The sequence below is a fragment of the Nitrosomonas halophila genome, from assembly GCF_900107165.1.
GTDB lineage: Bacteria > Pseudomonadota > Gammaproteobacteria > Burkholderiales > Nitrosomonadaceae > Nitrosomonas > Nitrosomonas halophila.
In genome coordinates this window covers 1-52,067 of the sequence record NZ_FNOY01000017.1, presented here as the reverse complement: position 1 = coordinate 52,067, position 52,067 = coordinate 1, and the positions used below count along the sequence as shown (strand labels likewise).

Genomic DNA, 52,067 nt, shown 5'->3' with positions numbered 1-52,067 from the left:
GCCCTGACGGGCAACTCCAAATGTATCGGTAATCTTGCTTTTTTACACAAAAACCCTGTCAAGCACTTTTTGCATTTTTTTCGCTGAATAGTTACAAAAACTAGTTATAGCAGTTTCATCGAGCGCACTTTTTGATTTGAGTGAGTCGGATAGAGTATTTCGAGAAGAAGGTCCAAAAGCGTACAAGGAGTTCCAAGAAAAGCACTTGGATATTATCCTAGAGAAAGGCGTAGCGTTTCCATTTATTAGGCGATTTTTAGGGATTAATCAGAGGTTCCAGAAGGAGCTGCCTGTCGAAGTCGTTTTGTTGTCTAGGAACTCTGCGGCAACAGGAAAACGTGTCTTTCGGTCTATCAAGCACCACGGGTTAGACATATCAAGGGCAGCGTTCATGGAAGGTAAGTCGCCTTACGGATACATACCTGCTTTTAATGCTTCACTATTTCTTTCAGCGAACGAAGAAGATGTGGTGAATGCAATTGATTATGGTTACCCCGCTGGTACTGTTTTGCCAACCAAGGTCATCGACGACCTAGCGGATGGAGAGTTGAGAATTGCTTTTGACTTTGATGGCGTCATTGCAGACGACGAATCAGAAACGGTATTTAGAGACGGTGAACTGGAAGCATTTCACCAGCATGAAGTCGAGAAGTCTCACATACCGCATAATCCCGGGCCATTGGCTGATTTATTCAAAAAGCTTTCTTTTATGCAGAAGTTAGAAGATAGAGTAGAAGAAAAGGATCGGGAGTACAAACGCATTCTAAGAACAGCGATTGTTACCGCCAGGAATGCACCGGCTCATGAGCGTGTCATAACGACGCTTGAAAAATGGGGTGTGAGCTCAAACGAAACGTTTTTCCTTGGCGGTATGAAGAAAGAACGCATACTTACCGTTCTTAAGCCTCACATGTTTTTTGACGATCAGAAATCGCATTTGGAATCAGAAGCAGGAGACATCCCCATGGTTCATGTCCCATTCGGTATTGCGAACCAAAGAATCGGACAAAAATATCCAGCGGACTCGTAAACTCGCCGCTGATTTTTGCGTTAGCTGCAAGTCGCATATCGAGTGAGAAAATGGAAATAAGATTTGTAACAAAAAATCCACATAAGGCAAAAGAAGTCGAAGCTATCCTTGGTGATATAGGTGTTTCAATCGTAGATGTGTCTTTAAAAATCCATGAAATTCAAACTGAAGATATTCAGGATATTGTCAGAGACAAAATCCTGAAAGCTTTTAAGATGATTGGGCGGCCAGTTTTTATCGAGCATACGGGGCTCTATATTAATAGCTTACAAGGTTTTCCTGGCGGTCTGACACAAGTTTTCTGGGACAAGTTAGGAGCCGATAATTTTTCCAAGCTTCTCGGAAACCTTGAAAATACTGAATTAAGCGCAAAAACTGTCATCGCCTTCTGTGATTCTAAGAAAATTCATGTCTTTGAGGGCGAGGTTGAAGGCAATATTTCTAAAGAACCGAGAGGGAGTCGAGACTTTCAATGGGATTGTGTCTTTATCCCCAAAGGGTGACAAGACCTTCGCTGAACTTGGCGAAAAAAAGAATGAAATATCCATGAGGAAAATTGCTTTTAATAGGTTCCGAGAATTCTTACAAAGGGAGGTTTTGTAATGGGTGAACTAATTACCTCCTATCGAGAAAGAAATGTAATTTTATTTGTGGGCGCTGGTGTATCGAAGAACCTTGGACTTCCAACTTGGTCAAAATTAATTGATCATATTGCTAAAGAACTAGGATATGACCCCGAAATCTATAAGTCTTTTGGGGAAAGCTTGGCGCTGGCTGAGTACTATCGTGTGAAAAAAGGCAGTATTGGTCCGCTCAGAAGCTGGATGGATACTAACTGGCACTCCGAGAACGTAGACTTGGCTGGTTCGGTTATCCACAAGCTAATAGCGAACTCAAAGTTTCCAATTATCTACACAACTAACTATGATCGCTGGATTGAAAAGTCATTTGAGTTTTACCAGAAACGATTCACAAAAATAGCAGGCGTATCAGACATTCCTCTCATTAAAGATGGTGTTACACAGATCATTAAGTTTCATGGTGACTTTGATAATGATGAAACGATTGTTCTGAATGAGTCGAGTTACTACGAACGACTTGAGTTTGAAACCCCTTTAGATATAAAGCTTAGATCGGACGTTCTTGGTAAATCTGTTTTATTTATTGGATATAGCCTTGCTGATGTGAACCTCCGATTTCTATTTTATAAACTAGCCAAGCTATGGAAAACCACTAAACAACCACCGGCTCAAGCCGGTGGGTTAGAGTTACGGACTGAAAGTCCGGATACGCGTCGACTAAACGACGCGTCTTATTCCGGCTCCATTTTAAAATTATCGTTTGGATTGGGTTCAAAGTGATTTTCCAAGTATTGCTTGATCATCTCTTCTGTCATCTGACCTACTGTCGCGCAGAAATACCCTCGCGCCCAAAAATGTCTTCCCCAGTACCTCTTCTTAAGGTAAGGAAACTCTTCAAACAGATAGCTCGATGTTCGTCCTTTTATCCGTCTCATGATCTCACTCGGCGCCATCTCCGGCGGACAACTCACCAGTATATGCACATGATCTTTACTCACCACACCCTGCACAATTCTGATTTCGAATGCTTCGCACGTCTGACGTACCAATTCCCGAACCCGTTCTGCTATCTCCCCTTTCAGAACCTTATATCTATACTTTGTTACCCATACAAAATGATACTCAATTTGATAGACCGTATGACTTCCATATCTATAATCCATGCCACACCTCCTGTGTGACATATTCTCGCAGCTAAAGCTGACCGGCTAAAGCCGGTGGTTTTAACCTTATGATGGATAATAATGGTGGTGGCGTCCAGCCGAGATCTTATGTATTTACTCATAGGCCAAATCCAATACAAGAAGCGATATTGGATCAGTGGGGTATTAATATGATTACATCAAAAGAAGATGATCCCCAGAAAGCATTACGAGAATTTCTGGAGCAATTCCGGTGATCTTACAGCTTGGGGGTCAAGTCTAGTATTACTATAGCCAATAATCCACCCCACGCAATCGAAAGCAATCGGAAGAATCAGGCAAGCGAAAACAAAACAGGGCGAAAGCCGGCAGGTTTTCTATACTCGTTGAAGGTGCAATTTCCGAAGCATGATCCCGCCTGCTTCAGTGGGATAGGCAGTCGCATTGCCATGCATCAGGCCGACCGCGAATAATGACGTTCAACTGAGGAGATTTGATCAAAGCAAGGCGTTGATTTCCAGCAAATCGTCCTCATCCAGTTCACCGACTTCGGCTTTGAGCTGGAGTCGCGCCATCAGATAATCGTAATAGGCCTGGGCAAGATCGCGGCGTGCGGAGAAGTATTGCTGTTGTGCGTTGAGAACATCCACTTCTGTTCTGACGCCGACTTCCTGACCGAGCACAGTCGAATCCAGCTGGCTGCGACTGGAGATCAGCGCTTGCTTGAGCGCCTTGACTTGTGCGATACCATTGGTGACTTTGAGATAATTCTGGCGTACTTGCAAAGCGGTTGTGCGTTGCACATTTTCCAATTCCTTGCGCGCCTGGTCGCGTTTTGCCAGCGCTTCCCGGACACGGGACTGCACGGAAAATCCCTGAAAGATGGGCACATTCAACTGTAGTCCGATCTCTTTGGAGACCAGATCGATCCCCTGTCCGGTGAAAGCACCACCTACGCCAGTTTGGTTGCTGTATCGCGCGACCAGATCAAGTGTGGGGTAATGGCCGGCCTTGACGCGCCGGATCTCCTGTTCGGAGAGTTCGTATGCAATACGCTGTATCCGCAGCAGGAAATTCTTTTCTTCGGCCAATTGCACCCAATCTTCCATGCCGTTATGGGGGAGATTTAATGGATCGGCAATCACTTTATCCAGGCTGGCATCTTGCAGGTCGTGCGGCAGGCGGTTGATCAGAACCTGCAGGGTACGCTGGCTGATTTCCAGGGTATTTCTGGCCGCAATTTCTTGCGATAGGGTCAGATCAAAACGGGCCTGTGCTTCATGGGTATCGACGATGGTCGCAACGCCCACCTCAAAATTCCGTTTGGCCTGCTCCAATTGTTCATGAATGGCTTTTTTCTGGGTTTCGACGACTTCAAGATTGATTTTGGCTATCAGGACGTCGAAGTAGGCCTGTGCAACACGCAGAATCAGGTCCTGGGCGGCAGTGACGAATTGTGCGTCCGCCTGGGCAACTTCGTTTTTCGACTGCTCAAAAATAATGAAATTTTCGATTCGAATAAGCGGCTGTGTTGCTGTGGCGGTAATGCCACGATTTCTAATCAAACGTTCCGGACCAAAATTAGTATCGACATACTGGTTCTGCCCTATTCCGACCAAATTGATTTCGGGCAGTAGGCCAGCCCGCCCCTGGGGCAGCCGTTCCTGGGCGGCGACATAGGCCGCGCGTGCTGCACCGTATTGCGCGTCATATTCGAGCGCTTCCCGATAGATTTGCAGGAGATCGGCTGCTTGGACTGGAACAGAGAAAAATAAGCCCATAAGCAGCGAAGAGACAATGGATTGCAGACTTTTCATTGTTGACGGGCGAATGTGACAAATACCAATAGCTGAGCGGATTGATTGCTAATTAATGGTTCCAACCAGAATGATTGCCCTACCTTGATAGGGCAATCATGGCATTAGAAGTGAAAATGTTCACTTTGTAGCGCATTCTTGAGGGGCGCAGTACAAGTTTCGAACAAGAAGATTGAATGATAATTACCGGGTGCGGTACAGGTTATCAGCGTCGCTTCCATGACCGGTTCTTCTCCGACAATAGCAAACAAGCGGCCTCCTGGCGCAAGGCTTTTCTGGAAAGCTTCGGGCAGAACGGGAGTGGAGGCCGTTAACACGATCACATCATAGGGTTCGTGTTTTGGCCAGCCGCGGGCGGCATCTCCCTGTTCTAGTGTTACGTTGGCCGTGCCATGTACCTGCAGATTAATTTTGGCCATGGCATGGAGTGCTGGGACGATTTCAACGCTGTGAACATGTGCGCATAATTCGGCGAGCAATGCCGTCATGTAGCCTGTTCCGGTGCCAATTTCAAGCACCTTGTCGGTTTTTTTGAGACGTAACTCCTGCAGGATGCGTGCTTCCATTTTTGGCGTGAGCATGACGGCATCATGTTCCAGGGGGATTTCCATGTCCATGAAAGCCATCGCCCGATAGGCTGCAGGCACAAACTCCTCGCGTTTGACTTTATATAACAAGCCAAGAACATCCTGGTCCAGCACACTCCAGGTTCTGATTTGTTGCTCGACCATGTTGAAACGGGTTTGTTCAAGGTCCATCATAGATTTCATAACATTATGTTGGTGGAAAGAATCAAGCTTGCAATTATTTCATATTTCCTTTAGCTTGACAGCCTCGGCTAGGGGTCCACATTCGAAACGATTTTGAATGTTGGTGAGAGAGTCCCTTAATACCTGATGCGGATAACGCCGCCGGAGGGAAGCCAGGATTTATCTTCCTGCTCCTCACGGCCATTTGAGGAGCATAACATGAAAACGACCATTTCTAAGCTGGAAAAATTTACGAACGATAGCGCGCAGGTGGATGCGGCAGCCATACAGCCGCTACCTAATTCGCGGAAGATCTATCTGCAGGGATCCCGGTCTGATATCCGGGTACCCATGCGGGAAATTAGCCAATCCGATACCGCTACCAGTCAAGGGGTTGAGAAAAACCCGCCGATTTACGTCTACGATACTTCTGGCCCTTATACTGATCCGGCTGCCAGTATCGATATCCGTCAAGGACTGCCGCCGGTGCGCGAGCAGTGGATAGATGAACGGGCCGATACCGAAATTTTATCTGGATTTTCTTCCAGTTATAGCCGGGAGCGGTTGAGCGATCCGAAATTGATGGATATGCGTTTCCATCTCAAGCGTCCTGCGCGCCGTGCGAAATCCGGGGCCAACGTCACCCAAATGCATTATGCGCGACGCGGCATCATTACGCCGGAGATGGAGTTCATTGCCATCCGGGAAAATCAGCGGCGGGAACAGGCTGATTTGAATGGCGAGGGTTTGCTGACACGTCAGCATCCTGGCCAGGGTTTCGGTGCAGCGATCCAGCAATGGATTACGCCGGAATTTGTGCGTGCTGAGGTCGCATGCGGGCGTGCCATCATTCCTGCCAATATCAATCATCCAGAAGCTGAGCCGATGATTATCGGCCGAAATTTTCTGGTTAAAATCAATGCCAATATCGGTAATTCCGCACTCGGTTCCAGCATTCAGGACGAAGTGGAGAAAATGACCTGGGCTATCCGCTGGGGTGGCGATACCGTGATGGATCTCTCGACCGGGAAAAACATTCATGAAACACGCGAATGGATCATTCGGAACAGCCCGGTGCCGATCGGTACGGTGCCGATTTATCAGGCCCTGGAGAAAGTGGATGGCCGGGCCGAGGAGCTGACCTGGGAGATTTTCCGTGACACTTTGATCGAGCAGGCAGAGCAAGGCGTGGATTACTTTACCATCCATGCCGGTGTGCGACTGCCCTTCATCCCGATGACGGCCAAGCGTATGACCGGGATTGTATCGCGGGGCGGCTCCATCATGGCCAAATGGTGTCTGGCACACCATCAAGAAAGCTTTCTCTATACGCACTTCGAAGATATCTGTGAAATCATGAAGGCGTATGACGTCAGCTTTTCTTTGGGCGACGGCCTGCGTCCTGGCTCGATCTACGATGCCAACGATGAGGCCCAGCTTGCCGAGCTGAAAACCTTGGGCGAGCTGACCGAAATCGCCTGGAAGCATGATGTACAGGTCATGATCGAAGGCCCGGGTCATGTGCCCATGCAGCTGATCAAGGAAAACATGGATTTACAGCTTAAGTATTGCCATGAAGCGCCGTTTTATACATTGGGCCCTCTGACTACCGACATTGCTCCGGGTTACGATCACATTACGTCGGCAATCGGTGCCGCCATGATCGGCTGGTATGGAACCGCCATGCTTTGTTATGTCACGCCCAAGGAGCATCTGGGGCTGCCCGATAAGGATGATGTCAAGGACGGTATTATTGCCTACAAAATTGCCGCACATGCGGCCGATCTTGCCAAGGGCCATCCTGGCGCACAAATTCGTGACAATGCATTGTCCAAGGCACGGTTTGAATTCCGCTGGAACGATCAGTTCAATCTGGGACTCGATCCGGACAAAGCGAGAGAGTTTCATGATGAAACCCTGCCGCAGGAAGGCGCCAAGCTTGCCCATTTCTGCTCGATGTGCGGGCCCAATTTCTGCTCGATGAAAATCACCCAGGATGTGCGTGATTATGCAGCGCAGCAGGGCATTTCAGAAGCCGAAGCTTTGCAGGATGGCATGGCTCAGAAATCCAGTGAATTCGTTGATAAGGGTGGGGAGCTCTACAGTAAGTTATGAGTTTTGTTTCAATATTTAATTGCTTGGGGTGGATGCTGGCACGATGGATTGGGTGATACTTTTTAAGGCGTTCCTGCTCGGGATCGTGGAAGGACTGACCGAGTTCCTGCCGGTTTCCTCCACTGGCCACTTGATTCTGGTCGGTGATTTGCTGGATTTTAATGATGACAAGGCCAAGGTGTTCACGGTCGCCATTCAGCTTGGCGCGATTTTGGCGGTTTGTTGGGAATATCGCGAGCGATTGATGAATGTCATCAAAGGGCTGGGTACAAAATCAGCAAACCGCTTTGTATTCAACTTGTTTGTTGCATTCCTGCCCGCTGCGGTGCTCGGTCTGCTGTTTATCCAGACGATTAAATATTACCTGTTCCACCCATTGCCGGTTGCGATTGCGCTGATAGTCGGTGGCTTGTTGATACTCTGGGCGGAACGCAGGGAACATGTGATTGAAGTTGAAAGTGTCGATGACATGGACTGGAAGCATGCGCTGAAAGTGGGGTGCGCGCAGTGCCTGGCCTTGATTCCGGGAACCTCCCGTTCAGGGGCAACTATCATCGGCGGCCTGTTCTTTGGCTTGTCACGCAAAGCGGCAGCAGAATTTTCGTTCTTCCTTGCCATCCCCGTGATGTTTGCCGCGACCTTTTACGATGTCTACAGGAGCCAGGAATTTCTGTATGTAGATGATCTGGGGATGTTTGTGGTGGGATCAGTGGCAGCTTTTGTCAGTGCGTTGTTTGCGATACGCGGATTGATTCGTTATATCAGCCACCATGACTTCACGTTGTTTGCCTGGTACCGGATCGGTTTCGGATTGATCGTGTTGTTGACCGCTTATACTGGCCTGATTGACTGGTCGATGGATTAAAGCGTCCCGCCGGGGAGCGCCGTCCAGCTGACCACCATTCATCATCGCTGACAATATGTTTCTGGCCGTGAGGCCAGAATCGGAAAGCGTGGCAGAAAAGCAATCCAGTATCCGCCTGTTATTCAGGCATTACGGATTGCTTTTTGCGTTTGGTCTGGAGTGAAAACATATTCACAACATATCCATCCGCTTAGGGTTGGATGGCAGGTGTCATGAGTTCGGTAGAGGTGCACATGGCGGCGTTTCACGCGACCACTGGCTGGTATCAGCTCTGAATCCAGGGCAACCCGGCTGCCTTCCAGCCGTTTTTTCGGCCGCGGTGACCGCTCTCATCCTTGTCGCCTTCAAAACCTTCCAGAATGTTATAGCAATCGGGAAAACCATTTTGGCTCATGATCGTTGCCGCATGATCGGAACGGTTGCCGCTGCGGCAAATGAACATCAAGGTGGCATCATCCGTGATCTGGGCAGCCAGTTGGTCAACGAAATCCGGATTGGGTTGCATGCCCGGATAACTGCTCAGTTCAATCTCGATTGCGCCTGGAATGCGCCCGACCCAGTCGAGCTCCGCCTTGCAGCGCACATCCACAAGCCTGGTCTCAGGCTTGGCTCGTAATAGCGCGATGGCTTCGGCGGGCAGCAGCGCGCCCTTGTATGGCAAACCCATTTCTTCTGCCCGTTGCTGGGCAGTTTCCAGAATATTATCGATAGCGTCCATTGTTATCAATTGATGTTGAAAGCATAGATGTTATCAAATTTACCCGCCTGTAGATAAGTTGAGTGCGGGATAAACTGGTTTCTGGGGGAGTCCAGGTGCCTCTCGAGATGCCATCGTGTCGTGCATTGGGCGCGCCCAGCACAACGTCAGATATCCAGTCCTGTCTGGATGCAACCCGCTTTAAGCTTTAAATATTTTCCGCTTTTTCAATCACGACATCTTCCAGTGGCACATCTTGATGGCCAGCATAACTGCCGGTTTTTACTTTCTTGATGGCGTCGACGACTTCTTGGCCCTCGACAACCTTGCCAAATACACAGTAGCCGTAGCCTTGAGTGGAGGTATTGGCATGGTTCAGGAAATGATTGTTGGCAACGTTGATGAAGAACTGTGAAGTCGCAGAGTGCGGATCACTGGTGCGTGCCATGGCAATCGTGTGGGTCTCGTTTTTGGCGCCTTGAGCGGCTTCGTTCTGGATCGGGGCAAGGGTGGGCTTTTCTTTCAAGCCGGCAGTATAGCCGCCTCCCTGGATCATGAAGCCGTCTATGACGCGGTGAAACAAGGTGTTGTCATAATGACCACTATCGACGTAGCGCAAAAAATTCTCGACCGTAGCAGGTGTTTTTTCGCTGTCGAGTTCCAGGGTAATGACGCCATAATTGGTGTGTAGTTTAACCATTGTTGTCCTAAATTTAGAGTTTATTGAGCGCGGGCAGGTGCCGCAAGGGGTTTGATATGTTCGATAACGACCATGTCTTGCGGCACATCGCTGGCGAAAGGCCCCTTGGCGCCGGTTGGCGTCGCGGCAATACGATTGACGATCTCCATTCCAGCCGTCACCTTGCCAAATACCGTATAGCCATATCCACGCAGGGTCGGGGCAGTGTAATCGAGAAAGTTGTTGTTTGCCACGTTGATAAAAAATTGTGAGGAAGCCGAGTGCGGATCGCTGGTGCGTGCCATCGCAATCGTGCCGATATTGTTTTTCAGACCATTGGCCGCTTCGTTTTCAATCGGCTGGCGGGTCGGTTTTTGTGCAAGATTCTGATCGAATCCACCACCTTGGATCATGAAATCGGGGATCACCCGATGAAAAATAGTGCCGCTATAGTAGCTATCTTTAACATAGTTTAGAAAATTTTCGACAGTTTTGGGTGCCTTGTCGGGATAAAGTTCAAGCTGTATGGTGCCCAGGTTGGTTCTGATTTCCACGGTTGGATTCGCCGCCCAAACAGACGTGCCCAACATCAGTAAAAATGCGATGAGCAGATGTCTTGCCAGGCTACTGGGTTGCATGAAGCGGGCTGATTGGCGCTGAAAATAAGCAGTTTTCATTATGGTATACTCTCCGGGTTTTGCTTCTTGGGATTGAGAAAAAGTTGCTATCTTTTCTCATTAAGCAAGCAGTTCCTGGATTCTACCAATAAGATGATCTTTCCCACAATCTCGCCTATTGACCCCGATGCTTAGAATTTACAATACGCTCGCCAGAACCAAACAGGAATTTGTGCCTTTGACGCCTGGGGAAGTCAGGATGTATGTCTGCGGCATGACGGTCTATGATTACTGTCATCTTGGGCATGCCCGCGTGCTGGTGGTGTTTGATAGCGTCGTGCGCTGGCTGCAAACGCTGGGCTACAAGGTGACTTATGTGCGCAATATTACCGATATCGACGACAAGATTATCCGGCGCGCGCTGGAGAATCACGAGCCGATCAGCAAGCTGACCGATCGTTATATCCAGGCTATGGAAGAAGATGCAGCGGCCCTGGGTGTAGCCAGACCCGCTTTTGAGCCCCGTGCGACCGACTGCATCGAGGATATGATTGCGATGATCCGTACACTGCTGGATAAAAATCTGGCATACGTCGCGGATAATGGAGACGTGTTCTACGCTGTCCATCATTTTCCAGATTACGGCAAACTTTCGGGAAAATCACTCGACGATCTGCGTGCTGGTGAACGGGTGGAGATCGATGGCAATAAAAGAGATCCGCTCGATTTCGTATTGTGGAAAGCAGCCAAACCAGAGGAACCCAGCTGGGATTCGCCCTGGGGCAAGGGGCGGCCAGGTTGGCATATCGAATGTTCCGCTATGAGTGAGCGTTATCTGGGCGAACATTTCGATATTCATGGAGGCGGACAGGATTTGCAGTTTCCGCACCATGAGAACGAGATCGCCCAGAGTGAGGGCGCGCATGATCATCCGTATGTGAATTACTGGATGCATAATGGGTTTGTCCGGGTTGACAATGAAAAAATGTCCAAGTCATTGGGCAATTTTTTCACCGTTCGCGAGGTATTGGCTCGCTATCAGCCGGAAGTCGTGCGTTTCTTCATCTTGCGGGCGCATTACCGCAGTCCCCTGAATTATTCGGACGCGCATCTGAATGATGCCAGAAATGCGCTGGATCGGCTGTATACCACATTGAAGAATCATCCGGCCCAAGCGTTGCTGGTTGACTGGAGCGATGACTATGCCGCGCGCTTCATGAACGCGATGAATGATGATTTCAATACGCCGGAGGCGATTGCCGTGCTGTTTGATCTGTCTGGAGAAGCCAACCGGAGCGGGGATCCCCGTTATGCCTCCCTTCTCATGACGCTGGGGGGCATATTGGGTTTATTGCAACAGCCCCCCCATCGTTATCTGCAGCATGAGACCCATTCGCAAGGCGGGCAATATACTGAAGCGGAGATTGAACACCTGATCCAGCAACGCCTGCAAGCGCGTAAAGCGAAGAATTTTGCTGAAGCCGATGCGCTGCGCGCGCAATTGGCTGAAGCCGGCATTATTCTGGAGGACGGTTCGGCGGGAACGACTTGGCGGCGACAGTAGGCCATCAGGGTAATTTGCCAGACATAGAGCACTGATCGGCTGAAATCACTGAGCGGGATACATTGGCTGGGCTCGACGCCGGGAATGATGAACGTATTGCTGATCAAAAGGCTGCCGGGCCGCATCTCCAGACACGCCTTTTGCCATAAAGACGGCATGGGCACAGGAGAAAGGTAGGCATAGACGATGTCATAACTGGCCAGATCATGCCGCCAGATATCCGTCCAATGAAACCGGCAGATATGTTTGCATAAATAGGCCCGCAGTTTGCTGATCCAGCAGGGCAGCATGGCAAGCTCGATGCCGTGATAATTGCCGTTTGGTCGCTGTCGGGCAAGTTTGCACACCAATCCCCCGCAACCCGAACCCAGGTCAATGAATCGAAAATGGCGATCTGCCGGTAACATCTCAGCAAGTGTCCGGATAGTGGCGTTACTGGATAAAAAGAATGGCACTTGGGTGCGGTCGGTTCTGCCGAAAATCAGTGCCAGCAGGATAAAACCGGCCAGGTAGCTATAGGTGGGCAATTCCAGTGCCAGTGTTGCCAACAGGGCCGGAGTGAAAAACAGGTGTATGAGTGTCCGCCAGTATGCCATCCGGTCGGTATAAAAGCTTATCCAGGCGGCAATAGCGCCTTGCATGAGCGAGGCGAGCAGCAGCGTGATATCCCAAGGTAGCAGTATGGCCAGCAGACTGGCGATCAGGCAGGCAGCCAACTGGATCGCACCAGCACGGGTTAACGGCCGCATGGCAACCAAAATGATTTTACCCTGGTGATGTTGCGGGTACGAATGATATGCATGGGTGGGCGTGCAGGGTTAAAGTGTGGCCCCCCGGGGGGGCTGCCATTGCGGAGGTGCTGATCCGTCGTGATCCACTGGCTACCTTGGGTTGATATCAATCCGGTTTGGTTGGCGCCCCGCTGAGCGTTTGTGCGCTGACCTCGTTTTGATGGTAGATGTTAACGCTCTGATTTTCACGAAACACGGCTTCTTCGGCTTTTTTATTCATGACGATGATGCTGATCCGTCGGTTGAAAGGACTGTAGGGGTCTTCCTTGTCGAAAGGGACTGCGGAAGACAGCCCGACTACATTTAATACTTTCTCCGGGTACATGCCGCCGGCGATAAGCTCGCGGCGCGAGGCATTGGCGCGATCGGCCGATAATTCCCAATTGCTGTAGCTTTTTTCTCCGGATGGATAGGGTGTGGCATCGGTATGCCCGGAGAGGCTGATTTTGTTGTCGACATCGTTGAGCATCTTGCCAATTTCCCGCAGGATAACCTTGGTATAGGGTTGCAATTCTGCGCTGCCGAGTGCAAACATGGGGCGGTTCTTTTCGTCCAGAATCTGGATGCGCAGGCCTTTCGGTTAACGGCCGCATGGCAACCAAAATGATTTTACCCTGGTGATGTTGCGGGTACGAATGATATGCATGGGTGGGCGTGCAGGGTTAAAGTGTGGCCCCCCGGGGGGGCTGCCATTGCGGAGGTGCTGATCCGTCGTGATCCACTGGCTACCTTGGGTTGATATCAATCCGGTTTGGTTGGCGCCCCGCTGAGCGTTTGTGCGCTGACCTCGTTTTGATGGTAGATGTTAACGCTCTGATTTTCACGAAACACGGCTTCTTCGGCTTTTTTATTCATGACGATGATGCTGATCCGTCGGTTGAAAGGACTGTAGGGGTCTTCCTTGTCGAAAGGGACTGCGGAAGACAGCCCGACTACATTTAATACTTTCTCCGGGTACATGCCGCCGGCGATAAGCTCGCGGCGCGAGGCATTGGCGCGATCGGCCGATAATTCCCAATTGCTGTAGCTTTTTTCTCCGGATGGATAGGGTGTGGCATCGGTATGCCCGGAGAGGCTGATTTTGTTGTCGACATCGTTGAGCATCTTGCCAATTTCCCGCAGGATAACCTTGGTATAGGGTTGCAATTCTGCGCTGCCGAGTGCAAACATGGGGCGGTTCTTTTCGTCCAGAATCTGGATGCGCAGGCCTTTCGTCGTGATATCAAGTAAAAGTTGCTGCTTGAATTTCTTGAGGAATGGGTTGCTGTCAATTACCCGTTCAATTTTTTTCTTGAGCTTTTTGAGCTGTTCCAGTTCGAGCCGTTCTTGCAGCGCGCGTGCGGTTTTGAGGTCGACTTGACCGGCTTGACGGCTCAGATCTTCTCCCCCGCCCTGGATCACGCTCGAGCGGTCACCGCTGCTATTTCCACCGAATAGGGCGACTTTAAGCGGCATTTTGAAATATTCGGCAATGCCTTCTTTGTCGCTCTGGGAAGTGGTGCCCAATAGCCACATCAACAGGAAGAAAGCCATCATCGCGGTGACAAAGTCAGCATAGGCAATTTTCCATGTCCCGCCGTGGTGGGCGCCATTCACCTTCTTGATGCGCTTGATGATGATGGGTTTCTGTAAGAGGTTATCAGCCATTTATGGCCTCGCATGAATGAAGGATAATTGTTCTCACTTGGCGCGGTTTTGTTTGATGTGCTGTTCCAGCTCGATGAAGGATGGCCGTTCGGTAGAGAACAGTACTTTTCTGCCAAACTCGATCGAAAGTGCCGGTGCGTAGCCATTGAGATTGGCCAGCAAGGTAACTTTGATGCACTCCAGGAGCTTGTTCGATTCATGCAGGCGTTGCTCCAGGCGGCTGGCCAATGGCCCAACGAAACCATAGGAAAGCAGAATGCCCAGGAAGGTGCCCACCAATGCCGCAGCGATTAACCTGCCCAGCTCCGCAGGCGGAATGCCAATCGAGGCCATGGTATGCACGACACCCATGACGGCTGCGACAATACCAAAAGCAGGCAGGGCATCACCGATCTTGGTGATCACATGAATGGGCACTTCACCTTCCTGGTGATGGGTCTCGATCTCGCCATCCATCAGGTTTTCGATTTCCAGCGGATTGAGATTGCCGCCTACCATGAGCCGCAAGTAGTCGGTGATAAATTCGACGACATGTTGATCTGACAGGATATTGGGATATTTTGTAAACAATGGGCTGTTATGGGGCTCGTCCACATCGGTTTCAATCGACATCAATCCTTCTTTCCGGATTTTTCCCAGTATTTCGTAGAGCAGCAGCATCAGTTCCATGTAGATTGCTTTGGTATATTTGGCCCCTTTGAAAATAGTGGGTAGGGTTTTGAAAGTTGCCTTGATCGCCTTGCCCGAGTTGCCGACAAAGAATGCGCCGAGAGCCGCGCCCGCGATCATGAGCAGTTCGACCGGCTGGAATAGCGCTCCCAAGTGGCCGCCAGCCAGTACAAAGCCGCCGAACACGGAAAAAATGACAACTAGATATCCGATAGTTACCAGCATGTTTGAAAATATCCTTTGGAATTTTTCAAATTTTAACGGCTATTGGCGGGCCAACTTTAGGCCGGCATCATCCTCGATGCCGGGCACTGTGTCACCATGCGGTGCTTCATGAGGCATCCAGTTGTCTTTTCCAATCTGGATCCTGTGACGGTCAGTGGTATCGCGCAATTTTATGCGCCCTGCCGGGAATCGTTCAGGGACTGCTCGGGAATGGAGCGGTTTCGTTCTGGCGTTCGCGGCCGAGCCGGGAATAACGGGCGGGTGCACTGGCTTGGTAGATCCAGCGATTCAATAGGTTGCGGGCAACGGGTATGATTTCTGATGCGGTCATGCCAACCGGCCCATGCAGCGTATGAAGCAGGGCGTCCGCTGCGGCGCCATGCAAATAAACCGCCACCAACAGCGCATTTTCGGGCGATAAACCTTGCGCCAGGAGCGCGCCCAGCAAACCGGACAAGACATCGCCCGTTCCCGCCGTGCTTAAACCTGGATTGCCTGTGGGGTTGAAGTAGCAATGGCCGTCCGGTCGTGCACAGATGCTGCCTGCTCCTTTCAGTATGACCAGGCAGTTAAATAGCTTGGCCAGATTCCTGGCGGCATCGAACCGATGCCGCTGCACTGCGATTGTCGACAGGTTGAGCAGGCGACCGGCTTCAGCGGGGTGCGGTGTCAGTATGGCAGGCGCCTGACGCGTTTGCAGGGCAGCGCCCAACTCCGTGTAATTTGCAATCAGATTGAGCGCATCCGCGTCCAGAACCAATGGCAGGCGGGTTTGGAGTGCCTGCTCCAGATAGCTGCATGCCGTAATTTGTGTGCCGAGGCCAGGGCCGATCACCAGGCAATCCAGGCTATCCTGCTTCAGCAAATCCCGTGGCGCGCGCAGCATCAGTTCGGGCTGAACCGGGTCGATCGCAGGGGAGGCGAGATCGGCGAGCAGACCCAGATAGACACGTCCTGCTCCAAGCCCGAGTGCGGCGCGTCCTGCCAGCAGGGCGGCGCCAACCATGCCGGCTGCGCCGCCCAGGATGCCGACTCGGCCATATGTGCCCTTGTGGCTGTTGGCCGGTCGCGGGCGAGGCAGCCGCATCGCGATTTCCGCTTCGTTCAGCAACCCGTTCCGGGCGGGCAGCATGGCGGCAACCTCCAGCCCCAGGTCGCATATCACAATTTCCCCGCAGTGATCGCAGCCATCATGGGTGAGCAGGCCGGGTTTCAGTGCGATGAAGGTGGTCGTGAGGGTGGCTTGGATCGCTGCCTCATGGACATGGCCGGAATCGCTTGCGAGTCCGCTTGGAATATCCAGTGCCAGTATCGGAAGATGCAGCTGATTGGCTTGTCCAATCAGCTGCCGGTATTTTTCTCCAAGCGGGCGTGTTTCATCCAGTCCGATGCCGAATAAACCATCGATCACACAATCCCATTGTCCATGAGCGGGAATGGCCTGCTCAGTGCGGCCTCCGGCAAGTTGCCACCGATCAAACGCTTGTTTGGCATCTGCCGGCAATCGTTCGGCTTCTCCAGTAAACACCACTGTCACTTGCCGTTTCCAGGCAAGCAGATGGCGAGCGGCAACCAATGCGTCTCCACCATTATTGCCCGGTCCAGCCAATACCAGGACCCGATTGCCGCCAGCATTCAGCCACCTGGATTGAACAATCTCGGCTGCAGCCAGCCCCGCTTTTTCCATCAGACAAGGCGGGTTGGGGGCGGCCAGGGCCTGTGATTCGATGGCACGGATTTCAGCGGTGGTATAAACAGGGAGGAGGGTATTCATCAGGGGATAGGTCTACTCGTGTAAAATCATATCTTTTTCATTCAACCGGTTAAATTCTCGATGCTGCAATTTCGTGGGCGCTCAGCGCTATCATCTTTTCGGCTGGAAAAACTGCTTCATTCAATCCAGGCTATCGTACCGCAAATTTCCAATATCGATACCGAGTACTGTTATTTTTGCGAGACCCGGCGTGATTTGACCCGGGAGGAGAGCGATCGTTTGCGGCAGCTGCTGGATGCCGTCCAGACGCCACCGGCTGTTGAGCAGGGAGGCCAGCTGTTATTGGTCGTGCCGCGTCCCGGCACGATTTCACCCTGGTCATCCAAAGCGACTGATATTGCGCATCATTGTGGATTGGACATGGTCGAACGTCTGGAAAGAGGGATTATTTTCCAGGTTCAGCATGAGTCAACCTTGTTGCCGGAACAGCTGCGCAAGCTCGAAGCCTGCATCCATGATCGCATGACCGAGGCGGTATTGTATTCGTTATCGGAAGCAGCCATCCTGTTTCGTCATTTACAGCCGGCAGCACTTTTGCAGATAGCAGTCATGAGCGAGGGCATGGCTGCGCTGCAGCGGGCAAATCAGGCCATGGGGCTGGCATTGTCTACCGATGAAATTGAATATCTGTTCGATTATTTTACGCGTGTGCAGCGTGATCCCACCGATGTTGAGCTGATGATGTTTGCTCAGGCCAATTCCGAGCATTGCCGGCATAAAATTTTCAATGCTGATTGGATTATTGACGGTGAGCCGCAGGCGAGATCCCTGTTTGACATGATCCGCCATACCCACCAGATGCATCCTGAACATACCATAGTCGCCTATGCGGACAACGCGGCCATTCTCGAGGGTGAAACCATCGAACGGTTTTATCCTGGCCCGGGCGGCCAATATGACTATGCTAGCGAACCCACGCATTGGTTGATCAAAGTGGAAACGCATAATCATCCCACGGCAATTTCACCGTATCCTGGAGCGGCGACCGGCGTGGGCGGCGAAATTCGCGACGAGGGCGCAACCGGGGCGGGCGCAAAACCCAAGGCCGGCCTGACAGGGTTTTGTGTATCCAATTTGCGTATTCCGGGGGCCATCCAGCCTTGGGAGACTGGCTGGGCTGACGATGCGGCGGGTTACGGCAAGCCGGGCTATATTGCTGCGGCGCTGGACATCATGCTGACCGGGCCGATTGGCGGTGCCGCTTTCAATAACGAATTCGGTCGGCCGAATCTGGCTGGGTTTTTTCGTACTTATGAGATGAAGGTCGACAGCCAGGTCCGCGGTTATCACAAGCCCATCATGCTGGCAGGCGGTATTGGCCAGATTTCTGCCTTGCATACCGAGAAACAGCCTTTTAAGGCCGGCGCGTTGCTGGTCCACCTGGGTGGGCCAGGCATGGCGATCGGTCTTGGCGGCGGGGCGGCTTCGAGTATGGATGCCGGTGCCAATGATGAATTGCTCGATTTCAATTCGGTGCAACGGGGCAATGCGGAAATGCAACGGCGCGCCCAGGAAGTCATCGATCGCTGCTGGCAATTGGCCCGAAGCGGGCAACCCAATCCGATTCTAGCCATTCACGACGTGGGGGCTGGCGGCCTGTCCAATGCTTTGCCTGAATTGGTGCATGGTGCTGAGTGTGGCGGGCAGTTTGATCTGCGCGCCATCCCTTCCGATGAACCGGGCATGTCGCCATTGCAAATTTGGTGTAACGAGGCACAGGAGCGCTATGTGCTTGCCATCCGGCCGGAATCGCTGCCTTTGTTTCAAGCCATCTGCGCACGTGAACGCTGTCCTTTCGCCGTAGTCGGCCAGGCTTTGGCACAACCGCAACTGACCGTGACGGATGCGCAGTCTGCTGTGGTGCCGGTGGATATGCTTTTGTCGACATTGCTGGGCAAACCCCCGCGTATGCTGCGCGATATCAAGCGTTGCAATCCTCGGCATGCCTCGCTAGAGCTGGCCGGTGTGACCTTGCAACAAGCGGCCTACCGCGTCTTGAGGTTGCCGGCTGTCGCGAATAAGACTTTCCTGATCGCGATTGGTGATCGCAGCGTGGGAGGGCTGACAGCGAGAGATCAAATGGTTGGACCATGGCAGGTACCCGTAGCGGATGTAGCTGTTACGGCCATGGGTTTCCAGACATATCTGGGGGAGGCATTCGCCATGGGTGAACGGGCGCCATTGGCGTTAATCCACGCAGCTGCTTCGGCCCGCATGGCTGTCGGTGAAGCAATTACCAACATGGCTGCGGCCGCTGTCGGTGACTTGGGTGAAGTGCGCTTGTCTGCCAACTGGATGGCGGCAGCGGGCCATCCAGGCGAGGATGCCGCACTCTACGATGCTGTCCAGGCCGTCGCGATGGCGCTCTGTCCGCAATTGGGAATCAGCATCCCGGTGGGCAAGGACTCATTGTCGATGAAAACCGCCTGGACCGATGCGGATGGCAAGCACAAAGAAGTGATTGCGCCGCTGTCCTTGATCATTTCGGCTTTTGCCAAGGTCAGGGATATTCGCCGCACACTGACGCCCCAGCTCTGTACAGATAGCGGTGAAACCCGATTGATCTTGATAGATCTGGGGGGGGCAAGGCATCGGCTCGGAGGTTCCGCGCTGGCCCAAGTCTATGGGCAACTGGGAAATCAAGCGCCCGATCTGGAGAATCCAGAGATGCTCAAGGCTTTCTTCGCCGCCATTCAGTCACTCAACCGGCAAGGATTGTTGCTGGCTTATCATGATCGTTCCGATGGCGGGCTGTTTGCGGCATTGTGTGAAATGGCATTTGCCGGGCATTGCGGCATAACGGTGGCGCTGGACCAATTATGCTGCAGCCCTGCGAGTGCGGTACCTGATGCGTACAGCAGTCTGCCCGCACAAATGCTGGCGGTTTTGTTCAGCGAGGAGTTGGGTGCGGTCATACAAGTCAAGGCCCAGCAACAGGATGCGGTGATGGATATTTTGGCCAAAGCAGGATTGGGCCACGCAAGTTATGTATTGGGAGCATTGAATCAGCGCGATGAAATTTGCTTCATGCACAATCACCAGCCCGTGTTCCAGGAAAAGCGGGTCGCGTTGCAACGCGCCTGGTCGGAGACTACCTTCGAGATGCAAAGACTGCGTGATCATCCTCAGTGTGCGCAGCAGGAATACGACCAAATTTTGGATGCCGCTGACCCTGGTTTGCATGTTCTGTTGACTTTCGACCCTAATGAGGTTATTGGCGCGCCATATGTCCATGCCAGCCGCCCGGCGGTTGCCATTTTACGCGAGCAGGGTGTTAACGGTCATGTGGAGATGGCGGCCGCATTCGATCGTGCGGGCTTCCGTGCAGTGGATGTGCACATGAGCGATATTCTGTCCGGACGTGCTGCGCTGGCTGATTACAAGGGGTTGGTGGCTTGTGGCGGCTTTTCCTATGGCGATGTGCTGGGCGCTGGCAGGGGGTGGGCGCAGTCGATCCTGTTCAATACGCGCGCTCGCGATCAGTTCGCGGCTTTCTTTGCGCGGCCGGATACGTTTGCCCTGGGCGTGTGCAACGGTTGTCAGATGATGAGCCACTTGCGGGAAATCATTCCGGGCAGTGCGCATTGGCCTGTTTTTGGGCGCAATCAATCGGAGCAGTTCGAAGCCCGCTTTGTCATGGCGCAAATTGGAGCCAGTCCCTCGCTGTTCTTTGAGGGTATGGCAGGCAGTCGTTTGCCCATTACCGTTTCGCATGGCGAAGGGCGTGCCATTTTCCAGGGCCACGCGCAAATGCAGGCAGCCGAGCCTTACATCGCACTGCGATTTGTCGATCACCAGGGAACTCCAACCGAGAATTACCCACTCAACCCTAATGGCTCGCATTCGGGCATTACCGGAGTCACTTCAACCGATGGCCGGGTCACGATCGTGATGCCACACCCGGAAAGGGTGTTCCGGAGTGTACAGCATTCATGGCATCCCAATGACTGGTCTGAGGACGCTCCCTGGATGCGGATGTTCCGGAATGCCCGTAAATGGGTGGATTAGTGCCAGCCAGACATGTCATGTACTGATTTTCCAGATTTCCAAGGATAAACGATAATAATGATCGATTCCAAGCCAGGATGGCGATTTGTCATCCCTTGTTTGATGTTGTGGGTATCTATGATGACTGCGACGCCACTTTCCGCACAAATCAAGCCAGCACACAAACCGCGGCTAGCCGATAGTCAGCCGGCAGCGGACACATGTGTGCCGGTGGCAAGTTGGGTCATTCCAGGCAAAGGGCCCACCTCGCTGCAGCAAGTTATTGCCTCTGCAGTCAATCAATCAGTTGTGCTGCTGGGCGAATCTCATACCAGTCACGAGCATCATCGCTGGCAACTGCATATGCTGGCAGCAATGTATGCAAAACGCCCAGACATGATGATCGGTTTTGAAATGTTTCCCCGGCGCGTGCAGGCGGTTCTGGATCGATGGGTGGCTGGGGAACTGACGGAATCGGAATTTCTATCCCAGTCCGAGTGGCAGACAGTGTGGGGGACCGATGCCAGCCTGTATTTGCCGATATTCCATTTTGCACGCATGTATCGCATTCCCATTCTTGCGCTCAATATCGATACAAAATTGCGGCGCATGGTGACAGAAAAGGGATTCGATGGCGTGCCGGAAAATCAAAGGGAAGGCGTTACCCGGCCGGCACCGCCGAGCCCGGCATATCTGGAGTTCTTACTGCCAATCTATGCGCAACATGACCGTCCCAAGCAGAAAACAAACAAACCGACTCGTTACGATCCCGATTTCTTGAGATTCGTCGTGGGCCAGCAGTTATGGGACCGGGCGATGGCACAAGCCTTGCATGCCGCCCTGGATGCCGAGCACAGCGTTAAAAAACCATTGCTGGTGGGTATCATGGGGTCTGGGCATATTCTGCATGGTTACGGTGTTCCGCATCAACTCAAAGACCTGGGGGTCAGGGATATCCTGTCACTGCTGCCATGGGATATAAACAGGCCCTGTAAACGGCTGGTGACGGGCTACGCCGATGCGGTCTTCGGTCTGGAGCCGTTTATGCCTGAAGCGGCGCCTGCCTTGCGGCAGCGCTTGGGCATACGCTATGAATTCAGCAAAGAGGCCGGTGGCGCGCGGGTTATTCAGATCGAAAAGGGGAGTATTGCCGAGATCGCCGGTTTGCGTGCGGGTGATGTCATCGTCGAAATGGCAGAGGTGGCAGTCAAACAGAGCGAAGATGTCGTGACGGTGGTGAGGCGGCAAGTACCGGGTACCTGGCTGCCGCTGAAAGTGCGGCGGGAACAGGTGATTGTCGATGTCATCGCCAAGTTTCCGGCCATTAGTAACAAATGAACAAATTTTTGAGACGAGTGTTTGCGGCCAGGCATATAAAAGAATGCTTGCTGGTGCTGATGTTGTCGGTCAGTATGCCCGTTATGGCGGAGCAGCCGGCTATGCATTACGCGATAACGGTAGCGATCGATCCTGCTTCGCGCCAACTGCAAGGGCGCAGCATCATTACGGTTGCGCAAGGTGGCCATTTCGAACTGATGCTGAGCCGCCGTTTTAAAGTCACTGCCTTGCGTGCGGTAGGTTTTCGTATCGCCCAGGAAGCGGCACATCAGCGCGGTTTGCAGATTTGGCAATTGACCGCCGGCAAGGACGGCCCCTTCCGGATAGAAATCGATTGGCAAGGTGAATTGGCTGTTCTGGATACCAGTCTTGACCATGCGCAGACATTGGGCCGGCCGATTCCCGTGACTGGCGCAGAGGGAACTTTCCTGCCCAATGCCGCCATTTGGTATCCACAAATCGCTGGGGCATTGGCGAGTTATCAAGTCGATTTGACTTTGCCTTACGGTCAGCGGGGCCTGGTGGCGGGAAGACTGCTGAATGAGTCTGAATCAGAGCTTGAAGGTTATCAAGCCGGCTTTGTTTTTCAGCAACCGGCCGAAGGGATAGCCTTGATGGCTGGGCCGTATACAATCTCGTCAGCAACGCTCCAGAGTGCCGCAAGCAACAAAACCCTGTCTCTGCGTACTTATTTTCATCCGAGCATCGCTGATCTGGCTGATGATTATCTGGAATCGGTCAAGCACTATATTCACTTGTATGAACGCTGGATCGGTGAATATCCCTATTCTGAATTCAGTGTGGTATCAAGTCCGACCCCAACCGGCTTTGGCATGCCGACATTGACCTATCTGGGTGTCAGTGTCTTGAGATTGCCCTTTATACGCATGACATCACTCGGGCACGAGGTGCTGCATAACTGGTGGGGTAATGGCGTGTATCCCGATTATGCAAGCGGGAACTGGTCGGAAGGCTTGACGACCTTCATGGCGGATTACGCTTACAAGGAGCAGGAAAGCGACGAGGCTGCGCGCGATATGCGATTGGACTGGTTGCGTGATTTCAATCTGCTGGCACCGAGCCAGGATCAACCATTGCTCGCGTTTACTTCGCGTACCCATGCGGCGTCCAAGATTGTCGGCTATAACAAGGCTGCCATGTTGTTTTTCATGCTGCGCGATCTACTGGGGGAGGCGACTTTTGACCGTGCGATCAGGACATTATGGCAACAACAGCGTTTTCGTGTGACGGCCTGGCAGGATATTCAACGAGTGTTTGAAACGGTATCCGGCCGTTCCCTCGACCATTTCTTTTCTCAGTGGCTGAAACGAACAGGTGCGCCTGCATTGCAGATTTCGCAAGCAACCTATTCAAGATCGGAACAGCGCTTGAGTTTGATGCTAAAGCAGACCGCTCCGGTTTATGATTTGCGTGTGCCGATTCTGGTGCGCAGTCAGTCGGGGGCGGAGGAAACCTTGTTCCTGGACCTGGGTGCGGAAAGCCAATCATACCAACGGGTTCTGTCAGAGCTGCCGAAGGAAGTTGTGCTGGACCCGGATTTCCGGGTATTCCGGCAGCTTGCGGCGGATGAGACGGTACCTATTCTGCGCGAGGTAATGGTCAATCAGACGACTCGGACCTTGCTGCTGTTTCCGCACCAAGCGGCAGCCTATCGAGTTGCGTATGAACTGGCCGGCAGGATGCAGGGCCGGGAACCTGAAATAGAGCGCAGCCCGATCGCTATGGACGACGAGAGGCCCGTACTCGTTGTGGGCTTAGGGTCGCAGGTAGACGACTGGCTGGTGCAGCAGGGTTTGCCCGCAATGCCTGCCGAGATCCGGCAAGAAAGCGCTTCGGCCCATGCCTGGACCGTGCGCCGACCCAATGGCGCAACCCTGGCTATTGTAGCGGTGAAGGATGAAGCGTCACTGTCGAAGCTGGGCCGGGCACTGCCTCATTATGGGCGGCAGAGCTACGTCGTGTTTTCCGGTCCGGCGGTAATCGATAGAGGTGTCTGGCCGATGCGTCCGCAAGTGCTGCCGGTTCAGTTCCTCCCGTGAGCGCGGCTTGGCCTGGCGTCCGATCAGGCTTTCTCCCGCTGGGGTTTGTAGAGTGTGTAATCAAGCTGATGCCGCTGCAGAAGCTTGTAGAATTCAGTGCGATTGCGCTTGGCGAGTTTGGCCGCTTGTGTGACATTGCCAGCAGTGATCTTCAGTAGGCGTACCAGGTAATCTCTTTCGAACTGCTTGCGCGCCTCCTCGAAAGAAGTTATCTGGGTTTCGTCTCGATGCATGGCGTCGCGGACCAACTCATAGGAAATCAGAGGAATGGCGCTCATGACAACGCTTTGCTCAACGACATTCATGAGTTGCCGGATATTGCCCGGCCAGGAAAATGCCAGCAAGAAGCTGATCGCTTCGGGAGCGAATCCGTTGATGTCTTTCTGATGTTTCTCGGCAAACACGCGCAGAAAGTGGTTGGCGAGAAGGGGAATATCTTCACGCCGCTGCGCCAGCGACGGAATGGTCAAACCGACGACAAACAGTCGATAATACAGGTCTTCACGAAAATTTCCCGCTTCGATCTCAGATTTTAGATCGCGATGCGTCGCAGAAATAATGCGCACGTCGATCGGGATGCTTTGTGTCGATCCAACTGGCCGAATGACTCTTTCCTGCAGGGCGTGCAGCAGTTTTACTTGGAGAAGCAAGGGCATATCACCGATCTCATCCAGAAACAGGCTGCCACCTTCTGCCAGTTGAAACAGGCCTTTGTGGTCCCTGATCGCACCGGTAAAAGCGCCCTTGGTGTGGCCGAACAATTCGGACTCCAATAATTGCTCGGGAATGGCTGCGCAGTTGATCGTGATGAATGGCTGGTCACAACGCTTGGAGGCCTGGTGGATCGCGCGCGCGAACAATTCCTTGCCAACTCCGCTTTCACCAGAGAGCAAGACACTGGCATCTCCCTGGGCGACACGATCGACCTTGGTGAGTAAATCTTCCATAATTGCGCTTTGGGTAATGATGGTTTTGCGCCATGAGGCACGCAGTGTTGCGCAGGATGTGGGGTTCTCCGTGGCAGGCAACAATCCGATGGCGCGTTCAATCTGATTCAACAGAATTTTAGGGTCGTAGGGCTTGGTGAGATAGCCAAAAATTCCCCGTTGAACGGCGGCGACCGCATCTGGAATGGTGCCAAAGGCAGTCAAAATGATGACAGGAAGCGTGGGCACGGTGCGATGGATATGTTCGAACAAGGCCATGCCGTCGAGTCCGCTCATCTGCATATCGCTAATCACGAGATGTGGGCGTGAGATGTCAAGATGGTTCATCGCGGTTTCGGCACTATCAGCCAGAATGGTGTCGTATCCAGAGGATGTCAGGCGGATGGAGAGCAGTTCGAGCAAATCGGCATCGTCATCGACTAACAGAATTTTCTTGGGTTGTGTCATGGCGTTCGGTGATCAGAGAGCGTTTCTACGCATGAGATTTTTTTCAAGATCCTTGATTACATTGATTTTATCTTGCAAGGCTTTGACTTGTATTTCGGCTGCGCGCAGTTTTGCCGCCAATTGCTGTTGCTGATCGGTTGCAGATTGCTGTTCTTGAAGTAGCGCCAACAATATATTGGTAAAAGCAGCCAGATTGGATGACGGCTCGGTCATTTCAGGCAGATTTTCTAGCATGTCGAGTGCGGACTGAGTATTTCTAAATTGCGTGTTGGGTAGCAGCAGCAGCATCAAGAATTTGTATTGCTCTTGAATCTCGGCGCTGTTTTTGTAATGGCTGTTTGCATAGTTATACTCCCAGGCGAGTTCCAGCGCAGATTTTTGCTGTAACAAATGGTAGTACTGCATCAATTCATTTAGATCGTCTTGCGACACCTGCTGATTTGCCAGAGTCTCTGATTCGGTCAATGTCTTGGGCTGCATGTGCACGCAGCCTGTGAGTAGGATAAAAAAAGTCAATCCCAACAGCAATAATAACAAGTAATTTGTTTTCATGATCGATGTGCAACATCTTATGCCGGCAAGGTTAATCGGAAGCGTGCGCCTTGCTTGGTGTTCCGAACAAATGCAATGTTCCCGCCATGCGCCAGTGCATATTCCTTTGCAATGGCCAGACCCAGTCCTGTGCCCTTGATATGTGTGCTGGGCGTGTTGCGTCCCTGGTAAAAAGGTTCAAATATTTGCTTCTGATCCATGCTGTCAACGCCTGGGCCGGAATCCTCGACCTCTATTTGAATGGCGTCATCGCGTTGCACGGCAGTAATTTCAATGTGACCGCCAACTGGAGAAAACTTGACGGCATTGGAGAGGAGGTTATCCAGGATGATATCCAATTTCTGTTTGTCGCATTCCAAAATTATCTCCGGGCAGGTTAAATGAATCGTTATGTTCTTGTTGAGAATTGAGAGATTTTGCACTTTTATGACAGAGTTTATCATTTCGCCTAAATTAACACGTTGCTTGACGAGCGTGATCATGTCTGCCTGCAGTGCGCTAAAACTGAGTAAATCTTCGATACGTTTCTGCAGTTGCATGCTGCTGGTATGTAGAATGCCGGCAATCAGTTGTTGTTTCGCGTTCAGATTGCCAGGAATGCCTTCAACCAGTAAATCGGTCCCCTCACGGATAGCGGTCAGGGGTGTTTTGAGCTCATGTGAGACATGCCGTAGAAACTGCATTTTTTGTTCTTCCAGTTTGAGAAGCCGCAATCGCAACCAGTCAAGGCGTGCGCCCAGATATTGCAAGTTTTGCGGTCCATTGACATGAATGGGGCGCGTGAGTTTGCCTTGTCCCATATGGAGGATGGCTTCATCGATCTGACGGATCGGGCGGGCAATGAATACCGAGAAGGTCAGCGCCAGGAAGACGACCAGCGGAATTAGAATAAGTAATTCCCATTCGACCAGGGTGCGGGTCTGGGTCGCGATTTCGCTCATTTTTCCGACATTTTGCCCAATAAGCCGGAGGCTGTCGGAAGAAAATTCTTGAGCAAGAACCAGCAATGAAGCGAAGCGATCGAGAAGGTATTGCAAGTCCTTGGGGTGTTCGTTCAGGACCAATATTTCTCGAAAAATACTGGTTTCCAGTAATCTTAATTTTTCCAGTAAAAGCTGTTGTTCCAGATGGGCGGAAATATCGAGTAAGTGCTTGGTGATTTTTTCAAACTTGTTGTGGGCCAAAAAATAGCCTTCCAATAAACTGGCATCGTCCAGGACCAGCGCATGTTGTACACTGCGTTCCATAGCCCTGATCTCGTCTATGATAATGCCACTGCCATTGGTTATTTGGGTGGCTTGGTAGACATTCTCACGGCTTTGCTCAGCCAGTTGATCAATACGGATAGCACTGTATATGAGCGCACTGATCAGCGGCAATCCCACAATCGAAAATCCCAGGAGGATTAAGGTCAGGAATGATTTGGGTTTATGCCGAGAGCCAGTCGGCCGGTGATTGGGTCCGGATGTGGCCGCGTTTGCTGGGACTTTCATATCGGATTCAACCTTTTAGACGACTCTTGAGTGATGGATTTCGGACAGCTCGAGGATCGACCCTACTGGGAACCTCATTGAGTTATTATAATCCTGCAAACTAGCATACTTGGCCTATGTTTGATGTCAAACTTTCTGGAAATTCATGGTGATAGAATATGCCATCAGAGTTACGGGTTTGTTGGTCCGAGTAAGGTGGCAGTTGATGCCGATTGCTGCTGGGATTGGCGATCTGCTATCCGCTTGCAGTCAGAGGTTTACCTTTCGCGTGTTCTGGGCGAGAATAGCGGCCATAATGTCGGGTGGTGGGTCGATTGCGTTTTGATGCGTTCTGTGCCATGCATGATAAAAACGCGTTGCTGCATATGATCCAGATATTGAGACCTCAAGACGGCAGGTAATGATGACCGACCGGGCAAGATGCTTCCTTAATTGATAAAATAGCTAACGATTTTACTCATCATGTTACTGATGATTGATAATTACGACTCCTTTACCTATAACCTGGTTCAGTATTTTGGTGAATTGGGTGAAGAAGTCATTGTGGCGCGTAATGACGAGATTACCCTGGATGAGATTCAGTACCTGAATCCGGCGCGCATCGTCATTTCACCCGGCCCATGTACGCCCAATGAAGCAGGGATCTCCTTGCAATTGATTAGCCGGTTCGGTGGCAAGATCCCATTGCTGGGCGTATGCCTGGGCCACCAGAGCATCGGACAGGCCTTCGGTGGGCGGATCGTGCCTGCCAAGCAGATCATGCATGGCAAGACTTCGCTGGTTTTTCATGATAACAAGGGTGTTTTCCGCGGACTGGATAATCCGTTTGTGGCCACGCGTTATCATTCGCTCGTGATCGAGCGATCGAGTATGCCCGACTGTCTGGCTATTACCGCCTGGACCGAAGATGGCGAGATCATGGGGGTGCGCCACCAATCCCTGCAAATTGAAGGGGTGCAATTTCATCCTGAATCGATACTGAGCGAGCATGGGCATCAATTGCTCGGAAATTTTCTGCGTGGACGCGAAGACCAGGAAAGCCCGGCGGCTTTAATTCAAGCGTGAAACTGCAGGCAATCCTGGCTCGCATTATCGAGCATCGCGAGGTTCCGTATGAAGACATGATCGGGCTGATGCACGCGATCATGGCGGGTGAAGTGTCTCCAGTGATGACTGCTGCCCTGGTTACCGGTCTGCGGGTCAAGCGGGAGAGTATTAGTGAGATTACTGCCGCAGCCCAGGTGATGCGTAAGCTGGCTACGCGAATTGAGGCGACAGATACTGAATATCTCGTCGATACTTGTGGTACGGGTGGAGACGGCTGCAGTACTTTCAACATTTCGACGGCTTCCGCTTTCGTCGCCGCTGCAGCAGGCGCGCGCGTGGCGAAGCATGGGGGGCGTTCCGTTTCAAGCAAGGCCGGCAGTGCCGATGTGCTGGAGGCGATCGGTATCAATCTTGATCAAACCCCGGATCAAATTAAGCAGGCAATATCAGAGGTCGGAATCGGGTTCATGTTCGCGCCCAATTTTCATCATGCCATGAGGTATGCGGCACCCGTGCGACGTGAGCTGGGGGTGCGTACATTATTCAACATATTGGGACCATTGACCAATCCGGCAGGCGCTCAGAACCAGCTGCTGGGGGTGTTCAACGCCGACCTGACCAGCGTACTCGCGCGGGTGCTGCAGCGTCTTGGGAGTCGGCATGCGATGGTTGTGCATGGATGCGACGGACTGGACGAAATCACGCTTTCGGGACCCACTCGGATTGCTGAGCTCAAGGCGGGGACGATACACGAATATACCCTGCAACCTGAGAATTTTGGATTGCAATGCGCGCCGATTGAGTCCATTCAGGTGGCCGATACGGTCGATGCGCGCGCCATGCTTCTGTCCGTGCTGGACAACCAGGCCGGGCCGGCTCGCGATATCGTATTGCTCAATGCGGGTGCGGCTATCTACGTGGCGGGTATTGCAGGTTCCTTGGCGGCAGGTATAGAGCGGGCTGGCCATGCGCTTGCCAGTGGTGCGGCTAGGCAGAAAATGCAGGATCTGATTAATTTTTCCAACCAAGTAAACCCATAACCTGTATGTCCGATATTCTTGATCGTATCCTCGCGGTTAAAAAGCAGGAAATTGCCGCTGCCCAAATAGGAGAACCGCTGGCGGCCATGCAGAAGAAGGTGCGTGCAGCGTCATCACCACGTGATTTTGTTCAGGCGATCCGGGACAAAGTTGATCGGGGTCAAGCAGCCGTGATCGCCGAAATCAAGCGGGCGAGCCCCAGCAAAGGATTGCTGCGCGGCCGGGCGACGTCATCGGCCAATTTGTCTGGTACCGCGGGTTCGCAGCCTGAAGATTCGATACCATACGATTTCAATCCAGCAGAAATTGCGGCGGGCTATGCTGACAATGGGGCTGCCTGTCTATCGGTATTGACCGATGAGCAGTTTTTTATGGGTAGCCCACTATTTTTGCAGGCGGCGCGTGCGGCCTGCAGCTTGCCCGTGCTGCGTAAGGATTTCATGTTGGATGAATACCAGGTGTATGAGGCGCGCGCGATGGGGGCGGATTGTATTCTACTGATCGTCGCAGCATTTTTATCGCCGGTTTTCCGGGAGGATCCTGCAATTCATCGCGGCGAGAGTGCGCTGGACCGCATGCACACGCTGGAGTCAATTGCCCATGCTCTGGGTATGGCGGTGCTGGTCGAGGTGCATGATGCGGACGAGCTCGAGCTTGCCTTGCAGCTATCGACCCCACTGATTGGAATCAATAACCGAAATTTACGCACCTTCGAGACCAGGCTGGAGACCACCCTGTCACTGATTGACCGTATCCCTGCCGAACGGATTATCGTTACCGAGAGTGGTATCCGTACATCAGCCGATGTGCAAATGATGCAATCCCATCAGATCCATACTTTTCTGATCGGGGAGACATTTATGCGTGCGCCGGATCCGGGCCTGGAACTGGGCCGTTTATTTGCAATCCATGCCACCTGATTTCTGCTAAGGGCTCGTTAATGAATAACTTGGGCGTATGCTCAAGTTATTCATTAACGAGCCCTAATTCCCCAATTGTCTGGTCTGTGTGATGTCGTTGACGTCAAGTATGGGCGCGCAATATACTCCAGGGCCTGAATGAGGCTGGGCATACTTCTCCAGCCCAAGGTTGATGGCTTTGCCAACTGTATTCAAATTTCAAATCAATTAACCAACAAAGGAAAAAATTTTATGAGCTTTAAGAAGCGCTTGGTAAAAAGTTTAACGGGTCTGGTATTCTCTGCCGTTGTGAGCGGCCATGCACTGGCGGCAGGACCGGCGCAATTCAATGATAAAGGGGAATTGCTGCTTCCGCAGGACTATCGCGAATGGGTGATGGTGGGTACACAAGTCACGCCCAATGAGTTAAACGATGGCAATGCACCTTTCACGGAAATCAGGACAGTCTACGTCGATCCGGAGAGCTATGCGCACTGGAAAAAAACAGGGGAGTTCCGTGACGGTACCATGACGGTCAAGGAGCTGATCAGTGTTGGAGACCGCAAGGGGCCAGGTAGCGGCAATGGCTACTTCATGGGCGACTATATCGGCCTGGAAGCATCGGTCAAGGACGCGAAACGTTTTGCAAGCGAACCTGGCAACTGGGCGTTTTATATTTTCTATGTGCCGGGCAGCCCACTGGTATCAGCTGCCAAAAATTTGCCGACCGCTGAGTGTGCTGCTTGCCATGAGGCCAATGCCAAAACCGATCTGGTTTTCACCCAATTCTATCCGGTACTGCGTGCCGCCAAGGAAACAGGTGCATCTGGTGTGATCGCCCCGAAATAAAGATGTGATTCAAGAGGCGGGTGTGCTTGCCTGGACTGACCCGATAGTACACGGCCAAGACACCCGTTTTCCCTTTCTTGCTGCCATCCCGGTTGTCTTCCCGTCCCTGATACGCAGGCTAATTTGCCCATTCCAATGATAAAATATTGATGATATGGTCAATATTGTCGTTCGCCAGTTTTCTCCCCATGCCTTTGAACAGCTGAGTGCGCATGGCTTGCCACCTGTGCTGGCACGCATCTTTGCGGCCCGCGGAATCGGCGATCCTGTTCAGCTGGATACAGCGTTTGTCCGCATGGCACCATTTGAACAGCTTAAGAATATCAGCCTGATCGCTAGGCTGCTCGCGGATGCCATTGCTGCTCGCAAACGCATGCTCATTGTTGCGGATTACGATTCGGATGGTGCGACGGCTTGTGCCGTCGCACTGCGCGCATTGCGCCAATTCGGCGCGGTGGTCGATTATCTGGTTCCCAATCGTTTTGAATATGGTTACGGTCTGACTCCGGAAATCGTGCGCTTGGCTGCAAACCGGGACCATCCACCTGACATACTGATCACGGTGGATAACGGAATTGCCAGTGTCGAAGGCGTTGAGGCGGCCAGGCAATTGGGGATGCAGGTATACATCACCGATCATCACTTGCCCGGCGACCGGCTGCCAGATGCGGCGGTCATCGTCAATCCCAATCAGCCTGGATGTGATTTTCCTGACAAGCATATTGCGGGTGTCGGCGTGATATTTTACGTCATGCTCGCGTTGCGGGCAGAAATGCGTGCGCGGGGTGTGTTTGGTGCTGCCGGCAAGGAGCCGAATCTGGCCAATTTGCTTGATCTCGTTGCGCTTGGCACGGTGGCCGATGTGGTTCGGCTGGATGGCACCAATCGTATTTTGGTGCAACAAGGATTGCAGCGCATTCGTAACGGCCGTTGTTGTGCCGGCCTGCGCGCGTTGTTAAAAGTGGCTGGGCGTGATTTGGCGCGGATAACTACCTATGAATTGGGCTTTATTCTCGCGCCGAGGTTGAATGCAGCGGGCCGCCTTGACGACATGTCGCTGGGTATCGAGTGTCTCATGGCGGAGGATGCTGCTCAGGCCATGCGGCTTGCGACAGAATTGGACGAATTGAATCGCCAGCGGCGGGAGATCGAGGCGGGCATGCGCGAGGAGGCCTTGGACAAGCTGATGGCCATGGCTGATGGGCATGGCCCGGCCGCTACAACGATGGATGATACTGCCAGATCCGACTACAGTCTGTGTCTGTATGATTCGGATTGGCATCAGGGGGTGATCGGTTTGATCGCTTCACGGATCAAGGAAAAATTACATCGGCCAGTGCTTGTGTTCGCCCCGGGCAATGCCGGTGAAATCAAGGGTTCGGGAAGGTCAATTCCTGGGTTCCACTTGCGGGATGCGTTGGATCTGGTGGCCAAGCGCCATCCCGGTTTGATCGTGAAATTTGGTGGCCATGCCATGGCAGCCGGGTTGACTATACATGAGCAGAATTTTGAGTGGTTTCGTACCGCCTTCGAGCATGTCGCGCAGACGCTGCTGACGCCGGCAGACTTGATTCGAGTGATTGAAACCGATGGTGAGCTGGCGGAGGATGAGATGTCGCTGGAGTTGGCGCAGCGTCTGGCCAGCTATGTATGGGGCCAGGGTTTTCCCGAGCCAAGCTTCAATGGTTGCTTCCATGTCGAGAGCCAGCGTATTGTCGGAGAACGGCATTTAAAACTGACACTGAGCACACCCGGTGGGAAACATGTGCATGATGCCATCTTTTTCTTTCATACCGAATCATTGCCTGCCGAGATCGACGTCGTCTATCGTTTGCAGGCAAATGAATACAACGGCAACATCCGGATGCAATTATTGCTGGAACATTGGTTTGAAACTGATCGTTCTGCTGTATGAATGAGATAGCGCTACCCGAGGGCGAGTTGACCTATTTGGCTGAATTTGCAACCAGTCTGGCGATTGGACTGCTTATCGGTCTGGAGCGCGAGCGCAGTCCGGCCGCCAAGGCAGGATTGCGAACATTTGCACTGGTTGCGATGTTTGGTACCCTGGCCGCGATGCTGTCGCACAAGACATCCTCGCCTTGGCCGCTGGTCAGCGGTTTGCTATTGGTCGGAAGCATGGTGATTGCATCCTATTGGCGCAAGCAGGACCAGCTTGAGGATCCGGGAACGACCACGGTTGCGGCAATACTCGTCTGTTATGGGCTGGGCGCATTGGTATGGTATGAGGAATCAGCACTGGCCGTTATGCTCGCCATCATTACCACCATACTGCTTTATTTCAAAGCCGAATTGCAGGGCATGACCCGGAATCTGGACCGGCGAGATTTAATATCGATTCTGCAGTTTGCCGTCCTGAGCTTCATCATCTTGCCCATTCTTCCCAATCAGAATTATGGGCCCTTCGATGCCCTAAATCCCTATCAGATTTGGTTGATGGTGGTATTGATCTCGGGTGTGAGCCTGACCGGCTATATTGCATTACGCTTTTTCAAACAGCGTTTTGGAGTGGTTTTTATGGGCGTGATGGGGGGGCTGGCTTCCAGTACCGCAACCACCATGGTGTTCACGCGTCGCAGCAGTTACAACCCGGATTTTGCCAATCTGGCTGTAATCGTGATTTTATTGGCCAATTTGACTGTGCTTGTACGGCTCGCGCTGATCAGCATGGTGATCTCTCCTGCCATTTTTATCTATCTTTTGCCTGTACTGGGTGGTGGCTTATTGCTGGGGCTGATGACAGCCGTGTTTTGGTGGCGCGAACTGAGCCAGCAACAGGCCATGCCTATGCCTGATAGCAAAAATCCTGCGGAGCTTCCGACTGCAGTGGGATTCGGTCTGCTTTATGCGGTTGTGTTATTTTTCAGTGCCTGGCTGTCAGACGTTGCAGGCAGTGGTGGGCTGTATGTCGTTGCGATTGTTTCGGGGTTAACGGACGTGGATGCCATCACGCTGAGTAGTTTGTGTTTATATGGACTGGGTAAGCTGGAAATCCTGAATGCTGTCACAGCCATCACGCTGGCTGCAATTGCCAATCTGGTTTTTAAGCTGGGGATGATATTTCTTATCGGCAATGCATCGTTGACCAGACGATGTGCGCCTGGGATGATAGCCATCATGCTCGGCCTGGGTGGCGCGCTTGCTGTGGTTTCATCATCATTACATTCGTAACATTCACATTAACTGACTTGTTTCATTCATGCTGTCTATATTAGCTTCTGCTGCTTCAGGTGCCGTGCAGCGCCATTATGGTTTTGAAGGCTCGAGCGATGCTCACGCCCTTGCAGAACTGGCGCGTTCAGGCGACGCTGGCAAGCCATTGACTGTCATTACAGCGAATGCCCTGGATGCGCAAAGATTGTTGGAAGAAATTGCTTTTTTCGCGCCCGAATTGCATGTGCATTTGTTGCCGGACTGGGAAACCTTGCCCTATGATACTTTTTCCCCTCATCAGGATCTCGTCTCCGAACGGCTGGCTACTTTTTACCAGATCTCGCACAATGCCTGTGATGTGTTGATCGTGCCCGTGACGACAGCGCTTTACAAAATGCCCCCCAGGGAATATTTGGCAGCATATTCTTTTTTCATCAAGCAAGGAAGTTTGTTGGACCTTGCTGCTTTGCGCGGTCAGATGTCGCTGGCGGGTTATACGCATGTCTCGCAAGTGTTCTCGCCAGGCGAATATAGTGTCCGTGGGGGATTGATTGATTTGTTTCCGATGGGTAGTCCGCTGCCTTATCGTATTGACTTGTTTGATAACGAAATCGAATCCATCCGCACCTTTGATGTGGATACGCAGCGCAGCATTTATCCAGTCAAGGAAATCCGGTTGCTGCCGGCGCGGGAATTTCCGCTCGACGAGGCCGGACGTAGTCGTTTTCGAGTGAATTTTCGGGACAAATTTGAGGGCGATCCCACGCGCAGTCAGCTATACCAGGAAATCAGCAAAGGCAATATCCCAGCTGGGATTGAATATTACCTGCCGCTTTTTTTTGAGCAAACAGCGACTATTTTTGATTATTTGCCGCAGCATTGCCAACTGTGTTTGCATCAGGAGATTATGCCGGTGATCGAGAATTTCTGGCAGGATACCCGGACTCGCTATCAGTTGATGCGCAATGATGTGAATCGGCCCTTGCTGCCGCCGACGGAGCTGTTTCTGACCGCAGATAAGTTTTATGGCTATCTGAAACCTTACCAGCGTTTTGAAATTCATGTCGCGTCCCAGGCCGCTGCCGAGCCTTTTGCACGAGCCTTGCCATCGATCCGGGTGGATCGGCGCGCGGCCAATCCAATCGAGCAATTGGCTGCCTTCGTTGAACTGTTTACAAGCAAAGGCGGGCGGGTGCTGCTGTTGGCTGAGAGCATGGGCCGCCGTGAATTGCTCGCCGAATACCTGCGTGAACATGGCCTGAGTTTGAAGCTGTGCGAAGATTACGCGGCTTTCCAGACGGATGACGCGCCTTGTATGCTCTGCGTGGCGCCATTGCACAATGGTTTCATTCTGGCAGCGGCCAACCAGGCGTTGATCACTGAGAATGAGCTATATGCCACCCATGTGCAAGGGCGGCGTACTCGCGAGGCGCGTCGGGTTACCTCAACCGATGCAATTCTGCGTGACTTGTCCGAAATCAAGCCCGGTGATCCGGTCGTACATGAACAGCATGGCATCGGCCGCTATCTGGGGCTCGTCAATATGGATCTGGGAGAGGGTGAGCCAGGACAGACCAGTGAGTTCTTGGCATTAGCTTACCAGGGTGGAGACAAGTTATATGTACCGGTCACGCAACTCCATTTGATAGGCCGCTATAGTGGCACTTCGCCAGAAAGTGCGCCACTGCACAAGCTCGGAAGTGGTCAGTGGGAGAAAGCCAAGCGCAAGGCCATGCAGCAGGTGCGCGATACCGCCGCTGAACTGCTCGATTTGTATGCACAGCGCGCTGCGCGGCAGGGCCATGTCTTTCGCCTGAATCAGCATGACTATGACGTTTTTGCCGATGGGTTCGGTTTTGAGGAAACCCCTGATCAGGCTGCTGCCATTCGGGCGGTCATCGAGGACATGACAGCTGGCAAGCCGATGGACCGATTGATATGCGGGGATGTCGGATTCGGCAAGACCGAGGTAGCCTTGCGGGCAGCTTTCGTTGCGGTTGCGGATGGCAAGCAAGTTGCTGTGTTGGTGCCGACGACCCTGTTGGCGGAACAGCATTATCAGAATTTCTCGGATCGCTTCGGTCTGATTGCGGATCAGTGGCCAGTAAAAATTGCGGAACTGTCACGTTTCCGCTCGGCTCGCGAACAAGCGGAGGCATTGGATAGCCTGGCTAAAGGCGCGGTAGACATCGTTATCGGTACCCATAAACTCATCCAGGGCAAAGTGAAATTCAAGAATCTGGGCCTAGTGATCATTGATGAGGAGCACCGTTTCGGTGTTCGCCAGAAGGAGCAACTCAAAAAGCTGCGGGCGGAGGTGGATGTCTTGACACTGACGGCTACGCCCATACCCCGTACGCTTGCGATGTCGCTGGAGGGTCTGCGGGATTTCTCGATTATCGCTACCGCGCCACAGCGGCGATTGGCCATCAAGACTTTTGTGCATACCTATTCCGAAGGAATTATTCGTGAAGCTTGCCTGCGCGAGCTGAAGCGCGGTGGCCAGATCTATTTTCTTTACAATGAGGTCAGCACGATTCAGCACATGTATGCCAAGCTTGCGCGCTTGTTGCCTGAAGCGCGGATCCATATCGCTCATGGGCAAATGCGGGAGAGTGAATTGGAACAAGTGATGCGCAATTTTTATCAGCAGCGTTTCAATTTATTGTTATGTACCACCATCATCGAAACGGGCATCGATATACCCAGTGCTAATACAATCATCATCCATCGCGCAGATAAATTCGGGCTGGCGCAATTGCATCAGTTGCGCGGCCGTGTGGGGCGCTCCCATCATCAGGCCTACGCCTATCTGCTGACACCCGAGAAAACGGCCTTGACTGCCCAGGCGACTAAGCGGCTGGAGGCGATCCAGGCAATGGAGGAACTTGGCTCGGGGTTTTATCTGGCCATGCACGATCTGGAAATTCGTGGTGCCGGTGCGGTATTGGGTGAATCACAAAGCGGTGAAATGCAGGAGGTGGGGTTTAATCTATACAGTTCCCTGCTGGAGGCTGCAATCAAGTCACTAAAGGCTGGCCAGGAACCGGATATGCAGCAACCGCTTGGGGTGATCACGGAAATCAAGTTGCATGTGCCTGCCCTGCTGCCGCAAGACTACTGTCATGACATTCATGAACGGTTGGTATTGTATAAGCGGCTGGCAAGTTGTGCCGATAATGTTCAATTAGATGAAATCTATCAGGAGTTGATCGATCGTTTTGGATTGTTGCCCGATCCGGCGCGTGCATTACTGGATTGTCATCGGCTGCGTATTATGGCCAAAGGATGCGGGATTATCCGCATTGATGCGGGTCCAGAAAATATCCAGTTGCAGTTCATGCCGGAACCACCGATAGAAGCTGCCAACATCATACAACTTATCCAAAGCGGCCGGGAGTATAGTCTTTCCGGACCGGATCGCCTCAGAATTCAGTTGGCAATTCCTGATGTCAGCGAGCGGGTAAAGGCAATCAAGGAACTGATGGCTTCGTTGGCACATTGAAATCAGGGGTATGCAGACTAGCCGTAGGTGGTTTCCTGGTCGAAATCCTGCCAGATATAGTGTGGGCGTACGGTCGGTTCGGTGGGAATCAGAAAGGTTACGGCATCCAGGGCGCCAAACAGTGTGCGGCCAATGGTGTGCATGAGGCCGGTGACCAATCCAACCGTCAGCCCATAAGCGACACCCTCGCGCTGCGTGGTGATGATCATGGTCTTGGGGAGCTCGACAAAGCCGGTGGCGGTATTGGCGATGCCATTGACGAGTTTTTCACTTGCCATGGCAGAATAATTCTGTGTTGTCTGCTGTTGCGCCAAAACCGTCTGTGGCAAGACAATACTCAGGAACGTGAATAAAGCTATCCATACCAGTGAATTTCTCATCGGTGTCTCCTCCCAGAACGGTTAATCGATGTTCGGCCTTAGATGCAGCGTGTACGGAACAGGATAGTCTTAACGTTCCAGTTTGTCTAACTTGTCGGTCACGTTAGCCCAGTCATCCGCGTCTGGGAGCGCATCTTTTTTCTCGATGATGGGATCCCAGGCTTTGGATAATTCTGCATTGAGTGCAATGAATTGCCGTTGATCGTCAGGCACGTCGTCTTCTGCGTAAATGGCTTCTACCGGACATTCCGCCACACATAATGTACAATCGATACACTCGTCCGGATCAATGACCAGAAAATTTGGCCCTTCACGGAAGCAATCTACTGGACACACATCGACACAATCGGTGTATTTGCATTTGATACAACTTTCGGTTACTACATAAGTCATGATGATATTCCTTGCGTGGCATTTTCCAAAAAGAACTGCCGATTTTATCAGAATCCCGCTGAATTCTGCTACAGCTTTAAAATGGCCGCTTCAGGCTTAGGGTTGGTTGGATGAAAGAGGGTGCTGTTCGATTGGGCCAGTATGAATTGCAATTTTGAGTATACCTAATGAAACTTGCCAGTTGGAATGTCAATTCACTGAAGGTCCGCTTGCCGCAAGTGGTCGAATGGCTGAATGCCAATCAACCCGATGTATTGTGTCTGCAGGAGACGAAATTACAGGATGCGTTTTTTCCGGCGGATGAAATAGCGGAAAAGACTGGCTATCAATCCATTTATGCAGGGCAAAAAACCTATAATGGCGTTGCACTGCTGAGCAAGGAAACGGGCGGAGAGGTCGGCATGGCATTACCTGGCCTGGATGATTCTCAGAAACGCTTTATTGCGGCAACTTATGGAAATATCCGGGTCATCTGCGTCTATGTTCCCAATGGAGAGCGGGTCGATTCGGACAAGTATATCTACAAACTCAACTGGTTGGCGACATTGAGCCGCTTTCTAGGGGAGGAACGCGAGCGTTATCAGAAAGTAGCGGTGCTGGGGGATTTCAATATTGCTCCCGAAGATCGCGATGTCTATGATCCCGAAGCCTGGAAGGGGAAGGTTTTGTGCAGCGATCCGGAACGAAGCAGCTTTCGGGAATTGCTGAATATCGGATTTGTCGACAGCTTTCGTTTGTTTGAACAGCCGGCGCAAACCTATACCTGGTGGGATTACCGTACGATGGCGTTTCGTCGCAACCGGGGCCTGCGTATCGACCATATTTTGCTGAGTCATGAAATGGCGACTGATTGTACGGCCTGCTGGGTGGATAAGGAACCGCGGAAACTCGAACGGCCGTCAGACCACGCGCCGATTGCGGTGGAGTTGGTGGGTGTGGGGCACGAGCCGCAGCGTGATGCATCTTGAGTCTGCTGTGAATGACAGCCGCTAGAGAGTATATCGACTGCATTCATTGGCGGAAACGATCCGGCAAGCAGTCAGCAGTGCCAAGAGCTTGTATCGGCGACTTAAGTCCCGTCTTGAGACGAAGGCTATAATCAGTCGCAATGATCGAATCCTGGAAACTGGTTTAATAACCTTAACAATACGAATACATGCATGAATATTGGGCTACCCAGAGAGATCAAGGATAACGAATATCGGGTTGGACTGACACCTGGTAGTGTGCATGCTCTGGTTGAACAGGGGCATCGGGTATGGGTGCAGTCTGGTGCCGGAATGGGGAGTTTTATCTCGGATGAAGACTATCGGTCAGCCGGTGCCGAGATCGTGCCGTGCGCCGAGGATGCTTGGGCTGCCCAGTTGGTCGTTAAGGTTAAGGAGCCAACCGAAGCGGAATATCGCTATTTGCGAAAAGATTTATTGCTTTTTACCTATTTGCATCTGGCCTCGAATGAGACTTTGACAGAAAGATTGCTGGCCAGTGGTGCGAGTGCTATTGCTTATGAGACTGTGCAGACTGCAGACGGCACATTGCCATTGTTAAGACCCATGAGTGAAGTGGCGGGGCGTATGGCAGTCCAGGTGGGCGCGATGTATTTGCTCAAGACACAAGGGGGACGCGGTGTTTTGATGAGCGGGGTGCCGGGGGTTGCGCCCGCCAATGTGGTGATACTGGGTGCGGGGACAGTCGGTACGAATGCGGCCAGGGTGGCCGCCGGGATGGGAGCAGCGGTAACGGTTCTGGATATCAGTCATGATCGGTTAAAAATGCTGGACGATCATTTTCCCGGGCGGCTGCAAACGCTGTTCAGTGATAGGCTGAATATCCAGGAGGTGGTGGGCCAGGCAGATTTGGTGATCGGGGCGGTGCTCATTCCTGGTGGCCGCTCGCCGTGGCTGATCACTCGGGAAATGCTGCCACAAATGCGCAATGGCGCAGTCATTGTCGACGTCGCCGTCGATCAAGGTGGCTGTGTCGAAACGACCCGTGCCACGACACATAGCGATCCCGTCTTCGAAATTGACGGTGTGTTGCATTATGGTGTTGCCAATATGCCTGGTGCGGTACCGCGTACGAGCACGTTCGCGCTCAATAATCAGACAGCGGCCTATGTGTTATCGCTTGCAAACGAAGGACTGGCTGCAATGCGGCATGACCGGGCATTATTGCATGGTCTTAATATCTGTCGAGGCCATGTGACGCATCCCGCCGTCGCTCAGGCATTTGAATTGGCATGCGTTTCGCCGGAGGCGCTTATCGGCTGACGCCATGAATAGACCGGACGGTGAGAGTGCAGGTCGACGATCTCTATCCGGTCCGCTTCCGGATTTGTCCAGGCTGCAACTAATGCCATGGCGTGATGGGGATCACTGAAATGCTATTTTTAGGCGATCCTTCGATGATTCTGTCGCTGTAAGCAAGGTATATCAGCACATTGCGCTTGGCATCGTAAAAGCGCACCACTTGCAGTGTTTTGAACAGCAACGAGGTGCTCTTTTTGAACACTGTGTCCCCATCTGCCTTACCATTTTTTATTTTTTCGGATAACGTGATCGGGCCCGTCTGTCGGCAGGCGATAGAGGCGTCTGATTTGTCCTCGGCTACGCCGACCGAACCACTTATCCCGCCCGTTTTGGCCCGGCCCAGATAACAGGTTGCGCCGGGTATGTCCGGATCATCAAATGCTTCGACGACGATTTTATCATTTGCGCCCAATAACTTGAACTTGGTCGATACGCTCCCAACAGTCTCTGCCCGAAGTGGTGGAGAAGATAAGCCAGTAGCCATCGCCCAAACCAGTAACCATGCGATACTGGTTGATAGCTGCTTGCAATCAGAATTTTTCTGGTGGTGATGCATAGAAGTCCTCTTGTTTTGTTGCTGAGAAAAAGACAAGACAAAAATATTGCTTCATTCTAGCATTAACCCATAAGCAGGACAGACCGGTCTACTGGAAATCCGGGTTGCTATGCCGAATACGCGTTCCATACGTTGAGCATATCGGAAGTTTCTGCGCCGGCATTCTGCATGATTCTGGGCATGTACAATAACATGTTGTTGTACAAAGAATAACTAACCATTATTATGGTTGCCAGGTCAAGTAACAGTGCTTTGCGTCAGTCTGGGCTATTCTTTGGGGGCGACGCTGGTCTTGGAGAAATGCAAGTTTCTGCTTGTTCGGGCGAAGGCACCCGGATCAGCAGAGACCCGGACTGAGCGAGTGATTTGGTTTTGATGATAGGAAATTCAGCATGAGCGGTGATACATACAGTCTCGATAAACAGCAGTTGATGCAGCGAACTTTTGATCAAATGGAGAGCGAAAGGCGGGAAACTGACTTTTCAGCTCGCCAGAAAATCGCGCTCACCTGCCGGATTCTGTTTGATAATGGGCATGATTCGGGATTGGCCGGGCAGATTACCGCCCGCGGAGATGCGCCGGGAACGTTTCTGACACAGCAGTTGGGATTGGGATTCGACGAAATCAGCGCGCATAATTTGCTGTTGGTCGATGAGGATTTGCAGGTATTGCAAGGAAGTGGCATGCCGAATCCTGCCAACCGTTTTCATGCCTGGGTGTATCGCGCGCGCCCTGATGTCAGTTGTATCATCCATACGCATGCGGTGCATACGGCAGCGCTCAGTATGCTGGAAGTGCCTCTCGAAATTTCGCATATGGATAATTGCGTGTTGTATGACGAAGTCGCTTTTCTGCCCAAATGGCCGGGCGTGCCGGTGGGCAATGAGGAGGGTGAGCTGATCGCGGGTGCGTTGGGCAGCAAGCGGGCATTGTTGCTCGCGCATCATGGGTTGCTGGTCGCGTGCACCAGTATCGAGGAATCATGCTTGTTGGCATTGGCATTCGAGCGGGCCGCCCGGATGCAGTTGCTGGCGAGTGCCGCGGGCGCCATACAACCCATCGAACCGGCATTGGGACGTGAAGCGCATGACTGGATTCTGCGTGCGCAACGCAGCGCCAGCGCATTCGCCTACTACGCGAGGCGCTCGCTGAAACACCATCCAGACTGCCTGCTGGAATGATAGCACTGACTTCGCTTACTCAGCGATTTGCCATCTGGTTCGCGCTGGTGGCGTTATTGCCAATCGCGTTGGTGGGTTACGGCCTTTTGCATATTTTTGAAGGTGAAATCCACAGGTCGGCTATTCAGAAAGTGTCATCACTTGCCGACAAGAAAGTTGAACAAATCGATTTTTATCTGCGTGAACGTGTGCTGGATGCGAATGTGATCCAGGCGGCAGATACGACGCATCAGGCAATCCTCGAATTTAGCGAAGTGTTTGCGCGCGACGGGGTGGACTCCGAGAGCTACCACGCGCTCAATGCGCGTTACTATAATCATTTCGCCCGTTTTCTGGAAGGTGCGGGCTATTATGATCTGTTTCTGATTTCACTTGACGGTTGGCTGGTTTTTACCGTCAGTCATGAATCCGATTTTGCCACCAATCTATTTGATGGGCCCTACCGCGACACAGGCCTTGCCCATGTCTTCCGTCAGACCTTGGCGACACGCGCAAGCAGTCTCTCCGATTTCGAGCATTATGCGCCCTCTCATGGTGCGATAGCGGCTTTTATTGCCGTGCCCATTCTGATCGATGACGATTTGCAAGGCGTGTTGGCTTTGCAGATCTACAGCCAGCATGTATTCGATGTGCTGACCAATAATGTCGGACTTGGAGAGAGTGGGGAAACAATCGTGACCCGGTTGGAGAGCGAGCATTCCGCGCTGGTCATGGCGCCCTTGCGGGGAGATCCCGATGCCGCCTTAGAGCGAAGCATCCCACTGGATGAACCGTTGTTTTCAGCAGCCGTTCAATATAGTCTGAGTGGCTTACCGGGCGGTGGCATAACGACCGATTACCGAGGCGAGCAAGTAGTGGCTGCATGGCGCTATTTGCCCCGAATGAACTGGGGAATGGTAGTGCAGATTGACGCGGAGGAGGCGTTTGCTTCCGTGCTGCAAATGCGCATTATGGGGCTGGTGGTGCTTGGGCTGACTTTTGTGGCTGCTATTTTGGGGGCGCTGCTATTTAATCGGCGCGTAGTGATGCCGCTCAAAAATCTGAATGAATGTGCGCAGGCGATCACCGCCGGTAATCTTCAGCAACATGTGCCTAGAGAGGGGTGGGATGAAATTGGGCAGTTGGCCAGCGCTTTCAATACGATGACAGACCGGTTGAATATTAGTTATCGGCATCTGGAAGCGCGCGTGGCCGAACGCACGGCCAGGTTGGAGCGGGTCAATGCTGAATTGGCCATCAAGGAAGAAGAAACGCGTTCTGTCGTTCAACATATGGTCGATTGCGTGGTAACGACTGATGAGCGTGGCGTGATGTTGTCAGTCAATCCGGTCATGGAGAAGCTGTTTGGCTACACCCCGGAAGAAGCAGTGGGACAGAATGTCGCGATCCTGGTGCCCGAGCCGGACCGGAGCCAACATGAGTTTTATATGCAACGCTATTGTGAAACCGGCCACGGTCAGGCGTACGTGGGCCGCCCCTATCTGCCGGGCGGGCATGGGGTTGGACTAGGGCGTGAAGTTGAGGGGGTGCATAAGAGTGGTGCGCTGATCCCAGTTTATCTTGCGGTCAGTGAGTATTTTGTGGGCAATAAGCGTCATTTCACGGGTGTGATGCGCGATATTCGCGAGCATGTCAAAATTCGTCAGGATCTGGAGCAGGCCCGGTTGGAGGCAGAGCAGGCCAATCAAGCGAAATCTGCTTTTCTTGCCGCCATGAGCCATGAAATTCGTACGCCGATGAATGGGGTGATCGGCATGATCGATGTTTTGAGCCAGACCAGTCTGAGCAGCTATCAGAAGGAAATGGCGGATCTGATTCGTGAATCGGCTTTTGCGCTGCTTGAAATCATTGAGGATATTCTCGATTTTTCCAAAATTGAAGCAGGCAAGCTGGAGATTGAGCAAGCGCCTATGTCTTTGGCAACAGTGGTGGAGCGCGCATGCGGAATGATGGAGCATTTGGCTGCCAGTAAAGGTATCGAGCTGACGCTGTTTGTCGATCCGGCATTGCCGGACAATGTGCTCGGCGATGCCTTGCGCCTCCGGCAAGTGCTGGTTAATTTGATCAATAACGCCATCAAGTTTTCAAGCGGCCTGCAGCGTCCCGGGCGGGTGGCAGTACAAGTCGTGCCAGTCGAATTGGGCGAGGATATTGCAACAGTGTCATTTCAGATTGCCGATAATGGCGTGGGGATGAATGATGCGATCATGGGGCGTTTGTTTACCCCCTTTTCTCAGGGAGATACCTCCACCACGCGCCGTTTTGGCGGAACCGGACTGGGCCTGACAATTTGCCGTCGAATAGTCGAGTTGCTGAAAGGTGAAATTTTTGTACGAAGCAAACCTGATGCAGGGTCTATCTTTACTGTTCAGATACCCTTCCGGGCTTTGCCGGGAGGGGCCGTTAATGTTGGCGGACAGGAGACCGATCTGTCGGGATTGTCGTGCCTGGTGCTGGGTCATGAAAAGGGGTTGGACCGCGATTTGGCTGCCTACCTCCGCTATGCAGGCGCCAGGGTTGAGCTGGAGTCCAACTTGTCGCAAGCCCAGGCGCGAATCAAAGCCCTGCCTGCTGGCCAGTGGTTACTGGTTATTGATGCCGGTGAGGAAGAGCCCTGTATCGATGAATTGCGGGCGGCCTTTCGCACTCGATTCAATCTTGCTTTGCAAGACGAGCCGCATTTCGTGATCATTCGGCGTGGCCGGCGTCACCGCGGCCGTAAGGAAGGCAGAAAGATCGTGACACTCGATGGTAATATCCTTTATCGCGATGCTTTTTTACAGGCTGTGGCCGCTGCTGCGGGCCGGGCGGAGCTGGAGGATGATCAGGCCGTAGCTGCAGGCAGTGTCAGGGAGGTTGCGCCCCCTTCGCGAGAGGAAGCGCTGCGGCAAGGGAAATTAATACTGGTGGCCGAAGACAATGAGATTAACCAGAAGGTCATTCGCCAGCAGCTCGCTCTGCTCGGGTATGCGCTAGATGTTGCTTCCAATGGACGTGAAGCGTTGCAGCGCTGGCAGAGTGGTGAATATGCACTGATACTCACTGATTTGCATATGCCGGAAATGGACGGCTATCAGTTGACACAATCAATCCGTGCTGGCGATACTGACAAGCACCGAATTCCGATAATCGCATTGACAGCCAATGCGCTCAAAGGCGAAGCAGAGAGATGCCGCGTGCTGGGCATGAATGATTATCTGAGCAAGCCAGTGCAACTGGAGCAGCTTAAGGCAATGCTCGGCAAGTGGTTGCCTGAATCCGCTTCTGAGCCGGGGCGGCCAGCAGGCAAGCATGATATGCGGCCACAGGTGACGGATCAGAAAATCGCTCTCGATATTGCTGTGCTCAAAAAGTTGATCGGAGATGATCCAATTTTGATCCAAAAATTTTTACTGGATTTCCGTTTGGATGCCAGAAAAATTGCTGATCAATTACAGCTGTCCATAGGTGCTGGCCGATTCGATCAAATTAAGGCCGCTGCACACAAGCTTAAGTCATCCGCACGCGCAGTCGGAGCGCTGGCATTGGGCGAGTGGTGTGCACAGATCGAGGTCGCAGCGAAAAACTGTGAAGCGGAGAAATTGGCGGTATTGTTGCCGCAATTCGAAGCAGAATTGACTGATGTCGAGGCATATATCGGGAAGTGGGAAGTATATCCTGGTGAGCAGGATCTTCAAGAGGGGCCAAGATGAAAATTCATGAGTACCAGGCAAAAAAAATTTTAAGTGACTACGGTGTGCCTATTCCGGCAGGCGTGGCTTGCTTTAGTGTAGAGGAGGCGATTGTTGCGGCCAATCAATTGGGTGGAGACAAATGGGTGGTCAAGGCGCAAATCTATGCAGGTGGGCGCGGCAAAGCAGGCGGCATAAAACTGGCAAAGTCGATCGCAGAAGTCCGCCAGCATGCCGAAGCGATGCTGCATCGTCCACTGGTTACCCTCCAAACCGGTCCAGAAGGCAGGATGGTTCGACGGCTTTATGTCGAACAGGAGGTCAGCATCAGTCATGAATATTATGTGGCGCTGGTGGTAGACCGCGCTCAGCAGTGCATCAGTCTGATTGCCAGTGAAGCGGGAGGTATGGATATCGAGCAGGTTGCAGCGAGTACGCCGAACAAAATACACAAGGTTTCGATTAATCCACTGACTGGACTTGAGGCACAGGATGCAGAGGCGATTGTGCGCCAGATCCGACTGCCCGAATCATGTTTTCCGGCGGCCATTTCCATGTTGAATGCGCTTTACCAGGCATTTGATGAGAATGATGTGTCGTTGCTTGAGATCAATCCTTTGGTTCTGACCCCTGATGATCACTTGATGGCATTGGATGCCAAACTCAATTTTGATGATAACGCGCTCCTGCGCCATCCAGAGATCGCCGCTTTGCGTGATCTGGAGGAAGAGGATCCGCTGGAAGTCGAGGCGTCCAAGCATGCGCTTTCCTATATTCCGCTGGATGGCGATATCGGCTGCCTCGTGAATGGTGCTGGACTGGCGATGGCAACCATGGACATTATCAAGCTGTATGGCGGGAGTCCCGCCAATTTTTTGGATGTGGGGGGTGGGGCGACGGCTGATAATGTAACGGCCGCATTCAAAATAATGCTGCGCAATCCCCGCCTGAAAGCCATTCTGGTGAATATCTTTGGCGGTATCATGCGCTGCGATGTCATCGCCGAGGGAATCGTGCAGGCTGCGCGAGAAGTAAGACTGGAAGTTCCATTGATCGTACGCCTGGAAGGAACCAATGTTGAGTTGGGGAGAAAGATTTTGCAGGAATCCGGTTTGTCCATCATTTCCGCCAGCAATATGGCAGATGCCGCCAGCAAGGCAGTTGAGGCTGCTGCACAGTGTCAGTCTGAATCAACCACCAAAGGGGGATGATCGATGGCTATTTTGATTAATCGCGAGACACGTGTCATTACGCAGGGCATAACCGGTAAAACAGGACAGTTCCATACCCGTCAATGCCGTGAATATGCCCATGGGAAGGATTGCTTTGTGGCGGGAGTGAATCCCAAAAAGGCAGGAGAGGGCTTTGAGGGTATCCCGGTTTTTGCAACTGTCAAGGAAGCCAGGCAGCAGACGGGCGCAACAGTTTCCGTAATTTATGTGCCACCTGCTCATGCCGCTGCCGCGATTGATGAAGCAGTCGAAGCAGAACTCGATTTGGTGATCTGTATTACAGAAGGCATTCCTGTGCGAGACATGCTGCGGACGCGTGCGCGCATGCGGGGAAATAAGACCTTGCTGATTGGTCCAAATTGTCCAGGTATCATCACACCCGGCGAGCTGAAAATCGGTATCATGCCTGGTGCTATTCATCAGCCAGGCAGAATTGGTGTGGTTTCCCGGTCTGGTACATTAACTTATGAAGCCGTGGCGCAGCTCACAGAGCTGGGTTTGGGGCAGTCGACCTGTATTGGGATCGGCGGTGATCCGATCAATGGTCTCAAGCATCTGGATGTCATGAAATTGTTTAACGATGATAGCGAGACAGATGCAGTGCTGATGGTGGGCGAGATTGGAGGCACCGACGAGGAAGCGTGCGCCAGCTGGGTCAAAGCGCACATGAAAAAACCTGTTGTTGGGTTTATTGCCGGTGTGACAGCGCCCCCGGGCAAGCGTATGGGGCATGCCGGGGCAATTATTGCCGGTGGCCAGGGTACAGCGCAGGAAAAAATTGCCGTCATGGAAGCATGCGGGATTCGTGTCACGCGCAATCCGGCCGAAATGGGCAAGCTTTTAAAATCGGTATTGTGATCTTTGTGATCGAGCTATGAGGGCTGAAATGTTGCGAGTTTTTATTGTGGCTGTGGTGATAGGTTTGGCTGGGTGCGCCACGAGCAAGTATCCGCCGGACGAATCGGCGCAACCCATTCCTGGGCAGACGCCTGCTGATGCATTGAGCAAGCCAAGGCCCGCCGGACCTTTGCCGCCCAGCACGCGGCCAACCTACAATCTTACGGGTTATCCAAAGGCAACCCAGGAAGGTTATATAGATGGGTGTGAGACCGCAAAACGCACTTCTTATGCATACAAGGATGAAAATCGCTATGTCAGCGATGGACAATATCGCATGGGCTGGGATGATGGCTTTTCCATTTGTCGTGGGACGCGATGACCGGATTTGATTGGATCAAATGATTCTTTTCACAACTTCACTCAGAGCTTGGCTGTTTGGACTGTTAATCGCTTTAATATTTCCAGCGAGTGCATCGGGTTTGCCGGAAGTTGTCAGGCAAGCGCTGACAAAAGCGCGCATTCCAGAAACAGCGGTTGGTGTTTATGTGCGCGAAGTGGATGCAAGTCAACCGCTGTTGGCGATTAATGCCGATGCCGCCATGAATCCTGCCTCAGTCATGAAGCTCGTGACAACTTATGCGGGATTGGAATTGCTCGGGCCGGCATACACATGGAGAACCGAAGTTTATGCCAGCGGGACGCTTGAGCAAGGCAAACTCACCGGCGATTTGATCATTAAGGGTTATGGTGATCCAAATTTAAATCTGGAAAATTTCTGGGTGCTCATGCGGCAAATCCGGCAAACTGGATTGAAAGCCATCACTGGCGATCTGGTTCTGGATTATAGCCATTATAGTCTTTCTCAAGAAGATCCGGGCGCTTTTGATGGGCAGCCCTACAAGACCTATAACGTGCTTCCGGAAGCGTTATTGGTGAATTACCGTACCTCGGCAGTGCATTTGTTTCCTGATCCGCAGCATGATAGGGTGCGAGTTATCGCTGATCCTGAGACGCCATTGCTGGATTTGCAGAATAACCTAAGACTTACCAAAAAAAAGTGTGGCTACTGGCGAAATGCAGTTCGTGCCGATGTGCGTCCTCACGAAGCGGGAAATGGTCACGTCTCAGTATTGCTCAATGGTGCTTACTCGGTTGATTGCGGTCAAAATACATACTATTTGAGTTTGCATGAGAGTACCGCATATATTTACGATCTGTTCAGAGATTTATGGTCGCAGCTAGGCGGAACATTCGAAGGTGGTGTGCGACGCGGTTCAGTGCCAGAGTCGTTGCTCCCACTCAAGGTTTATCATTCGCCCCCGCTTGCTGAAGTTATCCGTGGCATTAATAAATACAGTAATAATGTAGCCGCCAGGCAACTTTTTCTCTCTCTGGGTGAAACGCAGGCAAACGGAGAAAAGTTCGTTTCACTAGACTTGGCTTATGCTGCGATTCAGCAGTGGTTATTCGCCAAGCGTTTAAATTTTCCTGAGATGATTATCGAAAATGGCTCCGGGTTATCACGCAGAGCCCGCATCAGCGCGCGTCATTTGGGTGATTTGCTGCAGGTAGCCTACCATAGTCCCGTCATGCCAGAATTAATGGCTTCACTGGCAATCGTGGCTGTTGATGGCACTGCTAGGAATCGATTGAAGCGTTCAGGGGTTGCGGCAAGAGCGCATATAAAGACGGGATCATTGAGGGATGTTTCTGCTGTCGCAGGTTATGTATTGGGCAAGAATAACCGGCGTTATGTCGTTGTTTTTATGGCTAACCATGCCAATGCAGCAAATGCAAAACCTGCTATCGATCGCTTGCTGGAGTGGTTGTATCAAAGTGCTAAATAAACGCTCAGGTAAGCATAGCGAATAGAAATGCGTAGCTGTCGTCATGTAATATTCATTCTTGGTTGGCTAGGTGCGTGCCTAATAGTTACAGTTACCGACCCTGCCTGGGCGGCGCGCTTTGTCGGCGAATTCACGGCTACCCAAGCGTGTCCGGTCTATTTCTCAAAAAATAAACAGACCAATCCTGGCGATATTCGGCTTGAGCCGGGAAAAGCTTACGCTGTATTCGAAGCGAATCGAATTCAGAATCCATTATGGTACCGAATTAGAGTTCCAGCCGCCCAGCCTGCGGAGCGATGGGTTGAGGCAGCTTGCGGGATTGTCAGGGGAGATCCGCCACTTCAAAGCAGTGCCAGCAAATGCAATGTGCCCGGCAAAGTGGACAGCTTTGTCCTGGCTTTGACCTGGCAGCCTGCCTTCTGTGCGATCAATTCTCGCAAAAAAGAATGCCAGACTAGGGAGGGCGACAACAGGCCGTCAAGTGGATTTGCATTGCATGGGCTATGGCCCAACAACAGATCATGTGGAGCCAATTATGGCTTCTGTGGCCAAGTCGGTGCACCTGAAAAGGATTTTTGTGGCTACCCGGCGATTCCACTCAACCATCTAATTCGCGAGTCACTCAAGGAAGTGATGCCTAGCGTAAAAGCACAATCATGTCTCCAGCGGCATCAATGGCATAAACATGGAGTGTGCCAAACGAATTGGAGCGTAAACGAGTACTTCAGTTTGTCAATAGCGCTAACCCATTGGTTCAATCAGGCAGGCATGGCGCGCATGATGCAAAGAATGCATGGGCAGGTCGTGCGGACGGACGCATTCATGACCGAAATGGAGATAATACTGGGAAATGCGGCGCGCAGAAAAGTGGTGCTGATCTGCAAGCAAAACAAATTGCTAGAAATACGCTTGAACTTTGCGGCAGATCTGGCAGAGGAAAAAGATCCCGGTAAACTGATGGCGCGCGCGCCGGATGCTAAAGAGAATACGAGCTGTGGCAAGTCATTCAGAGTGGTGAGAGCGAGACTTCAATGAGAGCAAGCTTCAGCAGGATGCAAAAATCCGGAGCCGAAGTCAAGTTGTCGTTAAAAATCAAGGCTCCTCGGCAGAATTTGTGGGTAACCGAAAGCGCCTTTTGTAAGACCGTGGCCGGAGATAGTGGAGCACCCCGCCCAATCTCTGAGAAGATGAAGTTGCGACACAAACAACTTCACAGGAGAGAGCGGGATGCAGATCCAGACTATCCTAAACCGTCTGCAGAAATTCAAGTCATTTGTCTATGCTGGCGTTCGCTGGGGCGGCAGCAAAGAAGCTCCCCATCTGGAGATCGAGGTGGTGGAGAGGCGTAACAGCCGTGC

At 52.2% G+C, this 52,067-nt stretch carries 40 protein-coding genes, 1 pseudogene and 1 riboswitch; of the genes and pseudogenes, 25 read left to right on the top strand and 16 right to left on the bottom strand.

The features are described 5' to 3' along the window. Positions 1-106: 106 nt before the first annotated feature. The 3 genes from BLV85_RS06080 (at position 107) to BLV85_RS06070 (ending at position 2,391) form a co-directional block, all read left to right on the top strand. A complete protein-coding gene (locus tag BLV85_RS06080; RefSeq protein WP_090413296.1) occupies positions 107-1,030 on the top strand; it encodes a 5'-nucleotidase in 924 nt (307 codons plus the stop codon). Positions 1,031-1,080: 50 nt separating this feature from the next. After that, complete coding sequence (locus tag BLV85_RS06075) at positions 1,081-1,533, top strand: non-canonical purine NTP pyrophosphatase (protein WP_218132782.1); 453 nt, start codon at positions 1,081-1,083, stop codon at positions 1,531-1,533. A 99-nt stretch (positions 1,534-1,632) separates the two neighbouring features. Then, a complete protein-coding gene (locus BLV85_RS06070) occupies positions 1,633-2,391 on the top strand; it encodes an SIR2 family protein (RefSeq protein ID WP_090413295.1) in 759 nt (252 codons plus the stop codon). Here the strand turns inward: BLV85_RS06070 and tnpA are convergent. The 3 genes from tnpA to BLV85_RS06050 form a co-directional block, all read right to left on the bottom strand. After that, the gene (tnpA, locus tag BLV85_RS06065; protein ID WP_090413293.1) at positions 2,343-2,774 is read right to left on the bottom strand and encodes an IS200/IS605 family transposase; all 432 of its coding nucleotides are present in this window, start codon (positions 2,772-2,774) and stop codon (positions 2,343-2,345) included. The genes BLV85_RS06070 and tnpA overlap by 49 nt on opposite strands. Before the next feature lie 476 nt (positions 2,775-3,250). Then, the gene (locus BLV85_RS06055) at positions 3,251-4,570 is read right to left on the bottom strand and encodes a TolC family outer membrane protein (RefSeq protein WP_090413291.1); all 1,320 of its coding nucleotides are present in this window, start codon (positions 4,568-4,570) and stop codon (positions 3,251-3,253) included. A 104-nt stretch (positions 4,571-4,674) separates the two neighbouring features. Further along, positions 4,675-5,328, bottom strand: coding sequence for a protein-L-isoaspartate O-methyltransferase family protein (locus BLV85_RS06050; RefSeq protein WP_176973951.1), 654 nt, complete (start codon positions 5,326-5,328; stop codon positions 4,675-4,677). Positions 5,329-5,400: 72 nt separating this feature from the next. Beyond that, positions 5,401-5,507, top strand: a riboswitch (TPP riboswitch). 31 nt (positions 5,508-5,538) lie between these two features. On the opposite strand from BLV85_RS06050, the gene thiC reads away from it, so the two are divergent. Continuing rightward, complete coding sequence (thiC, locus tag BLV85_RS06045) at positions 5,539-7,434, top strand: phosphomethylpyrimidine synthase ThiC (RefSeq protein WP_090413286.1); 1,896 nt, start codon at positions 5,539-5,541, stop codon at positions 7,432-7,434. Positions 7,435-7,477: 43 nt separating this feature from the next. Then, positions 7,478-8,299, top strand: coding sequence for an undecaprenyl-diphosphate phosphatase (locus BLV85_RS06040; protein ID WP_090413283.1), 822 nt, complete (start codon positions 7,478-7,480; stop codon positions 8,297-8,299). 265 nt (positions 8,300-8,564) lie between these two features. Here the strand turns inward: BLV85_RS06040 and BLV85_RS06035 are convergent, their stop codons facing one another. The 3 genes from BLV85_RS06035 to BLV85_RS06025 form a co-directional block, all read right to left on the bottom strand. Beyond that, on the bottom strand, positions 8,565-9,017 hold the full coding sequence (locus tag BLV85_RS06035) for a rhodanese-like domain-containing protein (protein WP_090413281.1): 453 nt from the start codon (positions 9,015-9,017) through the stop codon (positions 8,565-8,567). Positions 9,018-9,204: 187 nt separating this feature from the next. Further along, positions 9,205-9,696 (bottom strand): peptidylprolyl isomerase, encoded by a 492-nt coding sequence (locus tag BLV85_RS06030; RefSeq protein WP_090413279.1) that lies wholly within the window; start codon positions 9,694-9,696, stop codon positions 9,205-9,207. A 20-nt stretch (positions 9,697-9,716) separates the two neighbouring features. Then, the gene (locus tag BLV85_RS06025; RefSeq protein ID WP_342707051.1) at positions 9,717-10,265 is read right to left on the bottom strand and encodes a peptidylprolyl isomerase; all 549 of its coding nucleotides are present in this window, start codon (positions 10,263-10,265) and stop codon (positions 9,717-9,719) included. Positions 10,266-10,479: 214 nt separating this feature from the next. On the opposite strand from BLV85_RS06025, the gene cysS reads away from it, so the two are divergent. Then, the gene (gene cysS, locus BLV85_RS06020) at positions 10,480-11,856 is read left to right on the top strand and encodes a cysteine--tRNA ligase (RefSeq protein WP_090413276.1); all 1,377 of its coding nucleotides are present in this window, start codon (positions 10,480-10,482) and stop codon (positions 11,854-11,856) included. 897 nt (positions 11,857-12,753) lie between these two features. Here cysS and BLV85_RS06015 read toward each other — a convergent pair. The 4 genes and pseudogenes from BLV85_RS06015 to BLV85_RS06000 all read right to left on the bottom strand — a co-directional run. Further along, positions 12,754-13,224: pseudogene (locus tag BLV85_RS06015) on the bottom strand (OmpA family protein); the annotation flags it as partial. Between the two features lie 164 nt (positions 13,225-13,388). Beyond that, positions 13,389-14,294 carry a flagellar motor protein MotB gene (motB, locus tag BLV85_RS06010; RefSeq protein ID WP_090413275.1) on the bottom strand — a complete coding sequence of 302 codons (906 nt, stop codon included), beginning with the start codon at positions 14,292-14,294 and terminating at the stop codon, positions 13,389-13,391. Positions 14,295-14,327: 33 nt separating this feature from the next. After that, the gene (gene motA / locus BLV85_RS06005; RefSeq protein WP_090413273.1) at positions 14,328-15,188 is read right to left on the bottom strand and encodes a flagellar motor stator protein MotA; all 861 of its coding nucleotides are present in this window, start codon (positions 15,186-15,188) and stop codon (positions 14,328-14,330) included. A gap of 193 nt (positions 15,189-15,381) precedes the next feature. Further along, complete coding sequence (locus BLV85_RS06000; RefSeq protein WP_090413271.1) at positions 15,382-16,962, bottom strand: NAD(P)H-hydrate dehydratase; 1,581 nt, start codon at positions 16,960-16,962, stop codon at positions 15,382-15,384. 60 nt (positions 16,963-17,022) lie between these two features. Here BLV85_RS06000 and purL point away from each other — a divergent pair, with 60 nt between their 5' ends. From purL to BLV85_RS05985, 3 genes are read left to right on the top strand one after another with little or no spacing between them, the layout of a single operon-like run. Beyond that, positions 17,023-20,970: a phosphoribosylformylglycinamidine synthase gene (gene purL / locus BLV85_RS05995; RefSeq protein ID WP_090413268.1), complete on the top strand. Its 3,948-nt coding sequence runs from the start codon at positions 17,023-17,025 to the stop codon at positions 20,968-20,970. Positions 20,971-21,027: 57 nt separating this feature from the next. Further along, a complete protein-coding gene (locus BLV85_RS05990; protein WP_176973949.1) occupies positions 21,028-22,287 on the top strand; it encodes a ChaN family lipoprotein in 1,260 nt (419 codons plus the stop codon). Continuing rightward, positions 22,284-24,347: a M1 family metallopeptidase gene (locus BLV85_RS05985; protein ID WP_245725107.1), complete on the top strand. Its 2,064-nt coding sequence runs from the start codon at positions 22,284-22,286 to the stop codon at positions 24,345-24,347. The genes BLV85_RS05990 and BLV85_RS05985 overlap by 4 nt, the downstream gene beginning before the upstream one ends. Positions 24,348-24,370: 23 nt before the next feature. Here BLV85_RS05985 and BLV85_RS05980 read toward each other — a convergent pair whose 3' ends face one another. Genes BLV85_RS05980 through BLV85_RS05970 form a run of 3 tightly spaced genes read right to left on the bottom strand, consistent with a single transcriptional unit; the run spans position 24,371 to position 27,786 of the window. Beyond that, entirely contained in the window at positions 24,371-25,741 is a 1,371-nt protein-coding gene (locus tag BLV85_RS05980) for a sigma 54-interacting transcriptional regulator (protein ID WP_090413263.1), read from the bottom strand. 12 nt (positions 25,742-25,753) lie between these two features. Next, a complete protein-coding gene (locus BLV85_RS05975) occupies positions 25,754-26,293 on the bottom strand; it encodes a hypothetical protein (RefSeq protein ID WP_143032295.1) in 540 nt (179 codons plus the stop codon). Between the two features lie 17 nt (positions 26,294-26,310). Further along, positions 26,311-27,786, bottom strand: a complete 1,476-nt coding sequence (locus BLV85_RS05970) for a HAMP domain-containing sensor histidine kinase (RefSeq protein WP_090413260.1) — start codon at positions 27,784-27,786, stop codon at positions 26,311-26,313. 462 nt (positions 27,787-28,248) lie between these two features. On the opposite strand from BLV85_RS05970, the gene BLV85_RS05960 reads away from it, so the two are divergent. The 7 genes from BLV85_RS05960 to mfd all read left to right on the top strand — a co-directional run bounded on the left by BLV85_RS05960 (position 28,249) and on the right by mfd (position 38,300). Beyond that, positions 28,249-28,851, top strand: coding sequence for an aminodeoxychorismate/anthranilate synthase component II (locus BLV85_RS05960; protein ID WP_090413256.1), 603 nt, complete (start codon positions 28,249-28,251; stop codon positions 28,849-28,851). Then, a complete protein-coding gene (gene trpD, locus BLV85_RS05955; protein WP_090413254.1) occupies positions 28,848-29,873 on the top strand; it encodes an anthranilate phosphoribosyltransferase in 1,026 nt (341 codons plus the stop codon). Before BLV85_RS05960 ends, trpD begins: the two co-directional genes overlap by 4 nt. A gap of 5 nt (positions 29,874-29,878) precedes the next feature. Next, positions 29,879-30,793, top strand: a complete 915-nt coding sequence (locus tag BLV85_RS05950) for an indole-3-glycerol phosphate synthase TrpC (protein ID WP_090413252.1) — start codon at positions 29,879-29,881, stop codon at positions 30,791-30,793. A 231-nt stretch (positions 30,794-31,024) separates the two neighbouring features. Beyond that, positions 31,025-31,621: a cytochrome P460 family protein gene (locus BLV85_RS05945; RefSeq protein ID WP_090413301.1), complete on the top strand. Its 597-nt coding sequence runs from the start codon at positions 31,025-31,027 to the stop codon at positions 31,619-31,621. A 154-nt stretch (positions 31,622-31,775) separates the two neighbouring features. Beyond that, complete coding sequence (gene recJ / locus BLV85_RS05940; RefSeq protein ID WP_090413250.1) at positions 31,776-33,536, top strand: single-stranded-DNA-specific exonuclease RecJ; 1,761 nt, start codon at positions 31,776-31,778, stop codon at positions 33,534-33,536. After that, positions 33,533-34,813 carry an MgtC/SapB family protein gene (locus BLV85_RS05935; RefSeq protein ID WP_090413247.1) on the top strand — a complete coding sequence of 427 codons (1,281 nt, stop codon included), beginning with the start codon at positions 33,533-33,535 and terminating at the stop codon, positions 34,811-34,813. The genes recJ and BLV85_RS05935 overlap by 4 nt, the downstream gene beginning before the upstream one ends. Before the next feature lie 28 nt (positions 34,814-34,841). Next, positions 34,842-38,300, top strand: coding sequence for a transcription-repair coupling factor (gene mfd, locus BLV85_RS05930; RefSeq protein ID WP_090413246.1), 3,459 nt, complete (start codon positions 34,842-34,844; stop codon positions 38,298-38,300). Between the two features lie 17 nt (positions 38,301-38,317). Here mfd and BLV85_RS05925 read toward each other — a convergent pair whose 3' ends face one another. Both BLV85_RS05925 and fdxA read right to left on the bottom strand, forming a co-directional pair. Beyond that, positions 38,318-38,680, bottom strand: coding sequence for an exosortase system-associated protein, TIGR04073 family (locus tag BLV85_RS05925; protein WP_090413244.1), 363 nt, complete (start codon positions 38,678-38,680; stop codon positions 38,318-38,320). A 69-nt stretch (positions 38,681-38,749) separates the two neighbouring features. Next, positions 38,750-39,073 carry a ferredoxin FdxA gene (fdxA, locus tag BLV85_RS05920; protein WP_090413242.1) on the bottom strand — a complete coding sequence of 108 codons (324 nt, stop codon included), beginning with the start codon at positions 39,071-39,073 and terminating at the stop codon, positions 38,750-38,752. Positions 39,074-39,240: 167 nt separating this feature from the next. On the opposite strand from fdxA, the gene xth reads away from it, so the two are divergent. Both xth and ald read left to right on the top strand, forming a co-directional pair. Next, positions 39,241-40,041, top strand: a complete 801-nt coding sequence (gene xth / locus BLV85_RS05915; protein ID WP_090413241.1) for an exodeoxyribonuclease III — start codon at positions 39,241-39,243, stop codon at positions 40,039-40,041. Between the two features lie 192 nt (positions 40,042-40,233). Beyond that, entirely contained in the window at positions 40,234-41,343 is a 1,110-nt protein-coding gene (gene ald, locus BLV85_RS05910; protein WP_090413239.1) for an alanine dehydrogenase, read from the top strand. 79 nt (positions 41,344-41,422) lie between these two features. Here the strand turns inward: ald and BLV85_RS05905 are convergent, their stop codons facing one another. After that, the gene (locus tag BLV85_RS05905) at positions 41,423-41,938 is read right to left on the bottom strand and encodes a CreA family protein (RefSeq protein ID WP_143032294.1); all 516 of its coding nucleotides are present in this window, start codon (positions 41,936-41,938) and stop codon (positions 41,423-41,425) included. 392 nt (positions 41,939-42,330) lie between these two features. On the opposite strand from BLV85_RS05905, the gene BLV85_RS05900 reads away from it, so the two are divergent. From BLV85_RS05900 to BLV85_RS05870, 7 genes are read left to right on the top strand one after another with little or no spacing between them, the layout of a single operon-like run. After that, on the top strand, positions 42,331-43,119 hold the full coding sequence (locus BLV85_RS05900; RefSeq protein ID WP_090413237.1) for an aldolase: 789 nt from the start codon (positions 42,331-42,333) through the stop codon (positions 43,117-43,119). Continuing rightward, entirely contained in the window at positions 43,116-46,811 is a 3,696-nt protein-coding gene (locus BLV85_RS05895) for an ATP-binding protein (protein WP_245725106.1), read from the top strand. The genes BLV85_RS05900 and BLV85_RS05895 overlap by 4 nt, the downstream gene beginning before the upstream one ends. Continuing rightward, the gene (gene sucC, locus BLV85_RS05890; RefSeq protein ID WP_090413235.1) at positions 46,808-48,001 is read left to right on the top strand and encodes an ADP-forming succinate--CoA ligase subunit beta; all 1,194 of its coding nucleotides are present in this window, start codon (positions 46,808-46,810) and stop codon (positions 47,999-48,001) included. The genes BLV85_RS05895 and sucC overlap by 4 nt, the downstream gene beginning before the upstream one ends. 3 nt (positions 48,002-48,004) lie before the next feature. Next, positions 48,005-48,880 (top strand): succinate--CoA ligase subunit alpha, encoded by an 876-nt coding sequence (gene sucD / locus BLV85_RS05885; protein ID WP_090413233.1) that lies wholly within the window; start codon positions 48,005-48,007, stop codon positions 48,878-48,880. 28 nt (positions 48,881-48,908) lie between these two features. Further along, positions 48,909-49,241 (top strand): hypothetical protein, encoded by a 333-nt coding sequence (locus BLV85_RS05880; protein ID WP_090413231.1) that lies wholly within the window; start codon positions 48,909-48,911, stop codon positions 49,239-49,241. Positions 49,242-49,260: 19 nt separating this feature from the next. Further along, the gene (dacB, locus tag BLV85_RS05875; RefSeq protein ID WP_090413230.1) at positions 49,261-50,709 is read left to right on the top strand and encodes a D-alanyl-D-alanine carboxypeptidase/D-alanyl-D-alanine endopeptidase; all 1,449 of its coding nucleotides are present in this window, start codon (positions 49,261-49,263) and stop codon (positions 50,707-50,709) included. Positions 50,710-50,736: 27 nt separating this feature from the next. After that, positions 50,737-51,744: a ribonuclease T2 family protein gene (locus BLV85_RS05870; RefSeq protein WP_090413228.1), complete on the top strand. Its 1,008-nt coding sequence runs from the start codon at positions 50,737-50,739 to the stop codon at positions 51,742-51,744. Positions 51,745-52,067: the final 323 nt, after the last annotated feature.

What these genes read in the sequence shown, in the direction of transcription:
- BLV85_RS06075 (WP_218132782.1), top strand. Translation starts at nt 1,081, where the DNA reads ATGGAAATAAGATTTGTAACAAAAAATCCACATAAGGCAAAAGAAGTC.
- BLV85_RS06070 (WP_090413295.1), top strand. Translation starts at nt 1,633, where the DNA reads ATGGGTGAACTAATTACCTCCTATCGAGAAAGAAATGTAATTTTATTT.
- tnpA (WP_090413293.1), bottom strand. Translation starts at nt 2,774, where the DNA reads ATGGATTATAGATATGGAAGTCATACGGTCTATCAAATTGAGTATCAT.
- BLV85_RS06055 (WP_090413291.1), bottom strand. Translation starts at nt 4,570, where the DNA reads ATGAAAAGTCTGCAATCCATTGTCTCTTCGCTGCTTATGGGCTTATTT.
- BLV85_RS06050 (WP_176973951.1), bottom strand. Translation starts at nt 5,328, where the DNA reads ATGGACCTTGAACAAACCCGTTTCAACATGGTCGAGCAACAAATCAGA.
- thiC (WP_090413286.1), top strand. Translation starts at nt 5,539, where the DNA reads ATGAAAACGACCATTTCTAAGCTGGAAAAATTTACGAACGATAGCGCG.
- BLV85_RS06040 (WP_090413283.1), top strand. Translation starts at nt 7,478, where the DNA reads ATGGATTGGGTGATACTTTTTAAGGCGTTCCTGCTCGGGATCGTGGAA.
- BLV85_RS06035 (WP_090413281.1), bottom strand. Translation starts at nt 9,017, where the DNA reads ATGGACGCTATCGATAATATTCTGGAAACTGCCCAGCAACGGGCAGAA.
- BLV85_RS06030 (WP_090413279.1), bottom strand. Translation starts at nt 9,696, where the DNA reads ATGGTTAAACTACACACCAATTATGGCGTCATTACCCTGGAACTCGAC.
- BLV85_RS06025 (WP_342707051.1), bottom strand. Translation starts at nt 10,265, where the DNA reads ATGTTGGGCACGTCTGTTTGGGCGGCGAATCCAACCGTGGAAATCAGA.
- cysS (WP_090413276.1), top strand. Translation starts at nt 10,480, where the DNA reads ATGCTTAGAATTTACAATACGCTCGCCAGAACCAAACAGGAATTTGTG.
- motB (WP_090413275.1), bottom strand. Translation starts at nt 14,294, where the DNA reads ATGGCTGATAACCTCTTACAGAAACCCATCATCATCAAGCGCATCAAG.
- motA (WP_090413273.1), bottom strand. Translation starts at nt 15,188, where the DNA reads ATGCTGGTAACTATCGGATATCTAGTTGTCATTTTTTCCGTGTTCGGC.
- BLV85_RS06000 (WP_090413271.1), bottom strand. Translation starts at nt 16,962, where the DNA reads ATGAATACCCTCCTCCCTGTTTATACCACCGCTGAAATCCGTGCCATC.
- purL (WP_090413268.1), top strand. Translation starts at nt 17,023, where the DNA reads ATGCTGCAATTTCGTGGGCGCTCAGCGCTATCATCTTTTCGGCTGGAA.
- BLV85_RS05990 (WP_176973949.1), top strand. Translation starts at nt 21,028, where the DNA reads ATGATCGATTCCAAGCCAGGATGGCGATTTGTCATCCCTTGTTTGATG.
- BLV85_RS05985 (WP_245725107.1), top strand. Translation starts at nt 22,284, where the DNA reads ATGAACAAATTTTTGAGACGAGTGTTTGCGGCCAGGCATATAAAAGAA.
- BLV85_RS05980 (WP_090413263.1), bottom strand. Translation starts at nt 25,741, where the DNA reads ATGACACAACCCAAGAAAATTCTGTTAGTCGATGACGATGCCGATTTG.
- BLV85_RS05975 (WP_143032295.1), bottom strand. Translation starts at nt 26,293, where the DNA reads ATGAAAACAAATTACTTGTTATTATTGCTGTTGGGATTGACTTTTTTT.
- BLV85_RS05970 (WP_090413260.1), bottom strand. Translation starts at nt 27,786, where the DNA reads ATGAAAGTCCCAGCAAACGCGGCCACATCCGGACCCAATCACCGGCCG.
- BLV85_RS05960 (WP_090413256.1), top strand. Translation starts at nt 28,249, where the DNA reads ATGTTACTGATGATTGATAATTACGACTCCTTTACCTATAACCTGGTT.
- BLV85_RS05950 (WP_090413252.1), top strand. Translation starts at nt 29,879, where the DNA reads ATGTCCGATATTCTTGATCGTATCCTCGCGGTTAAAAAGCAGGAAATT.
- BLV85_RS05945 (WP_090413301.1), top strand. Translation starts at nt 31,025, where the DNA reads ATGAGCTTTAAGAAGCGCTTGGTAAAAAGTTTAACGGGTCTGGTATTC.
- recJ (WP_090413250.1), top strand. Translation starts at nt 31,776, where the DNA reads ATGGTCAATATTGTCGTTCGCCAGTTTTCTCCCCATGCCTTTGAACAG.
- BLV85_RS05935 (WP_090413247.1), top strand. Translation starts at nt 33,533, where the DNA reads ATGAATGAGATAGCGCTACCCGAGGGCGAGTTGACCTATTTGGCTGAA.
- mfd (WP_090413246.1), top strand. Translation starts at nt 34,842, where the DNA reads ATGCTGTCTATATTAGCTTCTGCTGCTTCAGGTGCCGTGCAGCGCCAT.
- BLV85_RS05925 (WP_090413244.1), bottom strand. Translation starts at nt 38,680, where the DNA reads ATGAGAAATTCACTGGTATGGATAGCTTTATTCACGTTCCTGAGTATT.
- fdxA (WP_090413242.1), bottom strand. Translation starts at nt 39,073, where the DNA reads ATGACTTATGTAGTAACCGAAAGTTGTATCAAATGCAAATACACCGAT.
- xth (WP_090413241.1), top strand. Translation starts at nt 39,241, where the DNA reads ATGAAACTTGCCAGTTGGAATGTCAATTCACTGAAGGTCCGCTTGCCG.
- ald (WP_090413239.1), top strand. Translation starts at nt 40,234, where the DNA reads ATGAATATTGGGCTACCCAGAGAGATCAAGGATAACGAATATCGGGTT.
- BLV85_RS05905 (WP_143032294.1), bottom strand. Translation starts at nt 41,938, where the DNA reads ATGCATCACCACCAGAAAAATTCTGATTGCAAGCAGCTATCAACCAGT.
- BLV85_RS05900 (WP_090413237.1), top strand. Translation starts at nt 42,331, where the DNA reads ATGAGCGGTGATACATACAGTCTCGATAAACAGCAGTTGATGCAGCGA.
- BLV85_RS05895 (WP_245725106.1), top strand. Translation starts at nt 43,116, where the DNA reads ATGATAGCACTGACTTCGCTTACTCAGCGATTTGCCATCTGGTTCGCG.
- sucC (WP_090413235.1), top strand. Translation starts at nt 46,808, where the DNA reads ATGAAAATTCATGAGTACCAGGCAAAAAAAATTTTAAGTGACTACGGT.
- sucD (WP_090413233.1), top strand. Translation starts at nt 48,005, where the DNA reads ATGGCTATTTTGATTAATCGCGAGACACGTGTCATTACGCAGGGCATA.
- BLV85_RS05880 (WP_090413231.1), top strand. Translation starts at nt 48,909, where the DNA reads ATGTTGCGAGTTTTTATTGTGGCTGTGGTGATAGGTTTGGCTGGGTGC.
- dacB (WP_090413230.1), top strand. Translation starts at nt 49,261, where the DNA reads ATGATTCTTTTCACAACTTCACTCAGAGCTTGGCTGTTTGGACTGTTA.
- BLV85_RS05870 (WP_090413228.1), top strand. Translation starts at nt 50,737, where the DNA reads ATGCGTAGCTGTCGTCATGTAATATTCATTCTTGGTTGGCTAGGTGCG.